Source organism: Pelodictyon clathratiforme (assembly GCF_982375515.1).
Map to the genome: position 1 here is coordinate 110,001 of NZ_OZ455102.1, position 53,215 is coordinate 163,215.

The 53,215-nt window shown below is 49.1% G+C and carries 69 protein-coding genes and 3 pseudogenes (2 of these 72 only partly in view); 38 read left to right on the plus strand and 34 right to left on the minus strand.

The window, feature by feature from the left end:
• The 7 genes from AC56AD_RS00495 to AC56AD_RS00525 form a co-directional block, all read left to right on the plus strand.
• A protein-coding gene (locus AC56AD_RS00495; RefSeq protein ID WP_012506959.1) for a tetratricopeptide repeat protein crosses the window boundary here: on the plus strand, nt 1–193 show its 3' portion. It extends 335 nt beyond the left edge of the window; only the last 193 of its 528 coding nucleotides appear in the window; the start codon falls outside the window, past its left edge; the stop codon is at nt 191–193.
• Nucleotides 194–198: 5 nt separating this feature from the next.
• Nucleotides 199–1,197 carry a glycosyltransferase family 9 protein gene (locus tag AC56AD_RS00500; RefSeq protein WP_012506960.1) on the plus strand — a complete coding sequence of 333 codons (999 nt, stop codon included), beginning with the start codon at nt 199–201 and terminating at the stop codon, nt 1,195–1,197.
• A gap of 190 nt (nt 1,198–1,387) precedes the next feature.
• A complete protein-coding gene (gene rpsF / locus AC56AD_RS00505) occupies nt 1,388–1,792 on the plus strand; it encodes a 30S ribosomal protein S6 (protein ID WP_012506961.1) in 405 nt (134 codons plus the stop codon).
• 66 nt (nt 1,793–1,858) lie between these two features.
• Complete coding sequence (locus tag AC56AD_RS00510) at nt 1,859–2,332, plus strand: single-stranded DNA-binding protein (protein ID WP_012506962.1); 474 nt, start codon at nt 1,859–1,861, stop codon at nt 2,330–2,332.
• Between the two features lie 35 nt (nt 2,333–2,367).
• Nucleotides 2,368–2,646 (plus strand): 30S ribosomal protein S18, encoded by a 279-nt coding sequence (gene rpsR, locus AC56AD_RS00515; RefSeq protein WP_012506963.1) that lies wholly within the window; start codon nt 2,368–2,370, stop codon nt 2,644–2,646.
• Nucleotides 2,647–2,682: 36 nt separating this feature from the next.
• Nucleotides 2,683–3,138: a 50S ribosomal protein L9 gene (rplI, locus tag AC56AD_RS00520; protein ID WP_012506964.1), complete on the plus strand. Its 456-nt coding sequence runs from the start codon at nt 2,683–2,685 to the stop codon at nt 3,136–3,138.
• Between the two features lie 124 nt (nt 3,139–3,262).
• Complete coding sequence (locus tag AC56AD_RS00525; protein ID WP_041526358.1) at nt 3,263–3,442, plus strand: MarR family transcriptional regulator; 180 nt, start codon at nt 3,263–3,265, stop codon at nt 3,440–3,442.
• A 21-nt stretch (nt 3,443–3,463) separates the two neighbouring features.
• On the opposite strand, the gene AC56AD_RS00530 is transcribed toward AC56AD_RS00525, so the two are convergent.
• The 4 genes from AC56AD_RS00530 to AC56AD_RS00545 all read right to left on the minus strand — a co-directional run bounded on the left by AC56AD_RS00530 (nt 3,464) and on the right by AC56AD_RS00545 (nt 6,982).
• Nucleotides 3,464–3,838 carry a rhodanese-like domain-containing protein gene (locus AC56AD_RS00530; RefSeq protein WP_273279037.1) on the minus strand — a complete coding sequence of 125 codons (375 nt, stop codon included), beginning with the start codon at nt 3,836–3,838 and terminating at the stop codon, nt 3,464–3,466.
• 174 nt (nt 3,839–4,012) lie between these two features.
• The gene (locus tag AC56AD_RS00535) at nt 4,013–4,609 is read right to left on the minus strand and encodes a UPF0149 family protein (protein WP_012506967.1); all 597 of its coding nucleotides are present in this window, start codon (nt 4,607–4,609) and stop codon (nt 4,013–4,015) included.
• Between the two features lie 123 nt (nt 4,610–4,732).
• A complete protein-coding gene (locus tag AC56AD_RS00540; RefSeq protein ID WP_012506968.1) occupies nt 4,733–5,152 on the minus strand; it encodes a secondary thiamine-phosphate synthase enzyme YjbQ in 420 nt (139 codons plus the stop codon).
• A gap of 117 nt (nt 5,153–5,269) precedes the next feature.
• Complete coding sequence (locus tag AC56AD_RS00545) at nt 5,270–6,982, minus strand: IS1634 family transposase (protein ID WP_012507107.1); 1,713 nt, start codon at nt 6,980–6,982, stop codon at nt 5,270–5,272.
• Nucleotides 6,983–7,373: 391 nt separating this feature from the next.
• Here AC56AD_RS00545 and AC56AD_RS00550 point away from each other — a divergent pair, with 391 nt between their 5' ends.
• The gene (locus AC56AD_RS00550) at nt 7,374–7,832 is read left to right on the plus strand and encodes an RNA polymerase sigma24 factor (RefSeq protein WP_041526359.1); all 459 of its coding nucleotides are present in this window, start codon (nt 7,374–7,376) and stop codon (nt 7,830–7,832) included.
• Nucleotides 7,833–8,208: 376 nt separating this feature from the next.
• Here the strand turns inward: AC56AD_RS00550 and AC56AD_RS00555 are convergent, their stop codons facing one another.
• Complete coding sequence (locus AC56AD_RS00555) at nt 8,209–9,675, minus strand: sodium:proton antiporter (protein ID WP_012506970.1); 1,467 nt, start codon at nt 9,673–9,675, stop codon at nt 8,209–8,211.
• A 250-nt stretch (nt 9,676–9,925) separates the two neighbouring features.
• Here AC56AD_RS00555 and AC56AD_RS00560 point away from each other — a divergent pair, with 250 nt between their 5' ends.
• A complete protein-coding gene (locus AC56AD_RS00560) occupies nt 9,926–10,312 on the plus strand; it encodes a DUF389 domain-containing protein (protein WP_041526360.1) in 387 nt (128 codons plus the stop codon).
• A gap of 202 nt (nt 10,313–10,514) precedes the next feature.
• Here the strand turns inward: AC56AD_RS00560 and AC56AD_RS00565 are convergent.
• Nucleotides 10,515–11,995, minus strand: a protein-coding gene (locus AC56AD_RS00565) for an ISNCY-like element ISPph5 family transposase (protein WP_150085532.1) whose coding sequence is annotated in 2 segments (ribosomal slippage) — nt 10,515–11,533 and nt 11,533–11,995 — 1,482 coding nt in all. Because the reading frame shifts where the segments join, the coding sequence is not laid out codon by codon here.
• A 244-nt stretch (nt 11,996–12,239) separates the two neighbouring features.
• On the opposite strand from AC56AD_RS00565, the gene AC56AD_RS00570 reads away from it, so the two are divergent.
• Nucleotides 12,240–13,115 (plus strand): DUF389 domain-containing protein, encoded by an 876-nt coding sequence (locus AC56AD_RS00570; protein WP_397233977.1) that lies wholly within the window; start codon nt 12,240–12,242, stop codon nt 13,113–13,115.
• A 6-nt stretch (nt 13,116–13,121) separates the two neighbouring features.
• On the opposite strand, the gene AC56AD_RS00575 is transcribed toward AC56AD_RS00570, so the two are convergent.
• The 4 genes from AC56AD_RS00575 to AC56AD_RS00590 are packed head-to-tail and all read right to left on the minus strand — an operon-like array spanning nt 13,122 to nt 19,465.
• The gene (locus AC56AD_RS00575) at nt 13,122–14,531 is read right to left on the minus strand and encodes an efflux transporter outer membrane subunit (protein WP_012506972.1); all 1,410 of its coding nucleotides are present in this window, start codon (nt 14,529–14,531) and stop codon (nt 13,122–13,124) included.
• The gene (locus AC56AD_RS00580) at nt 14,528–17,689 is read right to left on the minus strand and encodes an efflux RND transporter permease subunit (RefSeq protein ID WP_012506973.1); all 3,162 of its coding nucleotides are present in this window, start codon (nt 17,687–17,689) and stop codon (nt 14,528–14,530) included. The genes AC56AD_RS00575 and AC56AD_RS00580 overlap by 4 nt, the downstream gene beginning before the upstream one ends.
• 27 nt (nt 17,690–17,716) lie before the next feature.
• Nucleotides 17,717–18,871, minus strand: a complete 1,155-nt coding sequence (locus AC56AD_RS00585; protein WP_012506974.1) for an efflux RND transporter periplasmic adaptor subunit — start codon at nt 18,869–18,871, stop codon at nt 17,717–17,719.
• A 15-nt stretch (nt 18,872–18,886) separates the two neighbouring features.
• The gene (locus tag AC56AD_RS00590; RefSeq protein WP_041526363.1) at nt 18,887–19,465 is read right to left on the minus strand and encodes a TetR/AcrR family transcriptional regulator; all 579 of its coding nucleotides are present in this window, start codon (nt 19,463–19,465) and stop codon (nt 18,887–18,889) included.
• A gap of 42 nt (nt 19,466–19,507) precedes the next feature.
• On the opposite strand from AC56AD_RS00590, the gene AC56AD_RS00595 reads away from it, so the two are divergent.
• Both AC56AD_RS00595 and AC56AD_RS00600 read left to right on the plus strand, forming a co-directional pair.
• On the plus strand, nt 19,508–19,735 hold the full coding sequence (locus AC56AD_RS00595) for an N-6 DNA methylase (protein WP_041526364.1): 228 nt from the start codon (nt 19,508–19,510) through the stop codon (nt 19,733–19,735).
• A 383-nt stretch (nt 19,736–20,118) separates the two neighbouring features.
• The gene (locus AC56AD_RS00600) at nt 20,119–20,349 is read left to right on the plus strand and encodes a hypothetical protein (RefSeq protein WP_012506976.1); all 231 of its coding nucleotides are present in this window, start codon (nt 20,119–20,121) and stop codon (nt 20,347–20,349) included.
• 4 nt (nt 20,350–20,353) lie between these two features.
• Here the strand turns inward: AC56AD_RS00600 and AC56AD_RS00605 are convergent, their stop codons facing one another.
• The 4 genes from AC56AD_RS00605 to AC56AD_RS00620 form a co-directional block, all read right to left on the minus strand.
• Nucleotides 20,354–20,539, minus strand: a complete 186-nt coding sequence (locus AC56AD_RS00605; protein WP_083765293.1) for a DUF977 family protein — start codon at nt 20,537–20,539, stop codon at nt 20,354–20,356.
• 109 nt (nt 20,540–20,648) lie between these two features.
• A complete protein-coding gene (locus tag AC56AD_RS00610; protein ID WP_012506977.1) occupies nt 20,649–21,887 on the minus strand; it encodes an ATP-binding protein in 1,239 nt (412 codons plus the stop codon).
• A gap of 364 nt (nt 21,888–22,251) precedes the next feature.
• Complete coding sequence (locus AC56AD_RS00615; protein ID WP_150085533.1) at nt 22,252–22,467, minus strand: hypothetical protein; 216 nt, start codon at nt 22,465–22,467, stop codon at nt 22,252–22,254.
• Between the two features lie 382 nt (nt 22,468–22,849).
• Complete coding sequence (locus tag AC56AD_RS00620; RefSeq protein WP_083765294.1) at nt 22,850–22,999, minus strand: addiction module antidote protein; 150 nt, start codon at nt 22,997–22,999, stop codon at nt 22,850–22,852.
• A gap of 130 nt (nt 23,000–23,129) precedes the next feature.
• Here AC56AD_RS00620 and AC56AD_RS00625 point away from each other — a divergent pair, with 130 nt between their 5' ends.
• Together AC56AD_RS00625 and AC56AD_RS00630 are read left to right on the plus strand one after the other, a co-directional pair.
• Nucleotides 23,130–23,909 (plus strand): ATP-binding protein, encoded by a 780-nt coding sequence (locus AC56AD_RS00625; RefSeq protein WP_012506978.1) that lies wholly within the window; start codon nt 23,130–23,132, stop codon nt 23,907–23,909.
• A gap of 222 nt (nt 23,910–24,131) precedes the next feature.
• A complete protein-coding gene (locus AC56AD_RS00630; protein ID WP_012506979.1) occupies nt 24,132–24,383 on the plus strand; it encodes a hypothetical protein in 252 nt (83 codons plus the stop codon).
• Between the two features lie 5 nt (nt 24,384–24,388).
• On the opposite strand, the gene AC56AD_RS00635 is transcribed toward AC56AD_RS00630, so the two are convergent.
• Nucleotides 24,389–25,605, minus strand: a protein-coding gene (locus tag AC56AD_RS00635; RefSeq protein WP_150085534.1) for an IS3 family transposase whose coding sequence is annotated in 2 segments (ribosomal slippage) — nt 24,389–25,329 and nt 25,329–25,605 — 1,218 coding nt in all. Because the reading frame shifts where the segments join, the coding sequence is not laid out codon by codon here.
• A 322-nt stretch (nt 25,606–25,927) separates the two neighbouring features.
• On the opposite strand from AC56AD_RS00635, the gene AC56AD_RS00640 reads away from it, so the two are divergent.
• The 4 genes from AC56AD_RS00640 to AC56AD_RS00655 all read left to right on the plus strand — a co-directional run bounded on the left by AC56AD_RS00640 (nt 25,928) and on the right by AC56AD_RS00655 (nt 31,295).
• Nucleotides 25,928–26,482, plus strand: a complete 555-nt coding sequence (locus tag AC56AD_RS00640) for a hypothetical protein (RefSeq protein ID WP_150085535.1) — start codon at nt 25,928–25,930, stop codon at nt 26,480–26,482.
• Between the two features lie 50 nt (nt 26,483–26,532).
• Nucleotides 26,533–26,994, plus strand: a complete 462-nt coding sequence (locus AC56AD_RS00645; RefSeq protein WP_190274009.1) for a hypothetical protein — start codon at nt 26,533–26,535, stop codon at nt 26,992–26,994.
• Nucleotides 26,991–28,784: a sigma-54-dependent transcriptional regulator gene (locus AC56AD_RS00650; RefSeq protein ID WP_012506984.1), complete on the plus strand. Its 1,794-nt coding sequence runs from the start codon at nt 26,991–26,993 to the stop codon at nt 28,782–28,784. The genes AC56AD_RS00645 and AC56AD_RS00650 overlap by 4 nt, the downstream gene beginning before the upstream one ends.
• 141 nt (nt 28,785–28,925) lie before the next feature.
• Complete coding sequence (locus tag AC56AD_RS00655; RefSeq protein WP_012506985.1) at nt 28,926–31,295, plus strand: phosphoribosyltransferase-like protein; 2,370 nt, start codon at nt 28,926–28,928, stop codon at nt 31,293–31,295.
• 344 nt (nt 31,296–31,639) lie between these two features.
• Here AC56AD_RS00655 and AC56AD_RS00660 read toward each other — a convergent pair whose 3' ends face one another.
• On the minus strand, nt 31,640–31,801 hold the full coding sequence (locus AC56AD_RS00660; RefSeq protein WP_012506986.1) for an antitoxin MazE family protein: 162 nt from the start codon (nt 31,799–31,801) through the stop codon (nt 31,640–31,642).
• 263 nt (nt 31,802–32,064) lie between these two features.
• On the opposite strand from AC56AD_RS00660, the gene AC56AD_RS00665 reads away from it, so the two are divergent.
• Entirely contained in the window at nt 32,065–33,372 is a 1,308-nt protein-coding gene (locus tag AC56AD_RS00665) for an ATP-binding protein (protein ID WP_012506987.1), read from the plus strand.
• A 10-nt stretch (nt 33,373–33,382) separates the two neighbouring features.
• Here AC56AD_RS00665 and AC56AD_RS00670 read toward each other — a convergent pair whose 3' ends face one another.
• Both AC56AD_RS00670 and AC56AD_RS00675 read right to left on the minus strand, forming a co-directional pair.
• A complete protein-coding gene (locus AC56AD_RS00670; protein WP_041526368.1) occupies nt 33,383–33,673 on the minus strand; it encodes a type II toxin-antitoxin system RelE/ParE family toxin in 291 nt (96 codons plus the stop codon).
• Nucleotides 33,661–33,930, minus strand: a complete 270-nt coding sequence (locus AC56AD_RS00675) for a CopG family ribbon-helix-helix protein (protein ID WP_012506989.1) — start codon at nt 33,928–33,930, stop codon at nt 33,661–33,663. The genes AC56AD_RS00670 and AC56AD_RS00675 overlap by 13 nt, the downstream gene beginning before the upstream one ends.
• 165 nt (nt 33,931–34,095) lie before the next feature.
• Between AC56AD_RS00675 and AC56AD_RS00680 the strand changes: the two genes are divergently transcribed.
• From AC56AD_RS00680 to hcp, 4 genes are all read left to right on the plus strand, one after another.
• The gene (locus tag AC56AD_RS00680) at nt 34,096–34,560 is read left to right on the plus strand and encodes an Rrf2 family transcriptional regulator (RefSeq protein WP_012506990.1); all 465 of its coding nucleotides are present in this window, start codon (nt 34,096–34,098) and stop codon (nt 34,558–34,560) included.
• Nucleotides 34,561–34,572: 12 nt separating this feature from the next.
• Nucleotides 34,573–35,466 (plus strand): ATP-binding protein, encoded by an 894-nt coding sequence (locus AC56AD_RS00685; RefSeq protein WP_012506991.1) that lies wholly within the window; start codon nt 34,573–34,575, stop codon nt 35,464–35,466.
• Between the two features lie 68 nt (nt 35,467–35,534).
• Nucleotides 35,535–35,951 (plus strand): tetratricopeptide repeat protein, encoded by a 417-nt coding sequence (locus AC56AD_RS00690; protein ID WP_041526597.1) that lies wholly within the window; start codon nt 35,535–35,537, stop codon nt 35,949–35,951.
• Nucleotides 35,952–35,972: 21 nt separating this feature from the next.
• Nucleotides 35,973–37,601, plus strand: a complete 1,629-nt coding sequence (gene hcp, locus AC56AD_RS00695; RefSeq protein ID WP_012506993.1) for a hydroxylamine reductase — start codon at nt 35,973–35,975, stop codon at nt 37,599–37,601.
• A 154-nt stretch (nt 37,602–37,755) separates the two neighbouring features.
• Here hcp and AC56AD_RS00700 read toward each other — a convergent pair.
• The 3 genes and pseudogenes from AC56AD_RS00700 to AC56AD_RS00710 all read right to left on the minus strand — a co-directional run.
• Nucleotides 37,756–37,893: pseudogene (locus AC56AD_RS00700) on the minus strand (tRNA ligase subunit PheS family protein); the annotation flags it as partial.
• Nucleotides 37,894–37,996: 103 nt separating this feature from the next.
• The gene (locus AC56AD_RS00705; protein ID WP_263053217.1) at nt 37,997–38,398 is read right to left on the minus strand and encodes a type II toxin-antitoxin system VapC family toxin; all 402 of its coding nucleotides are present in this window, start codon (nt 38,396–38,398) and stop codon (nt 37,997–37,999) included.
• Between the two features lie 8 nt (nt 38,399–38,406).
• Nucleotides 38,407–38,667 carry an antitoxin gene (locus AC56AD_RS00710; protein WP_012506995.1) on the minus strand — a complete coding sequence of 87 codons (261 nt, stop codon included), beginning with the start codon at nt 38,665–38,667 and terminating at the stop codon, nt 38,407–38,409.
• Between the two features lie 134 nt (nt 38,668–38,801).
• On the opposite strand from AC56AD_RS00710, the gene AC56AD_RS00715 reads away from it, so the two are divergent.
• Nucleotides 38,802–39,179 (plus strand): DNA methyltransferase, encoded by a 378-nt coding sequence (locus AC56AD_RS00715; protein ID WP_049759866.1) that lies wholly within the window; start codon nt 38,802–38,804, stop codon nt 39,177–39,179.
• Here the strand turns inward: AC56AD_RS00715 and AC56AD_RS00720 are convergent.
• On the minus strand, nt 39,164–39,295 hold the full coding sequence (locus AC56AD_RS00720; protein WP_012506996.1) for a hypothetical protein: 132 nt from the start codon (nt 39,293–39,295) through the stop codon (nt 39,164–39,166). The genes AC56AD_RS00715 and AC56AD_RS00720 overlap by 16 nt on opposite strands.
• Before the next feature lie 73 nt (nt 39,296–39,368).
• Between AC56AD_RS00720 and AC56AD_RS00725 the strand changes: the two genes are divergently transcribed.
• The 5 genes from AC56AD_RS00725 to AC56AD_RS00745 all read left to right on the plus strand — a co-directional run bounded on the left by AC56AD_RS00725 (nt 39,369) and on the right by AC56AD_RS00745 (nt 41,039).
• A complete protein-coding gene (locus tag AC56AD_RS00725) occupies nt 39,369–39,719 on the plus strand; it encodes a type II toxin-antitoxin system RelE/ParE family toxin (protein WP_012506997.1) in 351 nt (116 codons plus the stop codon).
• Nucleotides 39,716–40,000, plus strand: coding sequence for an XRE family transcriptional regulator (locus AC56AD_RS00730; RefSeq protein ID WP_012506998.1), 285 nt, complete (start codon nt 39,716–39,718; stop codon nt 39,998–40,000). The genes AC56AD_RS00725 and AC56AD_RS00730 overlap by 4 nt, the downstream gene beginning before the upstream one ends.
• A 280-nt stretch (nt 40,001–40,280) precedes the next feature.
• Nucleotides 40,281–40,610 (plus strand): nucleotidyltransferase family protein, encoded by a 330-nt coding sequence (locus AC56AD_RS00735; RefSeq protein WP_012506999.1) that lies wholly within the window; start codon nt 40,281–40,283, stop codon nt 40,608–40,610.
• Nucleotides 40,603–40,743 carry a hypothetical protein gene (locus tag AC56AD_RS00740; protein WP_012507000.1) on the plus strand — a complete coding sequence of 47 codons (141 nt, stop codon included), beginning with the start codon at nt 40,603–40,605 and terminating at the stop codon, nt 40,741–40,743. Before AC56AD_RS00735 ends, AC56AD_RS00740 begins: the two co-directional genes overlap by 8 nt.
• A 68-nt stretch (nt 40,744–40,811) precedes the next feature.
• Nucleotides 40,812–41,039 carry an addiction module protein gene (locus tag AC56AD_RS00745; protein WP_012507001.1) on the plus strand — a complete coding sequence of 76 codons (228 nt, stop codon included), beginning with the start codon at nt 40,812–40,814 and terminating at the stop codon, nt 41,037–41,039.
• 51 nt (nt 41,040–41,090) lie between these two features.
• Here AC56AD_RS00745 and AC56AD_RS00750 read toward each other — a convergent pair.
• A pseudogene (locus tag AC56AD_RS00750) lies at nt 41,091–41,254 on the minus strand (tRNA ligase subunit PheS family protein); the annotation flags it as partial.
• Nucleotides 41,255–41,481: 227 nt separating this feature from the next.
• Between AC56AD_RS00750 and AC56AD_RS00755 the strand changes: the two are divergent.
• The 4 genes from AC56AD_RS00755 to AC56AD_RS00770 all read left to right on the plus strand — a co-directional run bounded on the left by AC56AD_RS00755 (nt 41,482) and on the right by AC56AD_RS00770 (nt 42,800).
• Nucleotides 41,482–41,742 carry a UPF0175 family protein gene (locus tag AC56AD_RS00755; protein WP_012507002.1) on the plus strand — a complete coding sequence of 87 codons (261 nt, stop codon included), beginning with the start codon at nt 41,482–41,484 and terminating at the stop codon, nt 41,740–41,742.
• Entirely contained in the window at nt 41,726–42,208 is a 483-nt protein-coding gene (locus AC56AD_RS00760) for a PIN domain-containing protein (protein WP_012507003.1), read from the plus strand. Before AC56AD_RS00755 ends, AC56AD_RS00760 begins: the two co-directional genes overlap by 17 nt.
• Before the next feature lie 189 nt (nt 42,209–42,397).
• Nucleotides 42,398–42,580 (plus strand): hypothetical protein, encoded by a 183-nt coding sequence (locus AC56AD_RS00765; protein ID WP_223294008.1) that lies wholly within the window; start codon nt 42,398–42,400, stop codon nt 42,578–42,580.
• On the plus strand, nt 42,525–42,800 hold the full coding sequence (locus AC56AD_RS00770) for a hypothetical protein (protein WP_049759867.1): 276 nt from the start codon (nt 42,525–42,527) through the stop codon (nt 42,798–42,800). Before AC56AD_RS00765 ends, AC56AD_RS00770 begins: the two co-directional genes overlap by 56 nt.
• Nucleotides 42,801–42,916: 116 nt before the next feature.
• On the opposite strand, the gene AC56AD_RS00775 is transcribed toward AC56AD_RS00770, so the two are convergent.
• The 3 genes from AC56AD_RS00775 to AC56AD_RS00785 all read right to left on the minus strand — a co-directional run bounded on the left by AC56AD_RS00775 (nt 42,917) and on the right by AC56AD_RS00785 (nt 44,029).
• Nucleotides 42,917–43,240 carry a helix-turn-helix domain-containing protein gene (locus AC56AD_RS00775; protein WP_012507004.1) on the minus strand — a complete coding sequence of 108 codons (324 nt, stop codon included), beginning with the start codon at nt 43,238–43,240 and terminating at the stop codon, nt 42,917–42,919.
• Nucleotides 43,233–43,607: a type II toxin-antitoxin system RelE/ParE family toxin gene (locus tag AC56AD_RS00780; RefSeq protein WP_012507005.1), complete on the minus strand. Its 375-nt coding sequence runs from the start codon at nt 43,605–43,607 to the stop codon at nt 43,233–43,235. The genes AC56AD_RS00775 and AC56AD_RS00780 overlap by 8 nt, the downstream gene beginning before the upstream one ends.
• 296 nt (nt 43,608–43,903) lie before the next feature.
• Nucleotides 43,904–44,029 carry a hypothetical protein gene (locus AC56AD_RS00785; RefSeq protein WP_481859676.1) on the minus strand — a complete coding sequence of 42 codons (126 nt, stop codon included), beginning with the start codon at nt 44,027–44,029 and terminating at the stop codon, nt 43,904–43,906.
• Between the two features lie 116 nt (nt 44,030–44,145).
• On the opposite strand from AC56AD_RS00785, the gene AC56AD_RS00790 reads away from it, so the two are divergent.
• The 3 genes from AC56AD_RS00790 (at nt 44,146) to AC56AD_RS00800 (ending at nt 45,763) form a co-directional block, all read left to right on the plus strand.
• Entirely contained in the window at nt 44,146–44,394 is a 249-nt protein-coding gene (locus AC56AD_RS00790) for a DNA methyltransferase (protein WP_049759868.1), read from the plus strand.
• Nucleotides 44,395–44,555: 161 nt separating this feature from the next.
• The gene (locus AC56AD_RS00795) at nt 44,556–44,999 is read left to right on the plus strand and encodes a DUF6978 family protein (protein ID WP_012507006.1); all 444 of its coding nucleotides are present in this window, start codon (nt 44,556–44,558) and stop codon (nt 44,997–44,999) included.
• On the plus strand, nt 44,996–45,763 hold the full coding sequence (locus AC56AD_RS00800) for a DUF1829 domain-containing protein (protein WP_012507007.1): 768 nt from the start codon (nt 44,996–44,998) through the stop codon (nt 45,761–45,763). The genes AC56AD_RS00795 and AC56AD_RS00800 overlap by 4 nt, the downstream gene beginning before the upstream one ends.
• A 183-nt stretch (nt 45,764–45,946) precedes the next feature.
• Here the strand turns inward: AC56AD_RS00800 and AC56AD_RS00805 are convergent.
• A pseudogene (locus AC56AD_RS00805) lies at nt 45,947–46,120 on the minus strand (tRNA ligase subunit PheS family protein); the annotation flags it as partial.
• Nucleotides 46,121–46,245: 125 nt separating this feature from the next.
• Here AC56AD_RS00805 and AC56AD_RS00810 point away from each other — a divergent pair.
• Nucleotides 46,246–46,632 (plus strand): macro domain-containing protein, encoded by a 387-nt coding sequence (locus tag AC56AD_RS00810; RefSeq protein ID WP_223293944.1) that lies wholly within the window; start codon nt 46,246–46,248, stop codon nt 46,630–46,632.
• Complete coding sequence (locus AC56AD_RS00815; protein WP_498983935.1) at nt 46,592–47,020, plus strand: hypothetical protein; 429 nt, start codon at nt 46,592–46,594, stop codon at nt 47,018–47,020. Before AC56AD_RS00810 ends, AC56AD_RS00815 begins: the two co-directional genes overlap by 41 nt.
• A gap of 13 nt (nt 47,021–47,033) precedes the next feature.
• On the opposite strand, the gene pheS is transcribed toward AC56AD_RS00815, so the two are convergent.
• From pheS to AC56AD_RS00850, 7 genes are all read right to left on the minus strand, one after another.
• On the minus strand, nt 47,034–48,062 hold the full coding sequence (pheS, locus tag AC56AD_RS00820; protein ID WP_012507008.1) for a phenylalanine--tRNA ligase subunit alpha: 1,029 nt from the start codon (nt 48,060–48,062) through the stop codon (nt 47,034–47,036).
• 18 nt (nt 48,063–48,080) lie between these two features.
• Nucleotides 48,081–48,428: a 50S ribosomal protein L20 gene (gene rplT / locus AC56AD_RS00825; RefSeq protein ID WP_012507009.1), complete on the minus strand. Its 348-nt coding sequence runs from the start codon at nt 48,426–48,428 to the stop codon at nt 48,081–48,083.
• Nucleotides 48,429–48,454: 26 nt separating this feature from the next.
• On the minus strand, nt 48,455–48,649 hold the full coding sequence (rpmI, locus tag AC56AD_RS00830; RefSeq protein ID WP_012507010.1) for a 50S ribosomal protein L35: 195 nt from the start codon (nt 48,647–48,649) through the stop codon (nt 48,455–48,457).
• A gap of 49 nt (nt 48,650–48,698) precedes the next feature.
• Nucleotides 48,699–49,331 (minus strand): translation initiation factor IF-3, encoded by a 633-nt coding sequence (infC, locus tag AC56AD_RS00835; protein WP_012507011.1) that lies wholly within the window; start codon nt 49,329–49,331, stop codon nt 48,699–48,701.
• A 23-nt stretch (nt 49,332–49,354) separates the two neighbouring features.
• Complete coding sequence (gene thrS / locus AC56AD_RS00840) at nt 49,355–51,328, minus strand: threonine--tRNA ligase (protein WP_012507012.1); 1,974 nt, start codon at nt 51,326–51,328, stop codon at nt 49,355–49,357.
• 177 nt (nt 51,329–51,505) lie between these two features.
• A complete protein-coding gene (gene bchZ / locus AC56AD_RS00845; protein ID WP_012507013.1) occupies nt 51,506–52,912 on the minus strand; it encodes a chlorophyllide a reductase subunit Z in 1,407 nt (468 codons plus the stop codon).
• A gap of 22 nt (nt 52,913–52,934) precedes the next feature.
• Nucleotides 52,935–53,215, minus strand: partial view of a glycoside hydrolase family 3 protein gene (locus AC56AD_RS00850; protein ID WP_012507014.1) — the 3' end only. The gene runs 1,495 nt beyond the window's last position; 281 of the gene's 1,776 nt are visible here — the last part of the coding sequence; its start codon lies beyond the right edge, outside the window — the gene reads right to left on this strand; its stop codon occupies nt 52,935–52,937.

Sequence of the window (53,215 nt, forward strand, 5' to 3'; positions counted from 1 at the left end):
AGGTATTGGCAGAAAGGAAGAGGCGCTGAAAGCATTTCAGATGGCCGGAGAGATGATAGCCGAGCGTAAAGGTGAGATGAGCGACAAGGAGGAGCTTCAGCGAATGACAGCAGAGCACATTGCATCGCTCCAGGCTCTCACGCCGGATAAAAAACCAGCCGGATACAAAGCCTGGTGGGAGTTCTGGTCATAATCTCCATGAAGCCAATCAAAAAGATACTGGTTATACGCTTAAGCTCCATTGGAGATATTATTCTTACCACCCCGCTTCTCCGGAGCCTCAAGGTCGCCTGGCCGGAGGCGAAGATCGACTACTGCACCAAAACGCCCTTTGTTTCACTCCTTGCAGGCAATCCCCGCCTCTCAGCGATCTCTACGAACGAGCATCCACCATCAGGAAGCTATGATCTTGTGGTTGATTTGCAGCACAATATGCGCTCGCACGCCATTGTCCATTCGCTCCGGGCAGAGCGGCTGGTGCACTACCGTAAAGGCAACTGGAAAAAATGGCTGCTGGTGCAATGCAAGCTCAACCTCTACGGTTCCCCCCGGAGCGTGGTAGAACGTTACCTTGAAACCGTGAAGGAGCTTGGTGCAGCAGGTGATCTTCAGGGATGTGAACTCTATCCCTCCCCAGAGGAGAAGGCCTATGCCCACCCTTATTTTACGAGTGGACGAAAAACACTTGCCCTCTGTTTTGGAGCAAAACACTTTACCAAGCGCTACCCACCGCAGCGCTTTGCCGCCATCCTCTCTCATCTGCTGCGCGAAGAGCCGTTACAGGTACTTCTTCTGGGAGGAAAAGAGGATGCACCGCAGGCAACAGAGATCATCAACTCCCTCCCTGCCGCCTGCCGCCCAACGGTCATCAATCTTGCCGGGAGCTGCACCCTTATGCAAACGGCAGCACTTCTTGAACGCTCTGACGCCATCCTCTGTAACGATACTGGTCTCATGCACATGGCCTCAGCCTTCGGTAAACAGCTCTTTGTGCTTTTTGGCTCCTCCTCATCAGCCTTCGGTTTTCTTCCCTACCATGTCCCCTATGATCTCTTCGAAGTCGAGGGACTCCCTTGCAGACCCTGTTCACATATTGGCCGCGATCGTTGTCCGAAAAAGCATTTTCGCTGCATGAACGATCTTTCCGACACGCTGATTGCCAGCAGGATTCTGGAATTCTTCAGTCATTTATCGTGACGAAAAAGCCAATTCGAGGCATTTTCACTCACGGTTGGAAAAATGATGCAAATAGGTTACCTTTGATGTTCAAATTTGCAGATGGTGTTCACAGGGAAACCTTTGAAGCCGTGGGGCTGGTCTGCGCAATGCCAGACCCTCGCCATATTGCAAGCAACTGAGGACGAATAATACTATCAGATTTTGCGCTATGGAAACAAACAAACTTTATGAATGTACGCTCATCATTGACGGAGGGCTTCAGGATGAGGCCATCGCCGCTGCAATGGCGTTAGTACAGAGGGTCATTACTGAAAAAGGCGGAAGTATCAGCAGTGTTCTCGAAATCGGAAGACGCAAGACAGCATATCCGATCAAGAAGAAAACTATCGGCTACTATGCCCACATCGAATTTACTGCGGCTACATCTGTGATTGCAGAGGTTGAAAAAGTTATTCGTTACGAGGAAGATCTGCTCCGTTACCTGATTATTCATCTTACCAGCGCACTGCTTGAAATGCGCAAAAGGGTTGAGAAGTATAGTGTTGTCATAGGCAGTCCGGAAGACAGCGCACTTGCCGAAGCCGCCGCAGCATCCGATACCGTTGCAAAATGATAGTCAGGGTTAGTTTGAACGCATGCTGAGAAGTGATTCCTTTGAGAACAAAACGGAGAAGATGTTATGGCTGAATTAAAAATGCCGGAAATAAACAGTGTCGTTATTGCTGGGAATCTTACCAAGGATCCTGTTTTCAGGCAGACTAATTCAGGCGGAACGCCTGTCGTTAATTTTTCAATTGCATGTAACCGAAGATTCCGCGACAGCAATCATCAATGGCAGGAAGATGTCTGTTATGTTGGAGTTGTTGCATGGAACAAGCTTGCGGAAAGCTGCCGTGACAATCTTAAAAAAAGTTCTGCAGTCCTTGTGGATGGTGAATTACAAAGCCGGACATGGAAAGCGCAGGACGGATCATCCAGAACCGTTGTTGAAATTAAAGCCAGAAGAATCCAGTTTCTCAACAAGCGCAAAAAGAACGGCGAAGAGGATGACGAAGGCTTTATCGAGGATGATTGTCACGATAACCATCATGAAGAAATTCATGAAGAAGATCCCACTCACATTTACGAATACAAATATCTTTCCTCCGATTGAGGGGATAGGGATAAGCCAAATTTTGTAATGAACTTATGAGACAAAAATTTACACACGCACAGGGCCACAAATCACAGGGCAACAAATCACTGAGCAACGCGTTGGCGTCGAAGAAAAAAGTGTCGAAAAATCAGGTTGTCTTTTTCGATTATCGCGACGAACGCAAGCTGAAGAGATTTATTAACGATCAAGGAAAAATTATTCCTCGTCGCATCACCGGACTCTCTGCCAAAGAGCAGAACCTCCTTACCCATTCAGTAAAATGGGCACGGTTCCTGGCAGTAATCCCTTATGTTGTCGACGAATACAAATAACCAATTTCGCAATCAATTGAACGAGGAAGCTAAGCAGTGAAAGTCATTTTAAGAAACAATGTGGCTACCCTTGGCGATGCAGGTGAAGTTGTTGCCGTCAAGAACGGTTATGCAAACAATTTCCTGATTCCGCAGGGTATGGCTATAAGAGCTACCGAGGGAACGCTCAAAGCTCTTGAAACAGAGAAAAAGCAGCAGACCAAAAAAATCGAGTTGCAGCGCAAACACGCCCGTGAGCATGCTCAGACAATCGAGCAGATGTCACTGAAGGTTTATGCAAAAGCTGGTGATTCGGGCAAACTCTTCGGGACCGTGACTTCGGCTGATATTGCCGATGCCCTCAAAGCTCAGGGGATCGACATCGACCGCCGGAAGATCACCATTGAAGCTCCGATCAAGTCGCTCGGTAAATATGAAGCAGACGCAAAAATCTTTCAGGATATCACGGTCAAAGTTCATTTCGAAGTCGAAGCTGAAGGCTCAGAAGCCTGACCCGTCGCATTCGAGAGGAGAACTGATGAAAAGCATTGCAGGTTAATCCCGCAACGTCAAGCTCCGTGACACGTTCAGTCACGGAGCTTTTTTTTAGCAACTTATGCAATCAAAAGAAAATCACATGGAAGCGAAAGAAATTATTCTCGACGTGATGAAAAAAGAGGGCAGCCCCTTGAATGCCGGCCGGATTGCCGAAATCAGCGGACTGGATCGCAAAGAGGTCGATAAGGCGATGAAGGCGCTGAAAGATGAAGAGCTGATCGTCTCTCCAAAGCGCTGCTACTGGGAAGTCAAGGCCTAATCGATGGGTTTGTTTCCTGTTCTATGATTTTCCGCGGAACATCTGCAACAGCCAGGCTCCGAATGTTTGTTTCGGTCTTCCTTTAACAGGCAGCCCCTCCTTTGCCCACCGCATAATCCCGTACTGCATATTGACCACTTTGCGATATCCGTGGGTCATCAGAATACGGGTTGCTACTGCGCTGCGGCTCCCGCTATTGCAGGCAATAATGACTTGGCGCTTTACCGGAATCTCCTGAAACCGTTTCTCAAAGTCACGAAAAGGAATCAGCATGATTTCAGGCACATCGAAAGATTTTCTGGCAACCTCATATGCTTCGCGGACATCGACAAGCAACGCCCCTTTCTGAATCATTGCAAACGCTTTCGCGGGTACCACTTCCTGGACTTTGTTCATAATCTGTTTTGGATCAGCTTATCAAATAGTTGAGTCAACGACGCCACACTCAGCGCTCCCTTCTCTCCGACCTCATTGTTAACGGCTTTATACCTATACCCCGTACCGGTATAAATAGTACAAAATATCAGGCACAAAACAAGCTCTTATCTTTTGTGAACAGTTCACTCTTCCTTACTCATTATTCTCGTTCCAGTACCTGTAAATCTTGACGACAAAACCCGGCATCAGTTGGATCATATCGGAAACGTCCTCTTCCGACAACGCCTTGTAATCATCCGTGATTTTACTGAGAATCAACATCGGCATTGCAAGCAAACCGCTCTCTTCATCCGCAAAAAGAGGCTTCCATGCTTCCTGGGTCAGCTCCATTCCTAAAGTAAATCCCACGGCCCAATTTTCAACAGCAAGCTCTTTTGCCTCCTCGTCCGGATAGCTGAATCGCTCAAACAAAGGAAGAAAGCCGTCAGGATTGTTGAGGAATTGCAGTGCAATGGTGTTCATATGGCGAAGAAGAAACTCCCAGATCATCTCCTCCTCATCTACAGAAGAAAAACGGGGCACAGCGCTCTTCTCCTGATTCCAGATAGAGGGAATCCAGATTTCCGGCGGAACCACACCCGGGCCGGCAATCAGCGCAGTCATATATCCATCCACCATTTCAATCGAAGACAAAGAATCCTCAGGCATTAAATCAGAGAGCAGAAAGCTTTCCAGCCGATCAAGCTCCTCAACGGAAAGCGGTTGCTGCAGCGGGTCGGTTGGTTTCATGTCAGCAGGCATTAAAATGAGGTATAACAAAGCTCTCTTTATTCCCTAAACGTAGCAAAAAAAAAATTAAATCCTTATGAATCGAAATTCCCGGAGCAGAACCCTCGCGCACCATCGCATCCCTTATTCACCGATAATCTTGATTAGCACCCGCTTTTTTCTCTTGCCATCAAACTCCCCGTAAAAAATCTGCTCCCAGGTACCAAAATGCAACCGACCTTTTGTGACAGCAACCACGACCTCCCGGCCCATGATCTGGCGCTTGTGATGGGCATCACCATTATCCTCTCCGGTTCTGTTGTGCTGGTAGCGGCTTAGCGGCTCATGCGGAGCCAGCTCCTCAAGCCACCGCTTGTAGTCCTGATGCAACCCCGGTTCATCATCATTGATAAAGACCGATGCGGTTATATGCATCGCATTCACCAGGCAGAGCCCCTCCTGAATGCCGCTCTCCTGAAGAGCCCGCTCAACGTCGCCGGTGATATTGACAAAATCCATTCTGGCAGGTATCTGGAGCCAGAGTTCCTTATGGTATGATTTCATGCTGCAGAAGGTTAATGTTCAGAGCCTTGCCGATGTCGGCTCCAAGTTCCAGCGCATTTATTCCCGCTGTTGGTCGTTACGAATATACACCCTGAAAGTAGGATAAAGCGCACACTATCATGAGGTCACTCCCAGATATTTCAGGAACAGCCGATCTCTGGCTACGGATTCAGTAGACCAGCGGTAGTTGCCCATGACAGTTCGTACTTGAGTCGTCTCAATGCAATCGAACCAATCCAGAATCTGAGCGAGAGATCGTTGCTCAAGCCACTGTTCCAATTTTTTTTCGAGATTGACAAGTGCTTTGGTTTTTTCGCTTCCGTTCTTTCCAAGCTCTGCCCGCATTTCCTTGATTTTCTTGGTCAGGAAGCAATGATACCCCAGTGACACAAACTGTACGAATTGCCTTCCCCGCAGGTTGTCTGGATGCCATGTGCGCGGCCTTGCTCCATCAAGGCCTCCCTTCACCACGGCGAAGATCTCCTCTATTTTTTCACGCAATCGATAGTCTGCCAACGCTGTGAAGGTCTTCATGGCCTGATTGCTGACGAGCGCAAAATAGCCGAAGTATTTCGTCGCTTCGACAATGGCCTTGTCGTTGAAACCGACCCTCAATTGTCCACCACGCCCCTTTTTTGAGCAGATCAGATATCGCTCGATTTTTCGTTGCGCAGATTTCGTGAACTCCATCACCCCATCTTCTACTTGAGCTTTGAGTTCAAACAGCTCCTTGCGGAAGTCGAGCTGCTTCTTGGTGTCGCTGTTAGGGGAATAGAAGACATGGACATAAAGGCGGCGCACGAACCTCTCTTCTTCTCCGCTCAGCTTGCCGTTTCGCGACAGTTGGCGCACTCGACCGAACTCGTGCATTCTCATCGCCGTGGCGCCGCAAACCGACGGATCAAACTGGCAAGTGCTCGACATGCCCGCCAGCGTCTCCCGAAGCGCATCCACCGTCTCGCGAACCCAAGTGATATTGGGGTCAACCAGAGTAAGGAATTTCATGTTGCGCAAGGCGAATTTCATCATGTTCCCCTCACTGTAGTAGCCGTTATCGGTAACGATCAAGGGTTTCTCAAGGTTAAAGCACTTGAGTTGCTTCAGGGTGTTCTCAATGGATATGACGTCCGGAACATTGCCAGGCTGCTTGGCGAATGCTAACGGCTCGCGTTCCTTTACGGAATACAAGGTTAGAAGCTTGATGGTTTTCAGTCCGTCACCATCCTTATTGAACCCATGCCGTGCTTCCGACTGGTTCTCGGAGTAGGTCGATATCGTGGTCGAATCAAACGCCAGCACAGGTGCCTTGCCCAGGCGATCCGCCCGGAAGGAGAAGTAGCGCTGCACGCGGTCTTCGTCGCACCCGACACATTTGAACAAGTCACTGTAAACGTCTTCAGTGATAACTTCGCTGTAGGGAAGGGAGTGCATTACCTGCCAACCCTCAAGGCGTGGCAAGGTGTTTCCGCCGGAACCGATCCAGTAACGCGCAATAGAGAGAATCTTGGCAGCGTCGCCCTCGCTGAACGAAGAACGCACGTCATCGTCAATGCCGGAGGCTTTACCGACCCACTCCAGAAGATCCGTGAGGCCACTGTGCCTGCGTAGCGCACCAACCAAGCCCCCTTCATTTTTGCTTTTTTTCGGGCGTGTAGGGATTATCTCCTGTGTTCCCGACTTGATTTTCCCTTGGAGCTTCTGACTGACGGTATAGGTCTTTCTGGTTCGTTCATTATAGCCTGTAACCCGCTCATAGATGTAAATATCGCCATTCGGGCGCCTTTCACGCCGTTCGCCAACGTGAGTTTTTCCAGTTACTGGTTTAGACACGGGGTATTCTCCTTTTTAAAGTGTTTTCCTTATTATACATACGTACACGTTAAAAAGCAAGAAAAAAGCGCGGTTTTTCTAAAAAAAACACAACTTCTCCGGAAAAAACACAACTTTTTTTGAAATAGTGCTCAGGTGGCGATCTTTTTTAGTTAATGTGTGCGCTTTATCCGACTTTCAGGATACACAGAAGCTGTTCACGCTGGCAATGCTAATCCTTACCGGGTTTTGAATCCCTTTCCTGAAGCCCCCTTTGGAACCTCCACGCAATGCGTAACAATAATCGTTCTGATCCTGAGCTTTTTTCCCTTAAGCTTTGTACCTTAAAGTATTAGGCAAGATGCATGGTTTTTTTCAGCCACAATGAGACGCACAATTCCAGGGAGGAACCGTGACCAACGAAAAAAGAACGCCAATGGATTTAATGGATGATATTTACAGCCTTGCATATTGGATGACCGGCTCAGAGGCATCAGCCACTGAGTTGGTCAACATAACCTACCTGAATGTTACTCTTGATACACCGGAAAGTGAGGTATACAAAACATTCAGAGAGTGTTATTTCGACACTTTCGGTTACGAAGAGGCACCCTGTATTCCCAAACCGTCATGTAACCCTATGGAAAAAATGGGGAGTGTATTACTGCAGCGGGATGCCGATATAAAATTATCAGTACTGCTTTCAGCGGTTTCCGGGCTCAAACACGGAGCGATATCCAAAATAATCGGCAAACCCCTTGACACCATCAGAGAGTGGCTATCAGTAGGGCGTAAATCGCTTGCAGAGAGAGTTCTCACATATGATGCCTCACTTTTACATGGCATTTCCATCGATAAAGATCCGCTATGAAATAACTTCGATCAACCGTAAAGCCATAGGATGCATCTCTTCCAATTCCGTGATGCCGAGAAATCGGGAAAACTCCTTCACGTCGTGACAATACGCCTGTCATGTCTTATCACTCCGGATTTTGGCATACCATTCGAGTTGCGGAGGCATGACCTTAAGGGCACGAACCTGCGGTACTGAACGTGCCCGTTTTTCGAGTATCGGAAGGGTGCGGCTTATGGCGCCCCTTCACAAAGTACTCTGTCCCAAATTGGCAGCTTCGCTTCAGGTTATTAAACGTCCTGCCCATCTTGCGTAACATTTTGTACATCTTGATCATACCGTTGCCAGTAACAGATTCCGCTTGGCATCCTTGCTCATAACCTTGCTCATCCCCTCAGTAGTTAAAAAACAGCACCCATAAGAGAATAAAAAATGGGAGCAGTATCGGCAGTGAGTATTTGTAGATGTACTCCAGAAAATCGGGAACGTCAACATCTGCCTGTGCGGCAATGTTTTTTACCATGAAGTTCGGGGCGTTGCCGATGTAGGTCATTGCCCCAAAAAAGACTGCCGCAATCGAGATTGCCATAAGGTAAATGTCTGAGGATACATCGCCCTGAAGCGGGGATGCAACGCCGGTAGCGAAGTGCCTTATATCTTCAGGGGAACCGATATCCAGTCCAAACTTTCCTAACGCACCGGCGAAGAAGTTCAGATAAGTAGGAGCGTTATCAAGTACTCCGGAAAGAGCCCCGGTCAACCAGTAGAAACGTGATACCGAAAAATCAGCAGCATGTGATGACGCGTAGTATCCGATGAGTTCAAGAGCCGGAATCATGGTGGCAAAGATGCCAATAAAAAGAAAAGCAACCTCCTTGATGGGTTCAAAGTTGAATTCATTGCCCTTGAATGCCTCATGATTTGAGAATTTATAGGCGGCAATGGCAACCATAAACATGATCAGTTCCCGGATACCGAATGGCAGATGAAAAAGCTTCTGAAGGCTCGGGATGCCCTCTATTACTGCTGGATCAAGAAAAACCGCAGCAATGATCACTGCGAGAAAGAGGAAATTTCTTCGGCCTGTAATGCTTACTCCGCCGTTTACTTCAGCCCCTTTCATATCACCAGTCCCCCTCTTCACATCGAGAATGATGAAAATGAGAAGAAGACCGGCAACTGTAATGAGCCATGGCAACCATACTTTGGGTAACACCCAGAAAAAGGGGACACCTTTCAAAAAACCGAGAAACAAGGGAGGATCGCCTATAGGAGTAAGTGCGCCACCAATGTTGCTGACAATGAAGATGAAAAAGACAATATGAAATGGTTTGAGACGACCTTTATTGATTCGCATGTAAGGTCTTATGAGCAGCATGGAGGCGCCGGTTGTTCCGACCAGATTTGAAATAATGGCCCCAAAAAAGAGTAAAAGCGCATTCATCAAAGGGGTTCCTTTCCGCTCTATTCTGATGAGTATTCCGCCGGATACCACAAACAGTGATGAGATCAAGGCAATGAAGGAGAGGTACTCTTCAAGGGTATGTTCCAGCACATGCCACCCGCCATCCATTAATAAACCATAGTAACATGCAACAATGAAACCAAGTCCTACGGAAACCTTTGGATAGTGCCGATCCCAGAAGCGATGGAACAAAAGGGGGCCGGTTGCTATCATAACGAGCAGAGCAATAAACGGCGTAACAAGCCAGACTGGTGGGAGACTCTTCTGAAATGTGACAGCAAGGGCGGGCGCCACTGCAGTGATATCGAGAGCTTCAGCATAAAGTGCCCCGCTTAAACCCACTGACACGGCAAACATACAGGCAAAGAAGAGGAGAGAACGTTTTGTCGGTTTCATAAACAACAATCTTCTGCAAAAAGCATGAAATGGAGAAATCCTTGTTCCCATAGTATACATTGATTTTCAGACAATAACTTAAGTTGCTACCTTACTCCATCACACGGCCCGGTTTGAGCGTAGCATAACGGTGCTGCTATCCATCAGAATGCCCGGACATAATGGCGATCAGGCAAGATATTGCACCATGTGAACCCCATCGGTTAAGCCAGTATGAAAATGAGTGATTTCGATAATAAAAATCCCTGTTATGATTAAAAAGATCTTGCACTCATTTAACATACAGCCGGATGCTGAAACCTTCGATGTCATCCACAATGCGGTAGAAAGTGAGATCGTTTTTAAAGGCAGCAGGCTGTGGATTCTGATTTTTGCCACCATTCTTGCCTCTGTAGGATTGAATATCAACTCTACAGCCGTCATTATTGGAGCCATGCTTATTTCACCGCTGATGGGTCCGATTAATGGCATGGGATACAGCATTGCAACATACGATTTCCCTCTGCTTCGAAAGGCGTTCAAGAACTTCTCCTTTGCTGTTCTGGCAAGTCTGGCCGCCTCAACGCTCTACTTTGCCATCAGCCCGGTTTCGAGCGCTCATTCCGAACTGCTTGCACGCACGAGTCCTACTATTTAGTGCCAGAAAGAAAACCCCTGTTTTTTGAAAATTTGACAACCTCCCGCCGGATTAAAAACCATTTTTAATGATCAACAAAAGGCGTTTTTGTGCTGATCGTGACACGCCATGGGTAAACTACCGAATTTTGCTCCAGGAAGCGTCATAACGAACGGATCTCTCCCTGCGAATTGGTAAAAAACTCTTTTTTTGGGGAGAGAACTCAGGCAGCTTTTTTGTAGGGCCCTCGATGTCGCTTCGCATCCTGCTTGTACAAGAGTGCTCCATAACGATGAATGTTGCGAGCCAGCACTGCAAGGGCAACATAGCGATTGAATCCTTTGATGCCATCATCAGGGCATATATCCAAGCCGTGAACCTCAAGTGCGTTGATTGCTGATTCAACTGCCGAATGCTGCCGTCGCAGTCTCCTGAATTCCGGCTCGGATTCATGAGCTTTGTCGATTTTTGAGAGCTTGCCTTTTTTCGGCATAACAACTTTTTCAAGAAGCGCTTTCAGGTCGCGTTGGTTATCCGGGCTATGAAAGCCTTTGTCGTAGCTGATCGATCGCAAGTTTGGAAAACGTTGCTTGGTCTCTTCGATAATGGACACTGCGATGTCGCTATCGACAACTTTTTCCATGACCTGATGATGCAGGATAAAACGATACTGATCTTCGATAATACAGACCCGTAATCCCAACTCAACCGGCACTCCCGCCTTGCCTTTACTGATCCACTCGGTGTGTGGCTGAAAAATTGAAAAGACTTTCTCCGCATGCGGAATAACCTCGTCATTTATCCGACGACGAATTTGCCCCATTTGTACCTCAGCATGAGCAATATAGCCGTTAAGCTGGCTGAGCCGCAACGGATTTAAGCCACCCAGTTCTGCGCCGGTACGCACTGCCCGTTGTAACTGATAATCGACTGCCGCAAGGTAATCGAGGAGTGCTTGCTTTATTTGTTGATCTTTGAGAGCTTTCTTTTCCGGCTTTTTTGATGTCGAGTGCTTGAGCTGTTGCACAATACGACGCATTCTTTTGATATGCCGGATGTTATGATCGTATTGGCGCCATTGACTTAATCCTTCATCAAAAGACCATTTCGCACAGACCTCAATGGCTTTGCGAATGGCATCGAACAACTGGCTTGTATCAGCAGGAAAGTGAACGTTGGTTTCCACCACAAACGAATCACCTCGGGCCATTAAAGGGAAATTTTCTTCCTCTTTTTTTTTACTAACGTATGACCTGCACGGACAATTTCCTGGTTGATTCGATCAAGCAATTCGGGGGTAAACAGTCGGACATTATCTTTGATGGTCTGGAGTTCATAAGATGTTTTATCAGTCCAATCGTTGTGACCAAGCATCTGGCGAAGCGTATCGTGGTGATTGACCAATTCATGAAGCCGATCGTAATCAGCGTTGATTCCCAGTCGAACGACACCCAGTACCAAAATTGCCCATTGCTCCATACCGGGACGCCCTGTGTTTGGGTCAGCTTTTCCTTCTCCTTTTTTCCGTTCAGGACGAACCTCTTCGAGGATGGCAAAAACACGCTTGCGCAACTCCTCGTCGGTGTAGATGCCCTGAAGGCCCCTCAAGATTTTTGGGATATCATCTCGTGATTTCGGATCGAAAACAATGGCAGAAATATCGGTACGACCGAACATCATTTGGTGGTTGATGACGCTACGCATAGTGGATTTCAAAAAACGAAGTTTGGAGTCTGTTTCTCTTTGAGGGCACCCTGCAACACCTTTTCTCTATCAAAAATGCTTCTAATGGGGTATTATTACGCTTTAGCTCAGGGTCCGTCAAATATCTTTGACCATGAAATAACAATATAAACTATTATTTTATAATATCATAACAGTTTTTCGTTCATCCACTATTTACGATGTCCTGATCGCACTTTTTGGCGGGCTTGCCGGTACGATTTCCCTGACTACAAAGCTGAAGGGCAATGTTGTGCCGGGTGTGGCTATTGCTACAGCGCTTATGCCTCCTCTCTGTACGGCGGGTTATGGACTGGCAACCGCTCACTTTCCATTTTTTTTCGGAGCAATCTATCTCTTTGCAATCAATGTGGTGTTTATCGGGATTTCAACAGTCGTCTTTTCGCAGGTTATGGCGTTTCCTATCAAATCCATTATTGATGATGCAAAAAAAGTGCGCATCAACCGCCTGATAACCGTAGTGATTTTGATTATGCTGGTTCCAAGCATCTATTTTGGTTACCTGCTTGTGCAGAATGAGGGATTTTTGGAAAACTCCGGCAAGTTTATCCGTAGCATCAGTTTTTTCCGTGGAGATTATCTTTTGCGTCACGAAATCAATGCCGATCACAAAACGATTACCCTCGTTTATGGCGGACGGACGCTGACGGATGAGGACAAGGCGCAGTTGAAAAAGCGAGCGGCGGAATTCGGGTTGGGAGATGTAGTCCTGAATTATCAGCAGGGACTTAACTTCAGCGAGATATCCATTCAGCTCAGCGAAACTGAACGGCTGAAATCTGAAGTTAACCGTCTCTCCCTTTTACTCCAGCAAAGCGCCCAGCAGCAGGATAGCGTTCAACAGCGCGGTTATACAGGAAAGGTTCTGCTGAAGGAGCTCAGGACACTTTATCCAATGCTCTCAGCATGCCTTTTCACAGAAACCTACCGGTTCAATGCCGATCCAGCATCGAAGGCAACAAAGGTGGCTTATGTTGTTCTATCCGCATCAACCCCTCTGGGAGAGAGTGAAAAAAAGAAAATTTTTGACTGGCTCAAGGTGAGGCTTCAGAACGACAGCTTGAGAACCGTCTTCGATTAATGAGCGTTATTGCCACCCGCCCCCAAGGGCTTTGTAGAGGTCGATCAGGTTGGCAAGAGTCTGTTGATGGATCAGGATTTCGTTCTGCTGAGCCTCGAAGAGGGAGCGTTGGGCGTCAAGCAGGGCGAAAGAGCTGTCGATGCCATGGTCGTAACGCGCTTTTGTGATGGTGCAGGCTTGATCGCTCTCTTTGACCAGAGCTTGCTGGGCCTGCAATTGTTCGGTGTAGGTAGCACGGGCGACCAGTGCATCGGCGACCTCCCGGAAGGCACTCTGGATAGCTTTTTCATATCGGGTGACGGCAATATCCCTGTTTGTTTCAGCCAGTTTGAGGTTGGAGCGCAACCGGCCTCCCTGGAAGATCGGGAGCGTTACCTGTGGGGCGAAGCTCCAGACACCGCTCGACCCGGCTTCGAAGAGATCCGACAAGCTGGCGCTGGCGAATCCGGCGGAACCGGTAAGGCTTATGCTGGGGAAGAATGAGGCCCGTGCGGCTCCGATGTTGGCATTTTCTGCCTTCAGTGCGTATTCCGCCTGCCGTACGTCCGGTCGATCGAGCAGGACGACGGAGGGAATGCCGACGGGGAGTCTCTCCATCACCTCAACATCGGCCAGGGGTTGGGGTTCGAGGAGCGTCGGATCGATCTCCTTTCCGACCAGCAGGGTCAGGGCGTTCTTGTCCTGTTCCACATGACGTTGATATTGCGCACGGCTGGCCCGGGCCGATTCGACCAGTGTTGCGGACTGTGCCACATCGAGTCGTGACTTTGCCCCGAGATCGAAGCTGCGTTTGATGAGATCGCAGGCATCCTGCCTTGTTTTGAGCGTGCTTTCAGTCAGTCGCAGCAGTTCAACATCGGCAAGATAGGTGAGATAGGCGTTGGCAACTTCAGCGACCAGGCTTGTCTGGGCGGCTTTGCGCCCCTCTTCGGTAGCGAGATACTGGTTGATGGCGCGATTACTGAGACTGCGTACACGACCGAAAAGATCAAGTTCATAAGCCGTCGTGCCGATGCCAGCGCTATATGTTGATGTGATTTCCGTTTTTCCGGTGCCGCTCATGCTTGTTGACAACTGCTGTCGGGTGTAGTTTCCCGAGGAATTGATCGATGGCAGGAGATCCGAACGCTGGATGCGCCAGGTGTGGCGGGCCGCTTCGATGTTGAGGGCGGCTATTCTCAGGTCGCGGTTGTTGGCAAGGGATGCTTCGATAAGGCTTTGCAGTTTTGGCGACCTGAACATGCTCCGCCATCCGATATCGGCGGTATGCGACTCTTCCACGGATTGCGGTGCAGCGGAAGCAACCGGCCACTCCTTGGTGACGGGTGCCGTTGGGCGAACATAGGTTGGCGCAAGCGAACAGGCCGTCAGGGTGGTTGCTGCCAGGCATAAAGGAATCAGCAGTTTAGTGTTCATGGTTCGATCCCTTGTTTGTTTTGGGTTACTGCGGTGTCGGTTACCCTCTTTCGGGCAAACCGGGATTGTACGAGGATGAAGAAGAGCGGCACAAAGAAGATCGTCAGTACCGTACCGGACAACATGCCTCCGATTACGCCGATGCCGATGGCGTGCTGGCTTGCCGATCCTGCTCCGGAGGAGAAGGCGAGCGGCGTGACACCAAGGATGAATGCCATGGAGGTCATGATGATCGGTCGAAGTCGCTGACTTGCTGCAGAGAGTACCGCCTCCTGCAGGCTCATTCCGCTTTCGTAGAGCGTTTTGGCGAACTCCACGATGAGGATGGCATTTTTCGCCGTCAGGCCAACAGTTGTCAACAGGCCGACCTTGAAGAAGACGTCGTTTGAAAGGCCTGAGAGAAATGTTGCCAGAACGGTGCCGAGGACCCCGAGCGGGACTACCAGCATGACGGCAATCGGCACGCTCCAGCTTTCGTAAAGAGCTGCCAGACAAAGAAAGACGAAAAGCAGGGAGAGCGTGTAGAGCAGCAGCGTTTGCTGGCCTGCAGCACGCTCTTCGTAGGAGAGGCCGGTCCATTCGACGCCGAAACCTTCAGGGAGTTTCTCCGCCAGGTTTGCCATGATGGCCATGGCATCGCCCGAGCTTACGCCTGGCGCCGGGGCTCCCTGGATATTGACCGACGAGATGCCGTTAAACCGTTCGAGCTTGGGTGAGCCGAAGCTCCACCGCCCCGAGGAAAACGATGAGAAGGGAACCATGTCACCACTGGAGTTCCGGACGTGCCAGATGTTGACGTCCCCCGGGTTCATGCGGTACGGCGCGTCTCCCTGCATGAACACCTTCTTGATGCGCCCCTCATGCACGAAATCGTTCACATAAGATGAACCCCAGGCGGTCTGCAGCGTCGAGTTGATGTCGGCGATCGATACCCCGAAGGCGCTTGCCTGTTCGTGGTCGATATCGATTTTGAATTGTGGCACATCTTCAAGGCCATTGGGACGCACGCCGCTCAGGGAGGGGTTCTTCGCAGCCATTCCGAGCAGTTGGTTCCGGGCGGCCATGAGAGCCTCATGACCCTTGCCGGTCCGGTCTAAAAGCTGAAGGTCGAAACCCGAGGCGTTGCCGAGCTCCATGACGGCTGGCGGGTAAAATGCAAAGATCATGGCATCCTTCACGCTCGACAGGGCGCCCATGGTTCTTCCGGCGATCGAGGCAACATCCTGACCCTTGTTCTTGCGTTTCGACCAGTCCCTGAGCTGGACGAAACCCATGGCCGAGTTCTGGCCCTGACCCGCGAAACTGAAACCGGTGACGCTGAAGATGCTTTCGATGCTCTCTTTTTCCTGATTGAGGAGGTAGCGTTCCATCCTCTTCACGCTTTCGAGTGTCCGCTCCTTGGTCGCTCCGGATGGGGTGGAAAGCTGGACGAAGAGGAAGCCTTGATCTTCGTCCGGCAGAAACGAGGTCGGGATGCGCGTCAAAACGATCCCAAGCAGCACCACGATCAGCATAAAAGCGAGCAGCGAGCGCTTGACCCGTTCCGTCATAACACGGGCGCCGTTGACATAGCGTTCCCGGTTATGGTTGAACATGCCGTTGAACCAGGCGAAAAAGCGCCCGAGAGGGCCAGCACCGTAGAGATGGCCATCCGCTCTGACCGGCTTGAGGAGGCTGGCGCAGAGAGCCGGTGTCAGGATCAGCGCAACCAGCACCGAGAGCAGCATCGCCGAGACGATGGTGATCGAGAACTGGCGGTAGATGGTCCCCGTGGAGCCTTTGAAGAAGGCCATCGGCACGAAGACGGCCGAGAGCACAAGGGCGATACCGATCAGTGCGCTCGATATTTGCTTCATCGATTTCCTGGTCGCCTCCAGCGGGGAGAGTCGCTCCTCTTCCATGATGCGTTCGACGTTCTCAACCACGACAATGGCGTCATCGACAAGCAATCCGATGGCGAGGACCATGGCGAACATGCTGAGGGTGTTGATGGAGAAGCCGAACATCGACATCACCCCGAAGGTACCGAGCAGCACAACCGGAACCGCGATGGTGGGTACCAGTGTGGCCCGGAAGTTCTGGAGAAACAGGAACATGACCAGGAAGACGAGGATGACTGCCACAATCAGGGTATGAACAACCCCTTCGATCGATGTCTTGACGAATGGTGTCGTGTCGAATGGGTAGACGATCTGCACACCCGGCGGGAGAAGCGGCTTCAGGGCGCTCATTTTCGCTTTGACAAGAGTGGCGGTGTTCAGGGCATTTGCCCCGGTCGCCAGGGTGATGGCCATGCCGGCAGCCGGTTTGCCGTTGAAGCGCGTGGTCATGTCGTAGTTCTGCACACCGAGTTCGACGCGGGCCACATCCCTGAGGCGGATCTGCGAGCCGTCGCTATTGACCTTCAGCATGATCTTTTCGAAATCCCCGACGCTCTTCAGGCGCGACTGCGCTGTAATGGTGGCATTCAGTTGCTGGCCCGGAACCGAGGGTGTACCTCCCAACTGCCCGGCAGAGACATCGGCATTCTGTGCCGTGATAGCTGCCTGTACCTCGGTGGTGGTGAGGTTGAAGCTCGCCATCCGGTGGGGATCAAGCCAGATCCGCATCGAGTAGGGCTGCCCGAATACCTGGATGTTCCCGACGCCGGGTACGCGACTCAGCGGATCGAGGAGTTTCGAGTTGATGAAATCGTTCATCGCATATTCATCGATCCGGGGATCGTCCGAATAGACGCCCACGACCATCAGAAAGCCGGTATCTCCCTTGGTCACCTTGATGCCCTGCTGCTGCACCTGTTGGGGAAGGTTCGACATGATCGACTGCAACTTGTTCTGCACCTGCACCTGGGCAATATCGGGGTTAGCTTCGGGCTCGAAGGTCACCGTGATGGTGACGTTGCCGTTCGAATCGCTCCCGGCGCTGAAGTAGCGGAGATGGTCGATACCGGTGAGAGCCTGTTCAATAACCTGCGTCACGCTGTTTTCAACCGCTTCGGCAGATGCGCCGGGATAGGTGGCGCTGACGTTGATGGTCGGCGCCGCGATGCGCGGATATTGCTCAACCGGCAGGGTATTGATGGCGATGATTCCTCCGAGCATGATGCAGATGGAGATCACCCAGGCAAAGACGGGTCGCTCTATAAAAAATCCGGACATGGTATTGGTGCGTTGAAATGTAATGAATTATCTCGCCGGTACGGGTGGCAGTGCAGCCTCGACGGTTTTGACCGCCATGCCGGGCTGGATTTTCATGATGCCTTCGTACACGACCTTTTCGCCTGCTTTGAGTCCGCTGCTCACAAGCCACCTCTCTCCGACAACCTCCGTAACGATGATCGGGCGAGGGTTTGCCTTGCCGTCCGGCCCGACAACCCAGACCGAAACCGACCCGTCCGCACTCCTGCTGACCGATTTTTGCGGCACGAGGATCGCATTCTCCTCTCTCCACTGTTCAAGACGTGCATGAACGAACATGCCGGGGAGGATTTCATTGCCGGGGTTGGTGAACAATATGCGCAGCAGCACCGTACCGGTGCTCGGGTTGACCGTTACATCCGAAAACTTCAGCGTGCCGGGTTCTCCTTTGGGTTTTCCATCCACCAGAAGCTCGATAGGAGCGCTCCCGGCGCTGGAATCGCCCACCTGGCCCTGATGGCGCTGTCGCAGTTGTATCAGCTCCCCGCTCGACTGGGAGACGTCCACATAGATCTGGTCGAGCTGTTGCACCACAGCAAGGGGGTCGGCCTGATTGGCATTGACCAGAGCCCCCTCAGTCACCTTCGATTGGCCGATGCGCCCGGAAATCGGAGACATGACTCTGGTGTAGTCGAGATTGATAGCCGCCGCAGCAACTTCGGATCTGGCCATGGCGACATCTGCCCTCGCCTGGGCAAGGCTCGCTTTCGCATCGTCATACTCCTGCTGGCTGACGCCACCGATTTTGACCAGCTCTTCGTAGCGGCCTGCTTTGGCCTGGAGCGATATCACGTTGGCCTCGGCTTTGCTGAGGCTCGCTTTTGCACTGTTACAGGCTGCCTTGTAGGTCGCGGGGTCGATCTGGTAGAGTTGCTGACCCTGTTGAACAAGGCTTCCTTCCACGAAGAAGCGCTTCGTAACAATGCCACTCACCTGCGGCCGAATCTCGGCCATACGTACAGCCGAAGTCCGCCCCGGCAGCTCTTTTGTCAAGACGAGGAGCTCGGGTTTCATGGTCACGACACTGACCTCCGGTTTCATGCCGGAATCCTGACGCTGCTCTGACGCTCCCTTCGGCCACAGGAACCAGCCGGCAATCAGGGTGACAAGCAAACCGGCGATGATATAAGACCTTTTCATCATTGATAACGTATCCTTTTATGGGTTTGGTGTGGTTGTCGGATGGCTTTCAGGATAACCGATATACATCTTCCGGATCTGTTCCAGGAAGGGCAGACGCTCCTCGTCGCTTCTGTCGACAAGGCCGAACCACTCGTGGCAACTGAATCCTATAAAGGCAAAATAGGCCATGCGGGCCGCTTCAGGCTTCGCTCCGCTATCCATGGCAAGCAAGTCCCGCTCTATCCACTTCAGCATCCGCTGCCGAAGCGACTCCTCGCTCGACATGGAGGATGTGATAGCCATGGAGACAGCGCGTTCCGTATCATCCAAGGCACGCTCGGCAATTTTGAGACGTGCGAAAAGTTCGGGGTGAGGGGTGTCGGCGCACTCGACAAGCGCTGATTCGATGCGTGCCGTATCGCGCTCAAACTGCCGGTCGATCAGAGCTTCGAGCAGGGCGGTCTTGGATTTGTAGTCGTAAACCACCCTCGATTTGCTGATTCCTGCCTCCTGAGCCACAGCATCGATGGAGAGGCGGGATGCACCATGCTTGACAACAACCCGCTCGATTGCATCGAGTATTTCAGAGTCGGTGACTTTTTTCGGTCTTGACATAATGTGTTCTCTTTGATCGAATTTAAGAACGATCGTTCTTTTATGCAAATTGTTTCTGCGATTTTTTCCCTGCCCGTTTCGAATGACTACTGTTCCGAAGTTGCCACCATCATGCCACGCGTGCTTGCGCCGGAACCGGGCATGGAGATCTACGATCCCTGCACCGGTTCCGGCGGCCTTCTTGTGAAATGCGAGATCGCCGAAGAGCTGAACGCCATCGAGCTGGAGGCAAGAGAAACCGACGAAGCCCTGCGGAATATCCTCAGGTAACAGGGAGTCGGCGTATGAAGAAGAAATCCACCGACGCCTCCATACCACCCTGATGATCTCATTCGCAACTGGCTATGAAATCGGAATACTTAATGTCGTTATTCATTAATAAAAGTGAAGGCGTTGTAGCTATCGCGACATAAATCGCGACACGATGTCGTGATTTATTAACAAAAGAGAAGGTGTAGATGCTATCGCGACATGAATTGCGACACCGTGTCGTGATGCGTGCAGTACGCTGTATCAGCTTATGGTACAGGGCATCGAAAACAACTTTGATCTTGTTGAGGAAGAGTGGGATTCCGGATCGCGTCTGTTTACGGTATATTAGAGGACTGGCTCTGTGGGTTTATTACTCGAATAATTCAATGAAGTGAAGTGCAATGAACAATCATTTTGATCTGCCGACAGTCATCGTCATCGTTATTACCTTTGTGTTGTTCACCATTGCGCTCTTTGTGAAAGGGCTGACGCATGACATACTCATGGAGGCAGGTGTGTTCCTGGTTTCCGTGAAACTCATTCTGATGAGTTACAAAAGCAGCGTGACAAGCCGGAAGGTGATGGATGAACTGCAGGAGATTAAAAGCATGTTGCATGCCAGGAAAGAGTAAGGTGCTATCTCAGTTCGTACCAGACACCACGCCCACTGCCGTGCCGGATAAGGTGACCGCGTTCGACCAGGGTTCGGAAGTGTCCTTTCAAGGTGTTGCGGCTGACGCCAGTCAACTTGACAGCTTCTCCTATTGTTATGCGTCCATGTTCACGGGCAAATTCGACGATGTGCAGTGAGAGTTCCGGCAAGGAGACGAAACGATACCGAGCTCTTTGCCATTTTCATCAAAAGGCAGCGACGCTGTTCGAGCTTGTTTTGTGCAAAAGTCTCTTTAAAATCGGGGTCGCTAACCTTAAATTATTGGCCCCATAATGTCGACAATGGAGCCGCCCACAGGCCATCACCCAGTGGCATGGTTTCTGTCCCATCATAAAGCAGAATACCCATTTTGAAGAGGCCGCCTGCTACACTTGCCAGCTTTTTCAGACCGCGTAAATCACCAGCATTGACGGTGGCAGAGGCTTTTACCTCAACACCAATCAGTTGGCCGGAAGCGTTTTCGATCACCATATCCACTTCAAACATGTCAAGGTCACGGTAGTAGAGCAGTTTATAATCGCCTTCCGCCGTAGAGCTGTGCTTGAGCAGTTCACTATAGACGAAGGTTTCCAGAATTTTGCCAAACCGGCTGCGATCTTGCTGCACTTCGGTAGCACCAAGATCAAGCAATGTGGCCAGCAAACCGGCATCAATAAACTGCAACTTGGGGGTTTTGACAACACGCTTGAGTCGATTCCTGGCCCAGACCTCAATGCGCTTAAGCAAATACATCTGTTCCAGCACTCCTGTATAGCGTGAAGCCGTCTTGCTGTCCAAACCGACCTGACCACCCAGTTTGGTGTAATTACACATCTGACCTGATATTTCAGCCAGGATGCGCAAAAACCTTGGCAATTGATCGAGCTTGTCGATGCTGGCCACATCGCGGACATCGCGTTGAATGATGGCATTAAGGTACTGGCGCGCCCACACCGTACGCCTGCGTGCATCGGTGCGGGAAATCGCTTCAGGATAGCCGCCCCGCAAAACAACCTCGCACAATTCATCACCTGTCACCGGCATGGTGACCTTGAGCAGCCTGCCTGCAAAAGCCGCATCGATCCAATTCGCCGTACTCCCATGCAACTCGCTTTGCGACAGCGGCAGCAAGGTGAGCGTCTCCATGCGGCCAGCCAGAGAATCCGCTACCGCAGGCAGTACCATCAAGTTCGCTGATCCGGTAAGCAAGAACCGCCCGGGGCGCCGATCCTCATCAACACTCTTTTTGATAGCAAGCAGCAGTTGAGGCGCACGCTGGATTTCATCAATGACAGCACAATCAAGGCTGCGAATCATCCCGACCGGATCATTTCTGGCAGACAACAACGTCAACTCGTCATCAAGTGTGAGATAGCGCATCCCTTCGATTGCCATTTGTCGCACCAGGGTTGTTTTGCCTGCCTGACGCGGCCCTGCAACCAAAACCACGGGAGTGTCGGCCAACGCTTCAGCAATGCGCATTTCAATCAGGCGAGAGTAATGAGAAGCTTTATTCATTGGTATTCGGGGTCGTAAAATATGGAATCAATAAACGTAAAATATGGAATCGATGAACATAAATTACGGAATATAAACCAGAGTATTCTGGAAAAGAGCAAACTGTAGCTGAAATCAGGCTTGACCACGGACACGGCCAGAGTCGATGGAAATTCGAGTGCTGCGGTAACTTGTTTTCCAGCGAATGGGTAAAGCCCATCGAGTCATCAAATGACGATGAATGGCAAGCCGAGTGGATTTAGTCTGGAGGATTTCAAAGCTTATGCAAAGAGCGCATCCATGAAGCGCGGGCGTGCGGAAACGATTATTGATGAAGTGAGAAACGTTGTGGCGCAATGGCAGTATTATGCCAGCGAGTCGCGCGTCAATCCAGAGCAACGGGATAAAATAGAGTCAGCCCTGAGACTGGAGCCCCTGCGCCATCCCGCAGGTGCTCGACTTCCTGAAGGAGTACATCCTCTTTGCCGAGAAGGACGAGGAGCTGAACAAATATATCCTGCGTCAGCACCAGACCGGCGCGCTGGAGCAGGTGGTCAGGCGTGCCCTCGATCCTGAGCTCTGGGACTATGTCATCGTCCACGAACTGCTCCATTTCTCCTGAACAGCCGCTCAACGTCACCGGTGATATTGACAAAATCCATTCTTGCAGGTATCTGGAGCCAGAGTTCCTTGTGGTAGGATTTCATTATTCAGAAGGTTAACGTTCAGAGTGTTGGCGATATCAGCTCCATGTTCCAGCGCATGAGTTGCCGCTTTTGACCGCAACGAGTGTACACAGAGCCCGTTCATGCTGGCAATGATTGTTGGTTTCTTTTCCGGATTTCCGGATAATACAGGTATAGACTGCCTGAGAAGTAACCCCAACAACCTTGAACACGGTTACTCCTCGCCGGGCACAATACTTCGTGAACTTGCTTTACAACTCCGGCGAGAGAGAGTGAAGTTAATGAAAGCCTCATAAATCAAGACGGGCGAGCCGAAACAACCGCGATTTTCAAGCCAAGGGCACGAAGGACGGCATTGATCGTTTCAAAGCGAGGATGAGCGCCCTGACGTAACGCCTTGTAGAGGCTTTCTCTGCCAAGAGCCGCTTCTTTAGCTATTTGCGCCATGCCACAAGCCTTTGCTACGTCACCAAGCGCAGCGATGAACCTGAAGCCCCTCCCATTTCGCAGGTGTTAATTTACTTGTTTTTTGCTTGGCTTTATGCAATAGTAAAGTCAAACTTTACTATTGCATATAATGATTACGCGTCATCTCCTGTTCGCTGGTGGCTATCCGCGTATTCATGCAGATCACCTTGATCCGGCAGTCATGCTCGGAGATTATTTTGCCACCTATGTTGAACGCGATTTGCGGGATTTGATACAATTACGCTCAATCCGGCAATTTGAAAACTTTGTCCGCCTGGCAGCAGGAAGAGTGGGACAACTGCTCAATCTGCAGTCTCTTGCTGCTGATGCCGGGGTTTCAAGTGTGACAGCAAAAAGCTGGCTTACCCTGCTTGAGGCCTCCTATATTGTTTTTTTACTTCCCCCGTGGTTTGCCAATGTCGGAAAACGATTGACAAAGTCGCCAAAACTCTATTTTTACGATGTAGGTTTGGCTTCCTGGCTGATCGGAATAACACAGGAGTCACATCTGCAAGCTCATCCCTTGCGAGGATCGCTGTTTGAAAATCTGGTGGTTCTTGAAATGCTCAAGGCTCGCATCAATGATGGCCTGGCAGCAAATCTTCATTTTTATCGCGACAGCAGTGGACTGGAAGTTGATGTTCTGCTGGAAGCGGGTAATATGATAAGGCTCTTCGAAATCAAGTCATCGCAGACGATTAATCAGGAGAGTTTCATACAACTCAATAAAGTTGCTGCTATTTTTGGTGAACGTGTCGTGAAAAAAGTGGTGCTCTATGCTGGTCATGAACAACAAGAACGCAGTAATTCCACGGTGTCAAGTTATCTGTATGCCGGTGAAGCCGCAACCAACGAAGGTATCTTGGGGTCTGCTCACGAAACGGACTAAATTGCCTGCTAATCCCGTTTGTAAAAAAGCGTCAAAAGCTTGAAATCAGAGACGCTATTAGCAATTTAGCATCTTTTGAACACGATGCTAATACGTTTTAATAAACTTTTACTTATTATGGGATAATGTTCTTTTGGATGAATTGAGATTTTATAAAATATTTTTTTGAGTGCAGCCGCTTAGGGATCGCCATTGGTTTTAAGAACCTCTTTATTACATGTGATGCAGGAACAAAAAAGCACCTTTACAGTTGTCGTTACAGGCGACGTTACAATGGATTGGAACATAGCGCACAAGTCGCGTGCATTACGTGAACCCACAGAGTGGACTGGTCAAGCAAGAAGTAACATGAACTGGCAATTTGGTAGCGCTGCTTTGCTTGCCGACCTTATCGCGACCATGACACGCGAGCGACATCTGAAGTGGACCCCAACCGGTGGACAAAAAGTGGCTGAGTTTAAGTTGGTAACCTGACCTGTTCATGCAGCGGAAAGGCGCTGCCCCTCTTTTACCTTTAACTCTTCTGTCTGCTTGTTCTTGTTATACTTGTCAACTATTCTTGCACCACCTCCAACGGCTGTCCGGTAAACCTTATCTGGCGTACTGTAGCCCAACGACTGATGCTGCCTTTCAACGTTGAACAATACAAAATATTCCTTTAATCCGCACTGTAATTCTGCTGCGGTGGAGTAACCTTTGAGATATATATCCTCATATTTGACACTCCTCCAGAGTCGTTCGACAAAGATGTTGTCCAGTGCTCGGCCACGTCCATCCATGCTAATACTGATGGATGGGTGCTCCGTGAGCGCTCCGACAAAGGCGGCACTCGTAAACTGGGCGCCTTGATCGGTGTTGAAGATATCGGGTGTCCCGTATTTTCGTAACGCTTCTTGCAGACAGTCAACGCAAAAGGTGCTTTCCATCGAGTTCGATAATCGCCAGGAGAGTACTTTCCGGGAATACCAGTCGATGACTGCCACCAGATACATAAAGCCCTTTGGAAGGCGAATATAGGTGATGTCAGTCGACCAGACTTGGTTGGGTTTTGTGACATCAACTCCCCGCAAGAGATAGGGGTAGATCTTGTGCTCCGGATGCGGTTTGCTGGTGTTGGGGCCCGGTGCCATACCGGCCAGACCCAACCTTCGCATAAGCCGCTGAACCCGTTTCCGGTTGATCTGGTAACCCTCGCTACGAAGATAGTGCATGATTTTACGACTACCATAAAATGGATGCTTGGTGTACTCCTTGTCAATCAGTTCAAGCAACTGCAAGTCTTCTGCATCAGGAAACAACACGATAGACGGCAAATATATCGTCGAACGATTAACGGACACAAGGACGCATTGCTTTGCCACCGGCAATGGCTCTTTGTCGCTGACCCACCATCTGCGCACACTCATAGGGACAGTCCGGACTTTTTTTTAAGCCAATCCAGCTCGACCTTTAACCGCCCGATTTCCGTATAAAGCTTTTCAGGATCTGCAGCCGGTTCAACTGGTTTTGGACCCCGTTTGGCTTCAAACAAGCTTGATGCCTGTTCCTGCAACTCTTTCTTCCACTTACCGACCTGAACGGGGTGTACTCCAAATTCCTGACCGATTTCATTCAGCGTCTTGACCCCTTGAATAGCCTCAAGTGCCACCTTGGCCTTAAAGTCACTGCTGAAATTTTTTCGTGTCCTTTTTGTCATTACCTGCTCCTTTTTGGGGCAAGTTAACAACTTAAACCACTGTCTAAAATTCGGGGTCCACTATACTGTTATCCACTATAACAGTGATGAGCTTAAAATAGAGCGGCAACTTTGGAACATTCGAACTCCGGATTTTGAGCGATGTCGAATTCTTCTGGTCGTTTCAGAGGGGGGGCGGTCAGCACTTGAGTCAGCTCAACATGAACTGTGGAAGCATTTCGATGAGTCTCATGTTACCTTTGTGCTGTATGCTCGAAACCAGGAGCTTGAACTTTGCAGGAATCAGCAATATGCCATAAAGATACTTCAAGCATTTTACTGCATGGGTCTTAAAGAGGCTGATGCAGTTTACCGTGAAGATATTCAGAGTTATCCGGAAGAACTTCATTCACTTTTTATATCGCAGTCAACAGCTTATCAATTACTCTATTCTTTTTCAGTTCTCTGTCAAGGATACCTTGTTGTGCTGTGCGGGCCTGACGGAAATAATGACGATGGTTTTTCGCTCGAGGTTAATGATTCGACCGAGGAAATTCGGACGGCGATAAAAGAAATGAAATGGGGCGAAGTATTACGCTGCAATTGTGTGGCACAAAGTCTTGATCCACGGCTTACAGCATCAGGCCCGGCTGGCCGTAATCAAATGCGGAAAGAAGTATCCGGTTCTTCATACTGGAATATGTTTGACGCAAAGCATAAACAGCAACTGCTTCAAACTTTAGAGCGAATGTTCAAGAGAGTGGACGGTAATGTTGCGTTCAATAATAGTAAGGCGGCAGAGCTACTCAGCGCACTGCCAGAAGTATCGCAAATCGAGAATGATCCACTACTTGTTGCTCAGGCATTCCTTGAGCTGCAATCATTACTGAGGGGTTGAAAAATATGTGTGACTGGCAGCGACTCCGTACTAACTTGAACCATGACTGGTTGAAAAATGAGTATCTGAAGAACCTTGATGCGTTGATTGTTCAGTTGCAGGCAAATAAAACTATAAATAGTCACTTGTCCCGAGAGCTTGAGGCATACCTGACGAGTTGGTTAAGAAGGCACGAAGAAGTAGAAACCTTGCTGAATTCAGCCGAAGATCGTCTTTCGCCACGTACCTATTTTGAAAAGGATCCGTTGAATCGTTGCTCACTGGAAGCAAAGAGCTGGCTGGCTCCACTTGTTCATGTGCTTTGGCTCGTACCCTCTGGTATAAGTGAAAGAGTTGATGAAGCACGTGAAGTATTGGCAAAAGCCGATTACTATCATACCGGCCTGCAGTCGGAATTATCCGGTAGTCAGGAGCTTGTGCTTATTCTCAAATTATTGGAAGCGTTTACTGACTGTGTAGGCAACTTTAGCCGCTTGCTCAGCAGTTTTCCTGACAAGGTAGTATCAGTATGATAAAATTACCACGTGTCCTTATTATTGATGATCAATATGGACGGAGTCACTATTCCGGGGATGGAATGCATCCTCGAACCAGCTTTTGTATTCTTGCTGGAATGAAGGATGTTACAGGGGATATTCCATTTCCTGAGACGCTGGGTTCTCCAATTGTAGAAGCGCTTTTCTTTCGAGGACAGATTGAGAAAAACGGCGTCGTCTATAACGATCTGGATGGAACAATTGATGCCATTCGTAAAGGCTGGAAAGAGTGGCCTCGCTGGGCGATGGTCATGCTTGACTTGCAGTTCATAACTGGTCAAGTGAGGCCAGAAGGAACTGTTGAAGGTTGTGATACAGACAGAGACCCTTCCTCTTATTTTGGTCTCTCGATCCTTGACAGGATAAGATCTGAGCCCGATTTGCATGATATTCCTGTTGTGTTGCTTTCTTCGATGAACCGAACCCCTATAGAAAAGCGATTTGCTGATTATTCGGTATGCCAGTTCCTTGATAAGGATGAGATTGATCGGCACTATGGTCGAGAGCGTATCGCCACCCTTCTGAAGGATCATGGTCTTGTCGAAGACCCGTCCGGCGAAATCATTGGCCATTCTGTGACTCTTCTTAAATGCCTGCGTGAAGCACGGATGCAAGCACGAGCCGGAGGGAAAAACATCCTTATCCTTGGTGAACGAGGCACAGGAAAGGAACTGCTCGCCAGATATATGCACAAACATTCAGGGAGAAGTGGCGAATTGGAGATGTGTTTCCTGCAGGGTTGTCCTGAAACCCTGGTAGAGGATCTGCTTTTCGGGCACGTCAAAGGGGCCTATTCCGGGGCATCTGCAGACCAGGCAGGTGCCGCAGAGCGTGCCGATAAAGGAACTCTGTTTATTGATGAGTTTGGAGCTATTCCTCCTTCTGTTCAGACCAAATTGCTTCGCCTTCTGGGCAGCACTCGGGAAGTTCAGCGTATGGGGTCATCCAAAAAAAGGATTGTTGATCTTTTGGTTGTTCTGGCGACAAACCGCATGAACCTTCAGGTTACGGGTGATTTTCATATGGATCTTCTTGATCGTATCAACGTTGAACACTCTGTCAAGTTGCCTGCATTAAGGGAACGTATAGAAGATATTCCGGCTTTGCTGGAGCATTTTGTTAGCAGCTATGAAGCTAAGTATAGGGATGCCCTTCAGACGGAGCCGCGTAATATTGATCCTGAGGCCATAGCTCAGATGATGGCTTATCCTTGGTATGGCAATATCCGCCAGTTGGAGGCAGTTGTTGCTCATGCGGTGAACCGCTTTCCGAAACTCAGGATTCTTTCAGTCAGTCATTTGTCGATACCTCAGGAGCTGACTGAAAAGCCTGTTGTGTCAAGTCCTGTAAAATCAGATGGAGGAAATTTCCGGCTCATATTTTCTGAAATCCTGTCCCAACTGGAAACAATCACATTTGATACTTCTCCGGAAAAACGAGGAGAACTTGTTGAGGCACTGCCTAAGCTCAAGGCGGCATACTCAACCTGTGCAGCGAATATGATAAGGAGTGCATTGATTGCAACGAGCAAGCATAATCCCGGACACCCTATGGGTCAAATTCAGATCACGCCTGCAGTGAACTTGCTCTTTGGTAACAAGAAACTCTCAGCCTCGCAATGCGCAGATGAAATAAAACGACTCTTTCGGTACTCTCCAAAATCGGTTCAACAATATTGGTCATCGGATTCTGTATTGACAGAAGCATATAATATTGCTGTGAATTTACGGCCTAAACAAGGTGATTCTAATCAAAGAGGGAGCTGACGTTTTTATTCGGGAAGTGTGGAGTATAGACAATAAATATGTTGACAAATCATAGCTTTTGCGAAGAGACAGATTGTCTCTCCAAGGGCTGAATAGTCGCACGTTTTATTTTTTGCGTCCAAACGGCAATTCATATTTAAAATGGATACGATTTCTGCAAATCACGAGCTTCATTACTTTATTCCCGATGAGCAGGGGGAGTCGACCTACTCTGTAAAGCTTCAAGATGAGATTGATAGGGTTCTAACAGCCATAACAAAGAGTGGCTGTGTTTACAGGGAAATTCCTGTATTTCTTTCAAAGGATAAAAATGCTATAAAATCAATAGCAATTATTCCTTCAACATCTGAACATGCTCTAAGAGCGCTTCTCAGGCAGATACTTGATCTTGCATACGGGGAGAAAGATGGATGGTATCCATATGACCGTTACAAGATGGTATACCATAAAAAAACATATTTTGTTTTTTTATATGTGCCCGGTACTTCTGAAGAGTTGCTTGCTATCCTTCAGCCATTGGAGGCTATCTGTACCGAACTCTTCATTGGGAATGTTGAACGCAGTTTCAGACTCTCTGAATTGATTACCAATATTCAAGTCCCCCCTTCGGAAAAAAAAGAACTTTCACCGCATGAACTGCGCCTTTGCATAGAACGTAGCGTATTTTCGGGGGGTGCAACTGAAATCCGGGAGCTGTTGAATAGAGAAAGTAATGCATTTCACACCGTATTGAACACGATAATGAGTATAACCGGTCTTGAATCGAGGTATCGACCGGCAATTCGTCTTCTTTTGGGTGCCGTGACAGCAGGTGAGGTTACTGTAGAGGAAGCTGCAAACGCTTTGAATCAGGATAAGAGAGTGGAAATAAAGGAGGCTATTAATGTGCTTGTTTCAGCACCGCCATTGATAGAGGATAGGGCTGTTGCAAGTTTACAGGATTATGTAAAAGGAAAACGATGTTTGCTGATCGAGGATAAGTATAAGGAAGATGGTTGGGTTTATGTTCTGCCTCTATTGCTCAAAGGATTGGATTTTAACGTTAAATCTAACCCCACTGGGGTTCCTGAAGAAGAGAATCTGCAAAAGTATGACTTCATCATCCTGGATCTCTATTCTTCACCTGCAAACCCATTCGGGGATAAAACGGAAGGGGAAAGTGGTCATCATCAAATCCAGACAATATCCTCTATTCCGCTGTCTGTAAGGCAAATCCTTAACAAGATTCGTGATTTGTATAAAAAGGATGGTCTCGTGAAAACATATATTCCTAATGTCATTATCTTTTCTGCTGACAGAAGTGGCGTATGTGTAAGAACAATGCTGACGGATTTAGGATGTATCGACTACTTCTTCAAGGAACCCTTTGACGGGGTACATAAAGGGCAGTTTTACTCAACCTTCAAGAATTGCATCGTTAATGCGATGATGGCATCAACTGCGCGGGTATGTGGATATGTAAATCGTGAATATGGATGGACGGTTTTTGATGAATGGATAAGGCAGTTTACTCCATCGGATCGGCCAACTGTATTGAGGTTTATGAAACACTTTCGTTACTACTCTGCATTTGATATTATTAATTTACTCGATATATTTTTTAAGGAAAAAACTCGATATGACTCCTCAGGCAAAAAAGTAATTTCGGGTCTATTACCGATTCACTTACCTGCGGATGAAACGCTTCTCATTTCGTATTTAGGTCGATTGAATAAGTCTGGGCCAGCTACTGTATCTATTTTCAGCAAGGCCAAGTGGTTTAGAGACGACTTATTAGGTGCTGAAAAGCCGGTTATGGTTACCTATGATGATCTTCCGAAAAAGATATCAGAAAGGTTGGATAAGCGGGGTTTTGCTAATGTTATTATACTGGATGATGTTGTCATGTCCGGTGGTCAGATACAAAATTATTTATGGAAGTTTATCCAACGCCATTTTAGTGCTAAAATTAATAATAGAGAAAAGCCAATAAATCTTTGTGTGATCAGTGTTATTGGTGTTGATGTGGATAAAATTATGGGTATCGACAGGAATGGGGATGTTGTCGTAAAAATCTGTAAGGATTCTCATCATAAACTATATGACAGTTGTAATTGTAAAGAAACTATTACAATTCCAATTCATTTTATAGACAAGCATAAGGGTGTAATAAAAATTTGTGAGGAAATAACGGCAAATCAGGGTCTTGATTATTGGAGCAAAGTAGAAAGGGTATTACAAACATACACAGGTATATCTGAGCCTCGAAAAAAAGAACGTCAATGTGATTTTGAACCTCTTGGCTGGAAAGATTGCGGCGCTCTTGTAGCGACCTATTCAAATGTGCCAGGAAATAGTTTGCCTATAATTTGGGGCGATAGACGGGATAATAATGATAACCCGTTGTGGACTCCATTGCATCGACGATATTTTAATCCATGGATTGAAGGCGATGGCAAAGATGACCAGATATGTAAAAAAAATACTGAGCCATGTCCCTTGAAGATTCCTTGTGGTCGCGCAAAACATTAGCTCACTGGAAATCTGGTGCTTGGTGCAGGCTTTCTGATTAAGGGCACGGCGCGAATAGAAACCTCCGGTTCTGATTTTGACCTGATCAAAGCAAAATTTGCATGGGCACGTGCAGTAATGGCAGTAACAGCCAGTTCCATTGAACAGACGTTGTAGGGTAGCGCTATACTATGTTCCCGACGCGGACGGGACATCGTCTGTCGTTGCATTTTGACTCCATATTCCGGTATCAATGGTCTGAGATCAGGGCCGCTTATGCGAATCCAAGCCAGACGGCAAGCGCCCGGTTATAGGGATGCTTCCCAACCTTCGCGGTCTGCGGCTGCATCAAGAAACGTAAGTAGTTATTTTTCAAGGGGATCATGTTTGACCAGCAGAGATTGCCGCCTGCACTCTTCCGCAAAACCGGAGTGACGTGTATCGGGAACCCATATCTGTATCGGCCGCATTCCTTCCATGCGTAACTTCTCCCTGTACTTTTGCACCCATTCAAGAACTCTGCCCATCTCTCTCCTTGTTCATTCTTCGTTATATTTGTTACTGGTAACGTGTGCAACAAAAGTGTTTCATGCAACAATATTTTATCCGGAGCAGGTGACCCAGCGCTGTGCAATGGATTTTATGAGTGATAATTCTGGCTGAAGGCAGTCAATGAGGAATAGGGTGTTTTTTACTTGTCGATTAAAATGCCTTGTATTTTTATATCATAAAGTCATAATTTGCCTTGTAATTCAAAATAGTTGCTGTTTTGCCACCTTAATCATGGTACATGCTTCGATTTATTGATAACGATCTTCGGTGCTGGCAGGAAAGTTCACGCCGCAAACCTCTCATCCTCCGGGGTGCTCGTCAGGTTGGTAAAACCTGGTCACTCAAAGAGTTTGGAAAAAACCGGTTTGAATCTCTTGCTCTCGTCGATCTTGAGCGAAATCAGCCCCTTCGCAAGCTCTTCGATGGCGACCTGAAGGTAACGCGCATCTGCTCCGACCTTGAAGTTCTCCTCCAGCAGAAGATCACACCGGGAAAAACGCTGCTCTTTTTTGATGAGATACAGGCCTGTCCTCGTGCCATAACCGCCCTGCGCTATTTTTATGAGGAGATGCCGGAACTGCATGTCATTGCAGCCGGTTCGCTCCTTGAATTTGCGCTTGAAGAGAGTTCCTTCCCTGTGGGCAGGGTTCAGTTTCTCAATCTCTACCCGCTTTGTTTTGCTGAATATCTGGAGGCAATCGGCAACGGCGCTGCGGCAACGGCTGTTCTGGGCAATCCGGCTGAAATATCACCCGCAGTGCATGAGCTGCTGCGCGAGGAGCTGAAACGTTATTTCTTTATCGGGGGAATGCCTGCGGCTGTCAAGGCATATCTTGAAAAACAATCATTGCGTGACGCCTTTGAGGTACAACAGGAGATTGCCGAGTCATACAGGATGGACTTTGCCAAATATACTCCCAGGGTTGACCGCTTCTGTCTAGATTCGGTCTTTACCTCCCTGTCGCAGCATATCGGAAAACAGATCAAATATGCACGCCTTGGTGAAGGGTACAGCAATCCGACACTGAAAAAAGCATTCGATGCCTTGTGCCTTGCTCAGGTAGCCCGAAGGATACCCTCGGCCGAACCATCAGGGCTTCCTTTAGGGGCAACTGCTTCGGCCAAATCATTCAAGGCGCTCATGCTCGATATTGGATTGATGCGCTACCTTTCCGGTATGCCGAATGATATTGAGTATGCAAAAAGCGATCTGCTCGCTATTTACCGGGGAGCTATGGCAGAACAGTTTATCGGACAGGAGATGCTGGTGGCTCAGCAGGGCTGCCTTTATTACTGGGACCGACAAGCCAAAAGCAGTTCGGCTGAAGTTGATTATCTGGCTGTTCTGGATGGCAAGATTCATCCGGTTGAGGTAAAAAGCGGGGCCACCGGTAGCTTGAGGAGCCTGCATCTCTTTCTTGCTTCGTACCCGGAGTGTGGCAAAGCACTGGTCTTTTCCGATCGCCCATATGCAGATTTTCCAGAGCAAAAAATCACATTCCTGCCGCTTTACAGCGCATTTGCTGCCACAACGTCACGACAATGAGGGGCTCGCTCTACGTTCTCTTTTCTTTGCTGTGCCAGACACGAACAATAACGATGGTATCGTTTTTGTTCCACATATAGCGAAGAACGAAAGCTCCGGCACTAAAAGATATGAACCATTCGCGTCTGCCAGTGTCATCGTCCATTGGGCGTCCAATGTCGGGCATTGATTCCAGAAAACCCGCACCCTCCAGAATGGCTCGTGCTGCTCGTGCTGCCGCATCGGGGTTTATTTCGTACAGAAACGCATGAAGCCGCTCCACATCGGCTAATGCTTCTGGAAGCCATTTTATGTTGGGCAAGATGTCACCTTCCCTTGCGCCAGATTTTCCATCCAAGCAGCAGCTTTTTCATGGGGTACAGCTACGCCGGTTAATTGATACCGTTCCCAACGCTCCATATCCTCGCGCTTTTCTTGCTCGTAATGCTCTTCGCGATCAAGGAATGTTTCGATTGCTTTGCACATGAGCCAGTGTGGCGATCTGTCGCGGATACGAGCCAAAGCTGCAAGCCGTTGCCGGGTGGTGTCGTCCAACTTGACGCCTTTTGTTTGTGACATAACCACATCTCCTTTTTGTACAAGGTAACACTTATTGCAATCTTTGGCAACCCTCTTTAGTCAGAGTATTCTGGCGGCTATTTTTGTTTGTGGCGCCTCTCTGGAAAAAATGTTTTTGTTTTTATATAACTGATATTATATTGATATCAATTAAAAGAATCAACGATGAAAGTACTGACCAAGAATACGGATTACGCGATACGGGCATTGCTGGCGCTTGCTGCAAGGAAGGGGAGCTATGTGTCTGCCAGGTCTATTGCGACGGAGCACGATATCCCGTACCAGTTTTTGCGTGGCCTTTTGCAGGAGATGATTCGCCACGATCTGATTGTTTCAAAAGAGGGTGTTCAGGGAGGCTTTATGATGAAAAAGGATCCGGATACTATCAGCGTAACGCAACTGATTGAAATTTTTCAGGGCAAGGTGCAGATGTCGGAGTGCATGTTCCGCAAGCAGATTTGTGGCAATCGTGCGCGTTGTGTGCTGCGTCATGAGATCATGCGTATTGAACAGGTTGTCCAGAGCGAGTTTGAAAAGGTGACCATCGGCAAGCTGATGCGTGACCTTCAGGCGGCAAATCAGGTGAAACCCCCATCAGTAGACCTTGAGCAGGAAATGTTGAACCCATAACAGGAGCGATAAATGCAACGACAGATTATTACGATAGATGAAAAAAAATGTACCGGATGCGGTGATTGTATTCCGGGTTGTCCTGAAGGGGCCTTGCAGGTGATCGATGGCAAAGCCCGCCTCATCAGCGACCTTTTTTGTGATGGACTTGGAGCTTGTATCGGCCATTGTCCGACCGGAGCGATGAACATTGTCAGCCGTGAAGCCGAAGCGTATGACGAAAAGCGTGTCATGCATGAGAGTATTGTAAAAGGCGGGGCCAATGTTATTGCCGCTCATCTGCGTCATCTTATGGATCATGGCCAGAATGAATTCGTTGGGCAGGCGCTTGAATATCTCGAAGAGCAGGGAATTGCCAACCCGCTGGAATGTGGAGCCGTTTCCCAGACGGAAACCCGGCACGCCAATGCAGGGCAGCAGCACGCTCCGCATGCTGGAGGATGTCCTGGCAGCAGGACAATTGATTTCAACGCTAATGGCAAAACGGAAGCGGCTGTTGCCGCCATGCCCGGCGCACCGGTTCAAAGTGCACTTCGCCAGTGGCCGATTCAGCTTCACCTTGTTTCTCCGCAGGCGCCCTGTTTCGAGCGTTCCGATCTGTTGCTTGCTGCCGACTGTGCAGCGTTTGCTGTCGGCGACTTTCACGGAAAGTTCATGCAGGGCAAAAGCCTTGCGATTGCCTGTCCGAAACTTGATTCGGGGATGGAGATCTACGTTGAGAAACTTGCCGCCATGATTGACTTGTCGCATATCAACACCATTACCGTCGCTATCATGGAGGTGCCTTGCTGTGGAGGACTCATGTCGATTGTTGCTGAAGCACAGCGGAGGGCTTCGCGCAAGGTGCCGGTGAAAAAGGTGGTGATCAGCCTGCAGGGCGAGACCCTGTCGGAAGAGTGGGTTTGAAGTGATTTGATCGGAGTGCGGCACTTATACTGATGGAAAAAGGTTTGAATTTTAAAGTGGGAGAGGCAATGCTGAAAGATGCAATGGGTGGATACCGGGGAACGGCGACGGAGATCAGCAGGGTAATTGCCGAGCATCCGGAAAGGGCAGAAGCGTACTATGATCGGGGCAATGCCCGCAGCAGTTGCAATGATTTTGATGGCGCCATAGCCGATTTCAGCATGGCATTACAGATAGGCCTTCGTTTCCGTGAAGCTATTACGGCTTATGGTAATCGCGGTATGGCAAGGGTAAAAAGTGGAGATATGGATGGCGCAATTCAGGATTTCAGCGCAATCATCGAGCGAAAGCCCGCCAACAAACGGCTTTTGTCTACTGCGTATAAGAACAGGGCGTTGGTAAAAGAAAAAAAAGGTGATAGCGAAGGCGCCGCAGGAGACAGGACGATGGCTCTCTTGTTATCATCGGATAGAAACAAACAATAACCAGTAATGGAGGATAGAGCGATGGGAATGTATTGTAACCAGTGTCAGGAGAGCGTTCATGGGAGCGGATGTATCGTGAGAGGTGTCTGCGGAAAGGATGATATGACCGCCAAACTGCAGGATGTGCTTGTTTATGCAACCGAAGGTCTTGCTCTTGCTGCAGAACAACAGCAGGGCAGTGTGTCGAGAAACGTGGGTCAGCTTATCAGCGAGTCTCTTTTTGTAACGGTCACCAATACCAATTTTGATGAGGATGCCATTGTTGCGCAGATCCGCAAAACGCTTGCCCTGCGTGATGAACTGAAGGCGACGCTTGCTGTTCAGCCTGACCATGACGTTGCCTGCTGGACTGGCAGCTCAAAGGATGAGTTTCTTGCAAAAGCTGAGACGTCAGGTCTTGAAAGCCTCAGTGAAAACGAAGATCTTCAGTCACTCAAAAGCCTTGTGCTCTTCGGAATAAAGGGTCTTGCGGCCTATACCGACCATGCGGCGGTGCTCGGTTACCACGATGACGAAATTTATGCTTTTTATGTCAAAGGGCTTGCAGCTCTGACCAAGGAGCTAACGGCCGATGAACTGACCGCGCTGGTACTTGAAACCGGAGGCGTTGCCGTCAAGGCGATGGCGCTGCTCGACAAGGCCAACACTGAAACCTATGGTCAGCCGGAAATTACCACAGTGAAGACCGGTGTCGGCAAAAATCCCGGTATCCTCATTTCAGGTCACGACCTTCGCGATCTGGAAGATCTGCTCAAACAGACGGAAGGTACCGGAGTCGATGTCTATACCCACTGCGAAATGCTTCCAGCCCACTACTATCCGGCATTCAAGAAGTATTCGCACTTTGTCGGCAACTACGGTGGTTCATGGTGGTCACAGGATCGGGAGTTTGAGACCTTCAACGGCCCGATTCTTATGACGACAAACTGCATCGTGCCGGTTCGCGAGTCTTACCGTAACCGGATGTTTACCACCGGTATGGCCGGTTATCCCGGACTGAAGCATATCGCTGCACGCCCTGAAGGCGGTCAGAAAGATTTCTCTGCCCTTGTCGAACTGGCAAAAAGCTGCCCGGCGCCAAAAGAGCTTGAAAATGGTACCATCACCGGAGGATTTGCGCACAACCAGGTGATTGCGCTGGCTGACAAGGTGGTTGCTGCGGTGAAGAGCGGAGCCATCAAGCGCTTTGTGGTGATGGCCGGTTGTGACGGACGTCATAAATCCCGGCAGTACTATACCGATGTTGCCGCAGCCCTTCCTGACAATACCGTTATCCTCACGGCTGGGTGTGCCAAGTACCGCTACAACAAGCTTGAGCTTGGCGATATCGGCGGCATTCCGCGCGTGCTTGATGCCGGACAGTGCAACGACTCCTACTCACTTGCGGTCATTGCCCTGAAACTCAAGGAGGTATTCGAGCTTGACGATATCAACGATCTGCCGATCTCCTTCGATATTGCATGGTATGAGCAGAAAGCCGTTACTGTGCTGCTTGCCCTGCTCTTTCTTGGAGTAAAAGGCATTCGTCTCGGACCAACACTTCCCGAGTTTTTGACTCCGAATGTTGCTGCAGTGCTGGTTGAGAAATTTGGTATCAAGCCGATCGGAACCGTTGCCGCTGATGTCGAAGCCATGATGGCAGGCGCATAAGCCGCGCATACTCCTGTAGAGAGTCGTCGTTAAAGGCGCTTCTGCGGATAGAGAAGAGTATCAGGTCAGGTGCAGCTCGAAAGGCAGTACCTGACCTCTTATTTTAGCTCTGCTCTTAACATGGGGAGTAGCGCTTCTGGTCGCAAGAGGCCGCAAAGGGGAAAAAGCTTGGGCGGAACCGGAGTTTAATGTCGGTGCCGAACATTTGCTTGGCGAAGGAGACCTTCTTGTCGATGTAGAGCCCTTCGAACTGGTGGAAGACGCAGTAGCTTCGTGAGCTGATAGCCTCGTTATCTGAGCGAAAAAATAAAGGTGGGGCACTCATCGGAGATGCTTATCTCCCGTACCTCCGAATATGCCATAAATTATCCTTGCGGGATTGTACCAGATGATGATCAGTCTGGTGACAGTGTCCAATTTTCTATAATTAATCGATCTTGGATTCTGGTAAACGCTTTATCTCCCGTAACAAGAATGGCATTGACTGCCTGAGCATGAGCCGCAATCATGAGGTCAAGTGGTGAGAGCGTCACACCTGTGGTTTCGCACTTGGCTCGAAGATCACCATAAACGATGGCAACCTCTTTATCCCAGGCCAATATTTTTACCCGGATCAAAAACTCATGGACGCGGGCGGTAAGGCCCTTCGGATAGGTTCGTTTTGCCAGGCCATAGAGTAATTCTGCCTGTGTAACTGAAGATATCACAACGCGCTGTATTGGTACAGCAATCAGCCGCTCTCGCACAAGAGGAATGTCTCCTTTGATAACATGACTGGCAATATTTGTATCAAGCATGTAGAGGCTCATTCTGCCCAACCCTCAAAAGGATCTCGCAATTGCTCTGGTTGCGTTCGATCGTCAGCCTGCATAAAATCGGCAGGCACCTCAGTTGTTGTATCAAGCTCAAACAGCCCTGCCCATGAATCGGGATGGTGTGACAAAATGACATCTCCGGAAATTGCATCACGACGGATAAACACCTCTTTCCCCTCAAAACGGAACTCCTTCGGTAATCGGACGGCTTGACTGCGCCCTGACATAAAAATTTTTGCAGTAACAGGCATCGGTAATCCTCCTTGATAAAAAGCCGTTTTCAATCTAAATCTAATTTTGATATCTACCAAGAGAGATATCAAAATTAGATGCACCTTGAAGAGCCACCACACCAAAATTCACGGCGACTGCCGACAGCCGACAGATGAACCTCCTCGCTGACAGGTCGGTGCACCTTGCCATGTTCCCCGAAGAGCTTCCGCACCGGCTCATCAAAATGTTCGTCTTCCGTGGCGATACCGTGCTCGATCCCTTCATGGGGAGCGGGACAACCCCACTTGCCGCAAAGAATCTCGAACGCAACTCGGTCGGGTACGAAATCAATCCTGAGTTTATCGAGATTGCCAAACAGAAGCTCAACGCCCGTCAGCCCGATTTCATGGGCACGGAGGACAAAAAAAAGATCCCCGAAAACCTACCTTTGGCTCCAGAATTGAGAAGGAGAGCGAGGCAGCATGCGAAGAGTTCTTTACGCTCAAGGAGATCCTCAGCCCCGAAAAAGTGGAGCTATCCAACGGGTTGACGGAAAAGCTGATCGGCATCAAGAGCGAGGCCTTCACGTACGACAAAGCGGTCGGCTATCTGACCGAAAAAATCAAGGGAAAGCGTATTTTCCTGAAGTAGGACAAGCTGAAACATCACTTTTACTCTTTACGCATGAGTCTCCGTTTCTTACCCATTATGAACGCTCATTTGCCATAGTGTACTTATTTTGATACATTTCTTAAAGAATAACCCAACACTTGAGGTCAGGTTTTTTAAAACCGATGGTGGTACAGAACCAGTGCGCGATTGGTTACGCGAACTACCCGCTGTTGAGCGAAAAAGAATCGGTGAAGAGATCAAGACTGTTCAATACGGTTGGCCACTGGGGATGCCGCTGGTTCGCAAAATGGAGAAGGATCTTTGGGAAGTGCGTGTCCATTTGCCTACTCGTATTGCAAGGGTATTATTTACGGTACAGGATGGTTTGATAGTGTTGCTTCACGGGTTCATAAAAAAATCACAGGCAACTCCGAAGTCTGACCTGCAATTGGCAAAAAGCAGAATGAGGAATACATGATGAATGAAAAAAATATTGGCAGCAGTTTCGATGAATTTCTTGAAGAAGAGGCTCTTCTGGACGAAGCAACTGCGGTGGCCGTCAAGCGTGTTATTGCCTGGCAAATTGCTCAGGAAATGAAAGCACAACATCTGACGAAATCTTCAATGGCAAGCAAAATGCAAACCAGTCGGGCAGCACTCAACCGTCTGCTTGATGCAACTGATACCAGTCTTACCCTGACAACCCTTGCCAGCGCGGCATCTGTACTTGGGAAAAAATTCAGGATAGAGTTAGTCTGATTCTTTACTTTTTTGAGAGCATTGGACGCTATAACGTTTTGTACTATCTCAAAACCCGGACACCCAACAGTGTATGGCTTGGCAGGAATAGATGCCAAAAATCACTTATACTGCACACTCAACAGTTATGCACGAGGCACTTGTCCTGATAAACCTTTTATTAATCTGATAAAAAAAAGAGACGATGGGGTACGAAGCAATCAAACTTGAATTGATTCAATGGTAGTTAATCTTGAGGACGGTGAAACCTTGGATTATCTCAACGAGCAAAGAGATTCAAATGAAACACAAAATGATTGGTGGCATGACTTCAAACCAAACCATGCAGCGAGATCAAGCACTTCGCACACTGAGCAGCCATAAAGCAGAGCTTGAGGAGCGTTATGGCGTGAAGAAAGTCGGCATCTTCGGCTCCGTCGCCAGAAATTCTGCCAGGGATGACAGCGATATTGATATTGTTGTTGAAATGGAACCGAATATTTTGCTCAGGGTGCAGCTCAAGGAAGAGCTGGAGCAACTGCTGGGCAGCAAAGTTGATCTGATCAGGTATTGGAAAAGAATGAACCCGTTTCTGAAGGCTCGTATTGATAAGGAAGCACAGTATGTATGAAGAATATCAAGCAATAGAGGAGTTTATGGAAGATTGTATGGATCTGATTGATCTTTGGGAAGCAAAGTTTGCAGGGCAGGATCAACTATCTGTATCCCTCGATGAGGTGATCAAGGAGCTAAAGAAAGGCTGATATGCTTGTCTATGGAGAGTGGCAAACTGTTACGCATTTACGTTTATTATCCTGAAGGAGAAAACATCATGGCAAAAATTGAATTACCCTTGTCACAGTTTACTTATGCTGAAAAACTGGATTTGCTGGAGACAATCTGGGATGATCTTTCAAGGGATGAGGCGGCATTTGAATCTCCGGCATGGCATGAGAACATTCTAAACGAACGGAAAGAAGCCTTTTCTGCCGGAACGGCGCAACACTCCGACTGGGCAGAAGCCAAAGAGCGCATAAAAAGGAATCTGTCATGCAGTTGAGGATTTTTGATTCTGTCGAGAGAGATCTTGAAGATGGCTACCATTTCCTCTTTACGCCCCAAACTGCTTCAACATCCGCAAATCATTCTCAAACAGCAGCCTGCATCAATCTTGTACCTCAGCAACACCGTGCGATCAACACCCACGCCGAAGGCGTAGCCTGACCACTCTTCGGGGTCTATGCCGCTGTTGCGCATGACGTTGGGGTGTACCATGTCGTTTTCTCTTTTGGATGGGTTTACAGGAGGCGGCAAAAAGAAATTATCCGGTTTGATTGATATCGCAGTCATGCAATCCCTTTCTCGGCACTCTGATCTCCATGATGAGGCGGGGTTACTATGATGCGTAGTGAATTTTTGATATGTTTCGTGTGTTGTTACAACAATGCTTGCATGTACAAGGCAAGGCTTGAATCGAATTGAAGAAAAGAAAAAGGAGAACCATGGCTGCTCAACACATTACGCTTGATATCCCTGAAAAGATACTGATTGCAGAAAAGACTGATGCACTTGCTTTTGGGAGGGAACTGAGGGTTCTTGCGGCAGTTAAGCTGTTTGAGATGGGGCGGTTGTCGTCTGGTCGTGCTTCAGAGCTTGCCGGAATGAGCCGTGTTGAATTTTTACTCAGTCTCAGCCGCTATAATGTTTTTCCCCTGGCCTCCGAATTAGATGATTTAGAGCATGACCATGCTTCAAGCCATTAGCAATACCTCTCCCTTACTCTATCTTTACCGTATAGGATTGATTGATCGACTTCCTGAAATTTTCGGAGAAATATGGACTCCCGAAGCGGTGAAGATTGAATTAATGGTTGGCGACAAGAGTGGATATGATGTTCCAAACCGGTCAGATTTTTCATTGATCAGGATCATAAACCCAAAAGCACAGTCCTCTGAATGGCTCTCATTAGACCTCGGTCCGGGAGAATTGGCGGCTATGCCGCTTGCTTTAGAAAATTTGCATTGTATTGTTTTGCTTGATGATATGCTTGCTCGTCGAACAGCTCATGCTGCCGGTTTACAGGTTTGGGGTACCCTTAAAGTACTACTGGAAATGAAAGCGCAAGGACTTGTCAATAGGGTTGAGCCCTATGTCAATCGTTTGACTGATGCGGGAATGTGGGTTTCAGATGTTGTGAAGCGTCGGATTCTTGTGTTAGCAGGGGAGTAGAGATCCAAAACCGCTCCACCAACAAGACAACCCAAACACCCAACAGCACCTTGAAGAGCCATCACACCATAATCCACGGCGACAGCCGACAGATGAGGTCGGTGCACCTTGCGATGTTCCCGGAAGAGCTCCCACACCTGCTTATGTAAAATGTTCGCCTTCCGTGGTGATACCGTGCTCGATCCCTTCATGGGTAGCGGCACAACCGCACTTGCCGCAAAGAATCTCGAACGAGGCTCGGTCGGGTGTACGAAATCAATCCTGAGTTTATCGAGATTGCCCGGCAGAAGATCAACACCCGTCAGCCCGATTTCATGTGTACGGAGGACAAAAAAAAGATCCCCGAAAACTCACTTTTGGCTCCAGGATTGAGAAGGAGAGCGAGGCAGAGCGCGACGAGTTCTTCACGGTCAAGGAGATAGTCAGTTCCGAAAAAGTGCGGCTATCCAACGGGTTGACGGTAAAACTGAAACCCTTCACGCACGACAAAGTAGCCGGCTATCTGACCGAAAAAATCAAGGGAAAGCGTATCTTCCTGAAGTATGACAAGCTGAAACATGACGAAGAAAACGTCCTGCTCTGCTATGGGTGAGCTGGTTTAGAGTTGAATGGTTTGACGAATTCAAAATGGTCGCGATACTTGTTCAGGCTATCAGTCCGATTGTCGAACAGTCTCAACTTCTTGCATGACGATACTTGTCAGCAGTCTCAGGCAATAGCGTTAATTCCTCTCCGTTCTACAAGAGAAAGAAGTTTCAAGGTTGTTCCGGCAGGTTTCTTTTGTCCTCGTTCCCATTGACTTACCGATTCCTTTGTTACGTTCAGATAGTGAGCAAAAACTCTCTGACTCACCTCTTCACGTTCACGCAATGCCTTGATCTCTTCCGGGCTGAATGGGTGAATCGGTGTCAAGCAGGATTCGTCGAAGTGACGCATTGTCTGTTTGTCAATCACGCCAGCCTCGAACATGTCTGAAGCTGTTTCATGAACCGCCGCAAGGGCATCGCTTTTATATGTTGTAGCTTTACTCATAACATGTTACAGCCTTGAAGGCTCCTGTCCGAATTAATTTTTCAAGCTTTTCGTCGCAAAGGGAAAAGGTAATTTTTGCAAGTTCTTTATACTCCTTGACATCAGCCTTGGTTATGTTAGCCTGCGCATTTTTTGGAAACCCATAAACGAAAAAAGCCTTGTCACCTTGAGAGTAAAAAATGATTGACCTGTAACCGCCTGATTTCCCTTCATGAAGTCGAGCAATCCTCTGCTTGATGACTCCTCCGCCGTAATCGGCATCGATTAACCCATTTTCGGCATCCTTGACTGCTTTGCACAGCTTTTCATCACTGATGCCCTCATCCTTGGCGAACTTTGCAAACCACCTGTTTTTGAAAATCCGCACTCTTAACCGTTATGGGTTGACATTATTTTTCACCATTGAATATATAGTACCAGGTTTTACTGTTCAAGTATATTTTGCAGAGGTTCAAAAACTGTTCATGAGTTCAAGCGTTCTGCTCTGAACCTCTCCTTCGATGAGCGGCTGGTGCATTCACGCAACCCGGAGGCACTGAACCTCCGGCTTGCCTCCGGGTTGCGTGAATGGAATGAGAGGATCCACGGAAACTATACACATGGCAGATTATTTCCCCAGCCCCTCATTCAGTGTAAATCAAAAGAAATTCTCTATACTTCACTTCAAGCATCCAAAACCGCTCCACCAACAATACAACTCAAACACCCAAGCGCACCTTGAAGAGCCACCACACCATACTCCACGGCGACAGCCGGGAGATGAAGCCTCCTTGCGACAGGTAGGTGCATCTTGTTGTCACCTCACCGCCTTACTGACAGCTCAAGGACTACGGGACGGAGAACCAGATCGGCTTTCACGAGAGTTACGAGAGCTACATCAACAACCTGAACCTTGTCTGGAACGAATGCGAGAGGGTGCTGCACCAAAGCCCACCAAAGAGCAGAAAGAGCGTTCAGCCATGACCACCGAAGAGTGGAATACCTACTTTTCAGGCCACTGGAACTTTGCCGGGGCAAAACAGGAGGGGCATCTTGCCATGTTCCCCGAAGAGCTTCCGCACCGGCTCATCAAAATGTTCGCCTTCCGTGGTGATACGGTGCTTGATCCCTTCATGGGCAGCGGGACAACCTCGCTTGCCGCAAAAAATCTTTGAAGAAATTCGGTCGAGTAGGAAAGCCATCCAGAGTTTATCGAGATTACCAAACAGAAGCGTGATGAAAAAATCGGGCTACTGTTTTCCCTCGTTTCAAGCTCACAAAACCGACAAGAATTGTGTATTATTCCGGAGATTAAAAAAATATTCACAGAGTGCGGATGAGTTTTATTTTGGTGCAGCAGGAAGCCGATGCGTTACTTGCTATGGAAAAGCATTATACAGGGGCTGAAAGGTTCACTTTTCCAAGTCTTGACGGGGCATTGCGAATTTCGTTGCATTCTGAGGCTATGCGTGAGGAGTTTAACCTTGACATTACCCGTGGTCGTATTGAGTTGAAAAAAAACACCTTTCAACTTCGGGCACAAAGAGCCATTGTTCTTGCGCGCATTGATATTGGAGGTGCACCACACAGAAATCCAGATGGAGAGGAAATGCCTTGCCCACATCTTCATGTTTATCGAGAAGGTCACGGGGATAAATGGGCGATTCCATTACCGATCCAATTCTCAAACAGCAAGAATGCCTGGCAAATTTTATATGAGTTTATGGATTATTGCACGGTGATTACCAAACCGATTATTCTTCAGGAGTTATTCACATGATTGGTGAAATCAACACATTGCTCGAAAAATATACGCAGTGGCTCAAAGACAAAACGATTGCAAAACAGATTTGCGCAGACTGGGTCGAAATAACCACTCCTTACATTGACCGCCATAACGATTGTTTGCAGATCTATGCACGAAAAGAAGGAGCTGGCTATATGCTTACCGATGACGGGTACACCATGAGTGATCTTGTCAGTTCTGGTTGCCAACTTGACAGTCCAAAACGTCAGGATCTGCTTAAAACCACTTTGGCGGGTTTTGGTGTGCAGCTTGACCGTGATCAACTGATCGTTCATACAACGCCCGAAAACTTTTCGCTAAAAAAGCACACCATCATTCAGGCAATGCTGGCGGTAAACGATCTGTTTTATCTGGCTTCGCCATTCGTTGCAAGCCTTTTTGTTGAAGATGTAACCAATTGGTTTGAGCTGTCGGATATTCGATACACCCCAAAGATAAAATTTACAGGCAAGAGCGGTTATGACCACATGTTCGATTTTGTGATACCAAAATCAAGGAAACAGCCTGAGCGGCTTGTTCAGGCAATAGCAAACCCGAGGAAGGAATCTGCAGAAGCACTCGTTTTTAAATGGCTTGATACAAAAGAGACCAGGGCATCCGATTCCCAGCTTTATGTTTTTCTCAACGATACAGGCTCCATTGTATCATCATCGGTGGTTGATGCTTTGAAAAATTACGATCTGAAACCTCTTCTTTGGTCAGAGAGAGAAAACTATCGGGATGATTTGGCTGCATAGTGCATAACGATGAAAAGAGGCATAGGCAGGGCGCGGTGCATAATGGTCAGGGTATTTGGAGATCTAACAGCACCTTAAGACAGGTATTGGAAAAGAATGAACCCGTTTCTGAAGGCTCGTATTGATAAGGAAGCGCACTATGTATGACGAATATAATGCAATAGAGGCGTTTGTGGAAGATTGTATGCCGCAGCTGCACATGACGTTTGGGTAAACCATGCCGCAGCCCATGATTTCGAGCCAGCCTGATTTTTTGCAGACTTTGTATCCCTTCCCACCGCAGAGGTAGCAGGTGACGCCCACTTCGGCTGTTGGTTTGGTGAAGTGGAAAAAGCTTGGACGGAACCGGAGTTTGACGCAGATGAAGCAGGCGTTCACCTTGCTGGTACTTTCTGTACCGGGTCAGATTCTGGTGTTTTGTATATCGTTACAAGTTCAGTTTAAAGCCTGAATGGTATTATTGATAAACGTTGGGAGCATACATGATCGAATTCAGGAAAGGAAACATACTGGCAGCAGATGCCGAAGCTTTGGTCAACACGGTCAACTGTGTTGGCGTTATGGGGCGAGGTATTGCTCTTCAGTTCAAGAACGTTTTCCCTGAGAATTTCAAATCTTATGCTGCGGCCTGCAAGCGTAATGAGGTCATGCCCGGAAACATGTTTGTTTTTGAGACAGGTGCATTGACCAATCCTCTCTACATCATCAATTTTCCAACCAAACGCCACTGGAAAGGCAAAAGCCGTATCGAGGATATTGAGGATGGGCTTGTTGCTTTGGCTGAAGAGGTCAAGGCAAGGAATATCCGCTCAATTGCCGTTCCTGCGCTTGGGAGTGGGTTCAAAAGGCCCTTATGGTCCTTATGCTGAAAACCTTCGGCACGTTTTACATGCTATCGAAGGGCATTTGGTTTCTGGTTATGATGATGGTGGGGATAAACCCGACAAGCAATTGACGTTGGTGCCTGGCGCTCTTGATGATGCTCTCTTGTTTCTCAAGGAGAAGGATACCTCCAATACTCAAGAACATTTTGACAGGGTATGTAACCTTGTTGAAGGCTTCGAGTCACCTTTCGGGCTTGAGTTGTTGGCCACAGTGCATTGGGTGGTAAAAAACGAACCAGTTCGGATTGTCGATGATGTTATTACGAGTGTCTATGCCTGGAATGAGAAAAAGAGACAGTTCTTCACACGTCAGATCAGACTTGCACTTGACGTCCTGAAAAAAAAGGGATGGATTGAGTTGTCACCAAATTAAGGCGATCCCTCTCTTACGCCGTAAACTGCTTCAGCATCCTCAAATCATTCTCAAACAGCAACCTGATATCGTCAATCTTGTACCTGAGCAGCACCGTGCGGTCAACACCCATGCCGAAGGCGTAGCCTGACCACTCTTCGGGGTCTATGCCGCAGTTGCGCATGACGTTGGGATGAACCATGCCGCAGCCCATGATTTCGAGCCAGCCTGATTTTTTGCAGACTTTGCATCCCTTGCCACCGCAGAGGTAGCAGGTGACGTCCACTTCGGCTGATGGTTCAGTGAAGGGGAAAAAGCTTGGGCGGAACCGGAGTTTGACGTCGGTGCCGAACATCTGTTTTGCGAAGGAGTAGATGGTGGCTTTGAGATCGGCGAAGGAGACCTTCTTGTCGATGTAGAGCCCTTCGAGCTGGTGGAAGACGCAGTAGCTTCGGGAGCTGATGGCTTCGTTGCGGTAGACCTTTCCTGGGCAGATGACCCGTATGGGTGGTTTCTGGTCGAGCATGACCCTGATCTGCACGGGGGAGGTGTGGGTTCTGAGAAGCACGTCCGAGCCGGGGTTGCCGCTGGTGACAAAAAAGGTGTCCTGCATGTCGCGTGCCGGATGGTCGGGCGGAAAGTTGAGCAGGTCGAAGTTGTACTGATCGGTCTCAAGTTCGGGGCCGGTTGCAATGCCGAATCCCATGGCTGAGAAGATCGATTTCATTTCACCAAGCACCTTCTGTACCGGATGTTCGCTGCCGGTGAAGTAGCGTCGTCCGGGAAGGGTGAGGTCAATTCTATTGCTGCTGCTCTTGCTTTCGGTTCCGGCAAGCCTCTCCTCTGCTTCGGTGAGCTTTGCATCAGCCGTCTGCTTGAGCTGGTTGAGCAACTGGCCCATTCGCGGTTTTTCAGCAGGTTCAACCGTTTTGAGTTGGCCGAAAAGGGCTGCAATGAGTCCTTTCCGAACGGTGTACCTGAGGCGGAAAGCTTCGAGATCGGCCGCTGTGGTAATCTCAAAGTCAATGATCTCCTGCTGTAAACTGCGAATGGTGTTTTCCATTATGACCGGTGTAACATCTTATTCGAAAAGGCTTTTAACAATCACGGTGAATGCTGCGGGATCTTTTACGGCGATCTCGGCAAGTGCCTTGCGGTCGATTTCGACGTTCTTCTTCAGCATGGCGTTGATCATGCGGGAGTAGGTGGTGCCGTTGAGGCGTGCAGCGGCGTTGATACGCATGATCCAGAGCGAACGGAAGGTGCGTTTTTTGACGCGACGGTCACGGTAGGCGTACTGTTCTGCTTTATCGACCGCATGTTTGACGACGGTCAGAATATTGCCGCGTGATCCCCAGAACCCTTTGGCTTTTTTGAGTACTCTTTTTCTCCGTGCTTTTGAGGCGACGGCATTATTTGCTTTAGGCATCGTTGTGTCGAGTTAATGTTAAAAATTTAGGCCTGTATCATCCGTTTGATCTGCTTTGCCTTCAACCCTTCAAGCAGTGCTGTCTGGTGGAGACGGCGGCAGCGTTTGCTGTTCTTTTTCTCAAGGTTGTGTGAGCCATTCATGCGTTCACGCTTGATTTTTCCGGATGATGTTGTCTTAAACCGTTTGCATGCTCCACGGTGGGATTTCATTTTAGGCATGATACGTCCTTTATTTTTTGAATATAAATTGCTCGAATTTCTTCTGTGATTACTCTTCTGTCAGATCCTCAGGCGCCAATGGAGCCAGTGGGGCTGCAGACGGCTGATTTGTTTTTGCCTTGATGCGTTCGTAGGCATCTATTTTCTTCTTGTCGGGCTCGAAATAGACGAAGAGTTTCTTTCCTTCGAATTTCGGGTCGCCGTCACGGGTGCTGACAATGCTGAGCCGCTCGGTCAGGCGTTCTGCCAGTTCAAGTCCCTTGTCTTTGTAGATAATGGAGCGTCCAAGAAAGACGATGGTGGCCCTGACCCGGTTGCCTTTGCGCAGAAACTCTTCAAGGTGTGCGCTCTTGAAGTCGAAGTCATGCTTGTCGGTGTTCGGGTGAAACCGCAGCTCCTTGAGGGTGGTGGTCTTCTGCTTTTTCTTCAGATCCTTGTCCCTCTTGTCCATTTTATAGAGTAACCTGCCGAGGTTGTCGAATTTGCAAACCGGAGGTTCGGCGTTCGGCTGTACTTCGATCAGGTCTTGATTGCGCTCTTCGGCTACCCGCTTGGCGTCAATGGTTTTCATCACCTCCTGTGTTCCGTCCGGAAAAATAATGCGGACTTCCGGAACACGGATCTGCTCATTGACCCGATAGGTGAGTTTCGGCTTTTGAGTCGTAACCTTTTGTTTCTTCATGCGTTCAGGTTTGTTTTAGATAGTCAGGATTTTCCGGTGATCTCTGTCTTGAGTTTTTCGATCAGTCCGCTTACGCTGAATCGCCCTTCATCACCGATGCGATGACGGCGTAACGATACTTCGCCGCTCTCCTGCTCTTTTTGTCCGATGACAATCATGCAGGGGATTTTGCTCACTTCGGCGTCGCGGATTTTTTTGCCGATTTTTTCACTTCTGGTGTCAAGTTCGGCGCGGATTCCTGCTGCGAGGAGCGCCTGGTGTACGCTTTTTGCATAGTCGAGAACATCTTCGGCAATCGGGAGTACCACAGCCTGAACGGGTGCGAGCCAGAGGGGGAAGTTCCCTGCGGTGTGCTCGATGAGGACGCCGATAAAACGCTCCATGGAACCGAAGGGGGCACGGTGAATGACAACGGGGCGGTGTTTCTGGCCATCGCTTCCGGTATAGGTGAGGTCGAACCGTTCCGGCATGACATAGTCAACCTGGACGGTGCCGAGCTGCCACTTTCTGCCAAGGGCGTCACGCACGATAAAGTCAATTTTCGGGCCGTAGAAGCTTGCTTCGCCGACGCCGATAAAGTAGTCGATGCCCATGCGGTCGGCAGCCTCCTGTACATCTTTCTCGGCCTGTTCCCACACTTCGGCGGTACCACCATACTTTGCCTGGTTTTCCGGGTCGTGCATGGAGAGGCGGGTCTGCACCTCTGAAAAGCCGAGCGTTCCAAAGACAAACTGTGTCAGTTCAATGGCGCTGCAGATCTCGTCAACAAGCTGATCGGGGCGGCAGTAAATGTGCGAGTCATCCTGCGTAAATCCGCGTGCACGTACAAGACCATTGAGTTCTCCTGACTGCTCGTGGCGATAGACGGTTCCGAACTCCGTCAGGCGGAGGGGCAGATCGCGGTAACTGCGCATCTTTGAGCTGTAGATGAGGTGGTGGTGCGGGCAGTTCATCGGTTTAAGAAGATACTGCTCCTGCTTGCCCTCTTCATCGTGATAGGTCAGCGGCGGAAACTGCGAGTCGCTGTAGTAGGGATAGTGGCCTGAACGCTTGTAGAGTTCAATATTGCCGATATGCGGCGTATAGACGGGCAGATAGCCGCGTTTGCGCTGCTCCTCCTTGAGGAAGGTTTCAAGTTCATTGCGGATGATGGCCCCTTTCGGCAGCCAGATCGGCAGACCGCTTCCCACCTCAGGCGAAAGCATGAAGAGTTCCAGTTCGGCGCCGAGTTTGCGGTGGTCCCGTCGTTTAGCCTCTTCAAGCCGGGCAACATGCTCTTTCAGCAGCTTTTCGGATGGAAAGGTGATGCCATAAATGCGCTGCATGTTCTCGCGTGCAGAATCACCGCGCCAGTAGGAGGAGGAGATATTGCTGAGCAGAACAGCCTTCACTTTCGAGGTTGAGGGGATGTGCGGCCCGATGCAGAGGTCGGTAAAACCGTCCTGGTGATAGAGCGAAACCCTCTCCACCTCTTTCAGGGTATCTTCAAGAATCTCAACCTTGTAGGGGTCGTTCCGAACGGTTTTGAAAAACTCTATGGCGTCGGTGCGGCTCATCTCTTCGCGCCGGATCTGTATATCGCGCTTGCTGATCTCCAGCATTCTCTCTTCGATCTTGCGGAGATCTTCTTCGCGGAAGCGGTGCGTTGAGGCTACATCGTAGTAGAATCCCTGTTCGATGGAGGGGCCTGCGCCGAACTTGCTGCCGGGATAGAGCTCCTCAATGGCCTGCGCCATGAGATGACTTGAGCTGTGCCAGAAAATATCCTGTCCAGCAGGGGAGCTGAAGGTAATGATTTCTATTGCTGCATCAGCAGTAAGAGGTGTCGAGAGGTCAATCGCAACGCCATTGACCCTGAGTGCAAGGGCATCCTGTGCAAGTTTGCGTCCGATGGAGAGCGCAACGTCATTGCCGGTTGTGCCGATGGGAAAAGTTTTTACACTCCCGTCCGGAAGGGTAAGGGCTATTACAGCCAGTATATCCTGATTGTCAGACATTTATTTATTCCTGTCGTTTCATTCCATGCAAAGGATGTTTTTCCCTTGCCGGAAAATATCAATGCTGCCTCTTTCTGTTAGTACTGCCGGGTCGGGGGGGCTGCTCAGTTTAAAACTGTTTTCCCCGGTTCCGTAATGTGGACTTTAACGATACACATAAAATCAAAATAATCCAAATCAGTTGACCATTCCGAGCAGCTCCGGCGTGACGCACTCTTTCCCCTGTTTCAGGGTAAGCAGCTCCGCTTTGCGTTTCAGCTCTCGTCCATAGGAGATCTGGCTGATGAAAGGCGCTTTTTTGACCATTTCGTTCAGAAGGGCATTGGCTTCGCTGCTCCATGCAACCTTCTGTGCAGGCTCCTCAACGGCGGTGCGGCGGTTAAGGGGGAGAAAGTTAAAAAGCATATCGTAGAGGGCGTTGACAATTTCCTGCAAAAGGTAGACCGCTCCGCTGTGACCCATGAAGGGTGTGCCGAGCGCCCGGCGGACAATGGGGCCGGGGAAACCTGCCGGAATGAATCGTGTTTTGGAGTCAAGTTCCGCCAGATAGATTTTATCGACAATCCTTCCGAAGAGGAACTGCGGCTGTTTTTGCTGAATCTCATTGCGGACAAGGGTGTTGTCGGCCTCGGCGGTGTTGTGGCTGAAGAGGCACTGCATACCCATCTCTCCCGAAAGAAAGGTTTCAAGTCCGAGGGCATAGGTTTTGGCTGCTGTTGCGCCGAATCGAATGGTTGGAAACCACTCTGCCTGTGGCCCGCGCCAGAGATCCCATATGGGTTTCAGTGTGGTTTTTTTCTCTTTCAGCAAGAAGGCATCAGCCTCGTCCTCTTTTTTCAGGAGGCGTCCAAGGTCATGAATGAATTGTTCGGTTTCGCCGAGGCCGAAGGGGGCCTGGAGTACCGGGCGCCCAAGTTTTTCCGCCAGGGCATGGCCAAATTCATGGTACATCACCACAATCACGTCGGAATTTTTCAGGTCGGCAATATCGTGCAGGGAGCTTTCAAAGGGATAGACGTGCAGGAGCTCACCGCCGATTCCGGCAATCAGCCGCTTGATCTCGGCCAGATCGGAGGGGCTGTTGAAGCAACCGTAGGTCGGGCCGATAATGGAGACAGAACCGATTTTTACGGATGGGGGAGTGTTGTTGCCAAACGTATCATTGAGCCAAACCAAAGCACGGTCGCGTCCCTGCCACTCATTCTCTCCGAGTGAGTTTGAGGGGAAAAAACGGACATCAGGGTACTTCATCGTCAGCATTCGTTCATGGTCGCTGCCAATCATCTCGCTTTCGGCACTCGATACCAGAATCAGTTGCCGCCCGGGTGCCTGGAGCTTTTCGATGGTCTGGCGGACAATTTCCGAACTGCCTGAGGAGGCAATCTCCTTTTCGGTGAGGCTGGTCGGGGTAAGGTTTTCAAGGTAGGGCACGGCATCGGTATAGTCGATGACGGCGACACCCACCAGATTGTAGCAGCCGACCGGTGCATCGGCAATGACATGAACGTCCTGAAGTGAACAGAAGGTGTTGACTGCCGCCCAGTAGGCGCTTGCGGTCGATTCGTCCCGAATGGTTTTTCCCATGATAGTCAAGCAGCTTATCGTTTTATTGCAATGATGTTCCGTTCAAACGTGACGGCTCCTGCAGTGAAACAGGGAGCATTCCCTGGGGGGTAAGATTCCCCTTCAGTACCTCTACCGCCATCTCTTCAGATGAGTCGTTTTCGGAGTAGGTGCAGAGATAGGTGGTTATTTCAGGAAAATAGTTGATGATGTATGGGGTTCCAAACGATACAAAGATCAGGGGCTTCTCTTTTGGCACGATACCGGTCAGCGAGTGGATAAACTGCTGTTGCTTTTCCGTCAGTTTCAGGGTGCCAGAACCGG

Coding starts and splice junctions, on each gene's coding strand:
- bchZ (WP_012507013.1), bottom strand. CDS start 52,912: ATGGGAAAAACCATTCGGGACGAATCGACCGCAAGCGCCTACTGGGCG.
- AC56AD_RS00765 (WP_223294008.1), top strand. CDS start 42,398: ATGGGTAGCGGCACAACCGCACTTGCCGCAAAGAATCTCGAACGAGGC.
- AC56AD_RS00735 (WP_012506999.1), top strand. CDS start 40,281: ATGAAACACAAAATGATTGGTGGCATGACTTCAAACCAAACCATGCAG.
- AC56AD_RS00795 (WP_012507006.1), top strand. CDS start 44,556: ATGAGTTTTATTTTGGTGCAGCAGGAAGCCGATGCGTTACTTGCTATG.
- pheS (WP_012507008.1), bottom strand. CDS start 48,062: ATGGAAAACACCATTCGCAGTTTACAGCAGGAGATCATTGACTTTGAG.
- AC56AD_RS00590 (WP_041526363.1), bottom strand. CDS start 19,465: ATGTCAAGACCGAAAAAAGTCACCGACTCTGAAATACTCGATGCAATC.
- AC56AD_RS00660 (WP_012506986.1), bottom strand. CDS start 31,801: ATGGGCAGAGTTCTTGAATGGGTGCAAAAGTACAGGGAGAAGTTACGC.
- rpsR (WP_012506963.1), top strand. CDS start 2,368: ATGAGACAAAAATTTACACACGCACAGGGCCACAAATCACAGGGCAAC.
- AC56AD_RS00800 (WP_012507007.1), top strand. CDS start 44,996: ATGATTGGTGAAATCAACACATTGCTCGAAAAATATACGCAGTGGCTC.
- rpmI (WP_012507010.1), bottom strand. CDS start 48,649: ATGCCTAAAATGAAATCCCACCGTGGAGCATGCAAACGGTTTAAGACA.
- AC56AD_RS00810 (WP_223293944.1), top strand. CDS start 46,246: ATGATCGAATTCAGGAAAGGAAACATACTGGCAGCAGATGCCGAAGCT.
- AC56AD_RS00790 (WP_049759868.1), top strand. CDS start 44,146: ATGCGAGAGGGTGCTGCACCAAAGCCCACCAAAGAGCAGAAAGAGCGT.
- AC56AD_RS00760 (WP_012507003.1), top strand. CDS start 41,726: ATGCTTCAAGCCATTAGCAATACCTCTCCCTTACTCTATCTTTACCGT.
- infC (WP_012507011.1), bottom strand. CDS start 49,331: ATGAAGAAACAAAAGGTTACGACTCAAAAGCCGAAACTCACCTATCGG.
- AC56AD_RS00540 (WP_012506968.1), bottom strand. CDS start 5,152: ATGAAATCATACCATAAGGAACTCTGGCTCCAGATACCTGCCAGAATG.
- AC56AD_RS00665 (WP_012506987.1), top strand. CDS start 32,065: ATGCTTCGATTTATTGATAACGATCTTCGGTGCTGGCAGGAAAGTTCA.
- AC56AD_RS00730 (WP_012506998.1), top strand. CDS start 39,716: ATGATGAATGAAAAAAATATTGGCAGCAGTTTCGATGAATTTCTTGAA.
- AC56AD_RS00500 (WP_012506960.1), top strand. CDS start 199: ATGAAGCCAATCAAAAAGATACTGGTTATACGCTTAAGCTCCATTGGA.
- AC56AD_RS00710 (WP_012506995.1), bottom strand. CDS start 38,667: ATGCCTGTTACTGCAAAAATTTTTATGTCAGGGCGCAGTCAAGCCGTC.
- AC56AD_RS00630 (WP_012506979.1), top strand. CDS start 24,132: ATGCAGGAACAAAAAAGCACCTTTACAGTTGTCGTTACAGGCGACGTT.
- AC56AD_RS00755 (WP_012507002.1), top strand. CDS start 41,482: ATGGCTGCTCAACACATTACGCTTGATATCCCTGAAAAGATACTGATT.
- AC56AD_RS00720 (WP_012506996.1), bottom strand. CDS start 39,295: ATGTTTCAGCTTGTCCTACTTCAGGAAAATACGCTTTCCCTTGATTTT.
- AC56AD_RS00510 (WP_012506962.1), top strand. CDS start 1,859: ATGGCTGAATTAAAAATGCCGGAAATAAACAGTGTCGTTATTGCTGGG.
- AC56AD_RS00560 (WP_041526360.1), top strand. CDS start 9,926: ATGATTAAAAAGATCTTGCACTCATTTAACATACAGCCGGATGCTGAA.
- rplT (WP_012507009.1), bottom strand. CDS start 48,428: ATGCCTAAAGCAAATAATGCCGTCGCCTCAAAAGCACGGAGAAAAAGA.
- AC56AD_RS00620 (WP_083765294.1), bottom strand. CDS start 22,999: ATGGCGCAAATAGCTAAAGAAGCGGCTCTTGGCAGAGAAAGCCTCTAC.
- AC56AD_RS00675 (WP_012506989.1), bottom strand. CDS start 33,930: ATGTCACAAACAAAAGGCGTCAAGTTGGACGACACCACCCGGCAACGG.
- AC56AD_RS00705 (WP_263053217.1), bottom strand. CDS start 38,398: ATGCTTGATACAAATATTGCCAGTCATGTTATCAAAGGAGACATTCCT.
- rpsF (WP_012506961.1), top strand. CDS start 1,388: ATGGAAACAAACAAACTTTATGAATGTACGCTCATCATTGACGGAGGG.
- AC56AD_RS00595 (WP_041526364.1), top strand. CDS start 19,508: ATGCAAATTGTTTCTGCGATTTTTTCCCTGCCCGTTTCGAATGACTAC.
- thrS (WP_012507012.1), bottom strand. CDS start 51,328: ATGTCTGACAATCAGGATATACTGGCTGTAATAGCCCTTACCCTTCCG.
- AC56AD_RS00555 (WP_012506970.1), bottom strand. CDS start 9,675: ATGAAACCGACAAAACGTTCTCTCCTCTTCTTTGCCTGTATGTTTGCC.
- AC56AD_RS00535 (WP_012506967.1), bottom strand. CDS start 4,609: ATGAAACCAACCGACCCGCTGCAGCAACCGCTTTCCGTTGAGGAGCTT.
- AC56AD_RS00575 (WP_012506972.1), bottom strand. CDS start 14,531: ATGAACACTAAACTGCTGATTCCTTTATGCCTGGCAGCAACCACCCTG.
- AC56AD_RS00530 (WP_273279037.1), bottom strand. CDS start 3,838: ATGAACAAAGTCCAGGAAGTGGTACCCGCGAAAGCGTTTGCAATGATT.
- AC56AD_RS00740 (WP_012507000.1), top strand. CDS start 40,603: ATGTATGAAGAATATCAAGCAATAGAGGAGTTTATGGAAGATTGTATG.
- AC56AD_RS00690 (WP_041526597.1), top strand. CDS start 35,535: ATGCTGAAAGATGCAATGGGTGGATACCGGGGAACGGCGACGGAGATC.
- AC56AD_RS00715 (WP_049759866.1), top strand. CDS start 38,802: ATGAACCTCCTCGCTGACAGGTCGGTGCACCTTGCCATGTTCCCCGAA.
- AC56AD_RS00600 (WP_012506976.1), top strand. CDS start 20,119: ATGAACAATCATTTTGATCTGCCGACAGTCATCGTCATCGTTATTACC.
- AC56AD_RS00625 (WP_012506978.1), top strand. CDS start 23,130: ATGATTACGCGTCATCTCCTGTTCGCTGGTGGCTATCCGCGTATTCAT.
- AC56AD_RS00610 (WP_012506977.1), bottom strand. CDS start 21,887: ATGAATAAAGCTTCTCATTACTCTCGCCTGATTGAAATGCGCATTGCT.
- AC56AD_RS00640 (WP_150085535.1), top strand. CDS start 25,928: ATGGGTCTTAAAGAGGCTGATGCAGTTTACCGTGAAGATATTCAGAGT.
- AC56AD_RS00775 (WP_012507004.1), bottom strand. CDS start 43,240: ATGAGTAAAGCTACAACATATAAAAGCGATGCCCTTGCGGCGGTTCAT.
- AC56AD_RS00745 (WP_012507001.1), top strand. CDS start 40,812: ATGGCAAAAATTGAATTACCCTTGTCACAGTTTACTTATGCTGAAAAA.
- AC56AD_RS00655 (WP_012506985.1), top strand. CDS start 28,926: ATGGATACGATTTCTGCAAATCACGAGCTTCATTACTTTATTCCCGAT.
- AC56AD_RS00585 (WP_012506974.1), bottom strand. CDS start 18,871: ATGATGAAAAGGTCTTATATCATCGCCGGTTTGCTTGTCACCCTGATT.
- AC56AD_RS00650 (WP_012506984.1), top strand. CDS start 26,991: ATGATAAAATTACCACGTGTCCTTATTATTGATGATCAATATGGACGG.
- AC56AD_RS00685 (WP_012506991.1), top strand. CDS start 34,573: ATGCAACGACAGATTATTACGATAGATGAAAAAAAATGTACCGGATGC.
- AC56AD_RS00580 (WP_012506973.1), bottom strand. CDS start 17,689: ATGTCCGGATTTTTTATAGAGCGACCCGTCTTTGCCTGGGTGATCTCC.
- AC56AD_RS00525 (WP_041526358.1), top strand. CDS start 3,263: ATGGAAGCGAAAGAAATTATTCTCGACGTGATGAAAAAAGAGGGCAGC.
- AC56AD_RS00785 (WP_481859676.1), bottom strand. CDS start 44,029: ATGCACCTACCTGTCGCAAGGAGGCTTCATCTCCCGGCTGTCGCCGTG.
- AC56AD_RS00680 (WP_012506990.1), top strand. CDS start 34,096: ATGAAAGTACTGACCAAGAATACGGATTACGCGATACGGGCATTGCTG.
- hcp (WP_012506993.1), top strand. CDS start 35,973: ATGGGAATGTATTGTAACCAGTGTCAGGAGAGCGTTCATGGGAGCGGA.